We start from the raw sequence: 54,908 nt of genomic DNA, 5'->3' as shown, positions 1-54,908 counted from the left end.
CTCCAGGGGTCGCTTGACCTGGCTGTGCACGACCTGGGTGCCGACGCCCCGGCGGCGCACCAGCAGCCCCTTGTCGACCAGGGACTGGATCGCCTGCCGCACCGTCGGCCGGGACAGGCCGAGGCGTACGGACAGGTCGATCTCGTTGCCCAGCAGATCGCCGGGAGCCAGTGGCCCCTGTTCGATGGCCGTCTCCAGTTGCCGGGCGAGCTGGTGGTACAGCGGGACGGGACTGGTCCGGTCCAGGGCGAAGTCGACGGAGCCGAGCGCGGATACGGTCACGGGGCGGGTGCGGGCAGCGGGCCTCGGCATGGGGACACTCCTCGGAGCGGGGGGTGCGGGTGGCTCATGTCTCCCAGATGTAGGCGGGAGGCGGGGATACTGTCCATCATTTGTACTTACATTCGGACCTGTTTGTGAAGTGATGTCTTGACAAAGCAATTGACAGTGGGCGCGCCAGGGACTTGGATCCGGTCCCAGCGCAACAGTGTTCCTTACCCCCGTCGCACAGTGAGGTGCAGGACAGATGGACCGCTCTTCTCGCTCCCGTTCCCGCGGACTGGCCCCCGTCATGGCCGCGGCCGCCGCGGCGGCACTGGCCCTCGCCGGCTGCTCCAGCAGTTCGGGAGGGAAGAAGGCCGAGGAGGGCGCCGCGTCGGCCGCCGCCGCGGGCAAGGCCACCACTGCCCGTATGACGGTCGCCCTCGTCACCCACCAGGCACCCGGTGACACCTTCTGGGACATCGTCCGCAAGGGAGCCGAGGCCGCCGCCGCCAAGGACAACATCAAGCTCGTCTACTCCCACGACCCGAACGCGGGCAACCAGGCCAGCCTGGTGCAGAACGCCGTCGACCAGAAGGTCGACGGCATCGCCGTCACCCTCGCCAAGCCCGACGCCATGAAGGACGTCATCAGCAAGGCGACCGCCGCGAAGATACCCGTGGTCGGCCTCAACTCGGGGCTCAGCGACTGGAAGAAGCTGGGCCTGATGGAATTCTTCGGGCAGGACGAGTCCGTGGCCGGCGAGGCGCTCGGCAAGCGGCTGAACGAGGTCGGTGCCAAGAGGACCGTCTGTGTGATCCAGGAGCAGGGCAACGTCGGCCTGACCCAGCGCTGCGACGGAGTGAAGAAGACCTTCTCCGGCAAGACCGAGACGCTGTACGTCAACGGCACCGACATGCCGTCGGTGAAGTCGACGATCACCGCCAAGCTCAAGCAGGACCCGGCCATCGACTACGTGGTCGCCCTCGGCGCCCCCTACGCGCTGACCGCGGTGCAGTCGGCGGACGAGGCGGGCAGCAAGGCCAAGGTCGCCACCTTCGACCTGAACAAGGAGCTGACCGCCGCTGTCAAGAAGGGCACCATCCAGTTCGCCGTGGACCAGCAGCCCTATCTCCAGGGCTACCTGGCGGTCGACTCGCTGTGGCTCTACAAGAACAACGGCAACTACAGCGGCGGCGGTGAGCAGCCGGTGCTGACCGGGCCGGCCTTCGTCGACACGTCCAACGTCGACGCCGTCGCCGGGTTCGCCGCGAAGGGCACCCGGTGATGAGCACGGCGAAGCAGGCCGAGCCGGCGGTGGACGCACCGCCGGCCCCCGGCCCCGGCGCGGCCGACGGCCGCACGGTGCGCCGCCCGCCGGCGTTGCGGCTGCTCGCCCGGCCGGAAGTGGGCGTCTTCCTCGGTGCCCTGGCCGTCCTGGTCTTCTTCCTGATCGCCGCCCCGACGGTCCGGCAGGGCAGCTCGATGGCCACGGTCCTCTACCAGTCGTCGACCATCGGGATCATGGCGCTGCCGGTGGCGCTGCTGATGATCGGCGGCGAGTTCGACCTGTCGTCCGGTGTCGCCGTGATCAGCTCGGCGCTGACGGCGAGCATGCTCAGCTACCAGCTGACCATGAACGTGTGGGTCGGCGTGGTCGTCGCACTGGCCGTCTCGCTCGCCATCGGCGCCTTCAACGGCTGGATGGTGGTCCGCACCGGACTGCCGAGCTTCCTGGTCACCCTGGGCACCTTCCTGATCCTGCAGGGCGTCAACCTCGCGGTCACCAAGCTGATCACGACCAATGTGGCGACCGACGACATCAGCGACATGGACGGCTTCGGCCAGGCGAAGAAGATCTTCGCCTCCTCGTTCGACGTCGGCGGGGTGCAGGTGAAGATCACCGTGGTGTGGTGGCTGGTCTTCGCGGCCGTCGCCACCTGGGTGCTGCTGCGCACCAGGTACGGCAACTGGATCTTCGCGGTCGGCGGCAACAAGGACAGCGCCCGCGCCGTCGGTGTGCCGGTGGACTTCACCAAGATCACGCTGTTCATGGCCGTGGGCTTCGGTGCCTGGTTCGTCGGTATGCACCAGCTGTTCTCCTTCAACACCGTGCAGTCCGGCGAGGGCGTCGGCCAGGAACTGATCTACATCGCCGCGGCCGTCATCGGCGGCTGTCTGCTGACGGGCGGCTACGGCTCCGCGATCGGCCCGGTCTTCGGTGCCTTCATGTTCGGCATGGTGAACCAGGGCATCGTCTACGCGGGCTGGAACCCCGACTGGTTCAAGGCCTTCCTCGGCGTGATGCTGCTCGGCGCCGTACTGATCAACCTGTGGGTCCAGCGCACCGCGACCAGGAGGTGACCCGATGACCACCAACGGAACCGGAGCCCGTGGCGCCGTCCTCGAGGACGCGCCGGCCCCCGCCGGCGAGGCGATCGTCGAGCTGCGCGGCGTGGGCAAGTCCTACGGCAACATCCGCGCCCTGCACGGGGTGGACCTCGAGGTACGTCCCGGCGAGGTGACCTGTGTGCTCGGCGACAACGGCGCGGGCAAGTCCACCCTGATCAAGATCGTCTCCGGTCTGCACCAGCACACCGAGGGCGACTTCCTCGTCGACGGCACCCCGGTGCGCTTCTCCACCCCCCGCGAGGCCCTCGACCAGGGCATCGCCACCGTCTACCAGGACCTCGCCGTCGTCCCCCTGATGCCGGTCTGGCGCAACTTCTTCCTCGGCTCGGAGATGACCAGGGGCCCCTGGCCCCTGCGCCGCCTCGACATCGCCCGCATGAAGAGCACCGCCGACCACGAGCTGCGCGAGATGGGCATCGTCCTCGACGACCTCGAACAGCCCATCGGCACCCTCTCCGGCGGCCAGCGCCAGTGCGTCGCCATCGCCCGCGCCGTCTACTTCGGTGCCCGCGTCCTCATCCTCGACGAACCCACCGCCGCCCTCGGCGTCAAGCAGTCCGGCGTGGTCCTCAAGTACATCGCCGCCGCCCGCGACCGCGGCCTCGGTGTCATCTTCATCACCCACAACCCGCACCACGCCTACATGGTCGGCGACCACTTCAGCGTCCTGCGCCTGGGCACCCTCGAGCTGTCCGCCGACCGCAGCGAGGTCACCCTGGAGGACCTCACCCACCACATGGCCGGCGGTGCCGAACTCGCCGCCCTCAAGCACGAACTCGCCCAGGTCGGCGGCGTCGACATCGAAGAGCTCCCCGGGAACGAGGACGTCACCGCACCCGGGACGGCCTCCGCGGAAGGGACCTCCTGAACCATGCGGCGGCGACGGCGTCAAGCTGATCGAGACCTACGGCGAACGGATCGGCTACCTCCACCTCAAGCAGGTCGGCCCGCATATCCTGGCGACGTCGTCGAGAACGGGGTGCCCTTCGGCCCGGCCGTCCAGCGCGGGGTGATGTGCGAACCGCCCACCGGGGTGCCCGAGCCGGAACCCGTACCGGCCGCGGCTCAGCGGCTCGGCGTGGAACTGTTCGCCATCGTCGAGCAGGACATGTACCCCTGCGAGCCGGACGAACCGCTGCCCATCGCGGTGCGCACCCGCCGGTTCCTGCGCTCCTGCGGGGCCTGAGGCCGCAGGAACCCCGCCGGGGCGGGCCGGAACCGGCGGCGCGGCACGGACGTTCAAGAGGGTGACGGGACGTGGACACCGTGACGGGGAGGATCCGATGGACGCCGAGTCGAGGGACGAGACCACCCAGGACAGCGCCGAGGCCGCCGCGCGCCGGTCCCGGTTCGGGACGCTGCCGGAGCCGGTGAGGCTCGAGGACACGGTGGAGGAACGACCGGCCACCCGGCGGGACCCGGCGCGCGACGCCTACGATCCGCACGAGTGGCTGGTGCGTTACTGCCTGTGAGAGCCGCTCAGGCGCCGCGGACCTCCGCGACGGTCACCGGCCGGTGCTCGTGCAGCGACAGGGTGCAGGCCTCCGCGATCCAGCCGGCCTCCAGCGCGTCCGCGATCGTGCACGGCGAGGGGCGGGTGCCGGCGACGACCTCGGTGAACGCGGTGAGTTCGGCCCGGTAGGCGTCGGTGAAGCGGTCCATGAAGAAGTCGTGCGGGGTACCGGCGGGGAAGGTCACGCCGGGCTCGACGGAGCGCAGCGGGAGCTTGTCGTCCAGGCCGACGGCGATGGAGTCCGTGAAGCCGTGCAGCTCCATCCGGACGTCGTAACCCCGGGCGTTGTGGCGGCTGTTGGAGACCACCGCGATCGTGCCGTCGTCGAGGGTGAGGACCGCCCCGGTGGTGTCGGCGTCGCCCGCCTCCTTGATGTAGTCGGCGCCCCGGTTCCCGCCGACCGCGTACACCTCGGTCACCTCGCGGCCGGTGACCCAGCGGATGATGTCGAAGTCGTGCACGGAACAGTCGCGGAAGATGCCGCCGGAGGCGGCGACGTATGCGGCCGGGGGCGGGGCCGGGTCCAGCGTCGTCGAGCGGACCGTGTGCAGCTTGCCCAGCTCGCCGGCCCGGACGGCGGCCCGCGCGGCCACGAAGCCGGCGTCGAAGCGCCGGTTGTAGCCGATCTGGACCGGTACGTCGCTGCCCTCGACGGCCCGCAGCACCTCGACGCCCTCCCGCATGGTGCGGGCCACGGGCTTCTCGCAGAAGACGGGGACGCCGGCCTCGACGCCGGCCAGGATCAGGGCGGGGTGGGCGTCGGTGGCCGCGGCCACCACGAGGCCGTCCACCCCGGCCGCCAGGACCGCCTCCGGCGAGTCCGCGACCTCGGCCCCGAACCGCTCGGCGGCGGCCTTGGCGGCGTCCCCGAACGGGTCGGCGACGACGAGGGACTCGACGGCGTCGAGCCCGGCAAGAGTCTCGGCGTGGAAGGCGCCGATGCGGCCGAGGCCGAGGATTCCGATACGCATGTGCTGTGCGGCTCCTTGTGCGTGGTTGCGGTGCGTCGCCGGGGCCGTGTCCGGACCCCGGTCGCCCGCCGGCTCGTCCCCGAGCGCCGGACGGGCGTGGCCTGACCGGACTCAGTCGAGTCCGCCCAGTACGTTCTGGTCCCAGTCGATCAGGGCCAGGACCTCGTTGGCGTAGTAGTCGGCGAACACCCCGGGGCTGTGCAGCGCCGTCTTCTCCAGCGCGTTCCCCACCCGGTCGTTGGCGCCCGGCCGGGCGAAGTGGTCCCCGGCGCCCGTGCCCGAGGCCCGCTGCCCGGCGATCAGTTCGTCGAACACGGCCGTGGCCCGGCCGACGACCGCCGGATCCGGGAAGGCGTCCTCGAACACCACGATGCCGGGGCCGTCGGCGAGCGCGCGGACCAGCTCGGTCCGCACGGCGTGGCCCTCGCCGGCGGCCAGCAGCCGCCCGCTGTCGTAGACGGACGTTCCGCTCCACCCTCGCGGCGTGCGGCCAGTCGTCCGGGCCGGTGGTCCGCTCCACGAGCGCGCGGAAGGCGTCGAGGTCGCAGTCCTGCTCGGACAGCCGGACGCGGCCTGTTGCGGAGGCGGGGGACATCGGCGTCCTTCTTTCGGTCTCGGGAGCGGGTCGGCTCCGGGAGCGACGCGGCCCAGGGTGACGCGGCCCGGCGGACCGCACGGCCCGGGCGGGGTCACGCGGCCCGGGCGGGGTCACGCGGCCCGAGGAGTGACGCGGCTCTGTCATTCTTGTCAGTACAAACCCCTCGAACAACCGGCACGAGGCCATCAAAAACCCCTCAGGAAGCCGAGGAGTCCCCTCATGGGCCATCCCTTCCCGATCCGTGAGATCGCACGTCAGGCCGGTCTCAGCGAGGCCACGGTGGACCGCGTGCTGAACGGGAGGGGAGGCGTGCGGCAGAGCACCGCCCAGGAGGTGCACCGGGCCATCGCGGACCTGGACCGCCAGCGCACCCAGGTCCGGCTGGTCGGCCGGACCTTCATGGTCGACATCGTGATGCAGGCGCCCGAGCGGTTCAGCTCGGCCGTGCGCACCGCGCTCGAGGCCGAACTGCCGGCGCTGCACCCGGCGGTGCTCCGCTCCCGGTTCCACTTCCGGGAGACCGGTCCGGCACGGGAGCTGGCCGGCACGCTGGACCGGATCGCCCGGCGCGGCTCACAGGGCGTGATCCTCAAGGCCCCCGACGTCCCCGAGGTCACCGCCGCCGTCGGACGGCTGGCCGCGGCCGGGATCCCCGTCGTCACCCTCGTCACCGACCTGCCCGCAGGCGGCCGGCTCGGCTACGTCGGCATCGACAACCGGGCGGCCGGGGCCACCGCCGCCTACCTGATGGGCCAGTGGCTCGGCGACCGGCCCGGCAACGTCCTCACCAGCCTCAGCAGCGGGTTCTTCCGCAACGAGGAGGAGCGGGAGATGGGCTTCCGCAGCGCCATGCGGGCCCGCCACCCCGAGCGCGCGCTGGTGGAGATCGCCGAGGGGCAGGGGCTGGACGCCACCCAGTACGACCTGGTGCGGGCCGCCCTTGAGCGGGACCCGGAGATCCGGGCGGTGTACTCGATCGGCGGCGGCAACATCGCCACGCTGCGGGCCTTCGCGGACCTCGGCCGCCCGTGCGCCGTGTTCGTGGCGCACGACCTCGACCAGGACAACACCCGTCTGCTGCGCGAGCACCGCCTGTCGGCCGTGCTCCACCACGATCTGCGCCACGACCTGCGGGAGGCCTGCCGCCTGGTGATGCGCGCACACGGCGCCCTGCCCCCGGCGGGGCCGGCCCTGCCGTCGGCGATCCAGGTCGTCACGCCCTACAACATGCCGCTGCCGACGGTCGGCCACAGCTGAGGGGGACGAAGTGACGCGCGCCGAGCAGACCGAACACCTCCGGATCGAGGGCGTCCCCTTGGTCGCCACCCTCGTGCGGGGCGGCGGCACAGGGCTGCTGGCCCTGCACGGCAGCAACGAGGGCGGCACGGCCGAACTCGCGCGCGTCGTGGCCCGCCGCTGCGGCGCCACCAGCCTGGTCTTCACCCAGCCGGAGACCCGGCGGCCCGTGCACATCCCGTCCCCGCGGATGGCGGTGGACCACTGCGCGCTCCTGAACGCGTTCCTGTCCCGGGTCTCCCTCACGGTCTCGCTGCACGGCCACATGCGCCCCGGGGCGCCCCGCACCGTCTTCCTGGGCGGCGGCAACCGGGGCGCCGCGCTCGTCCTCGCCCGGCAACTGAACGCCCTCGCCCCCGGGTTCCGGGTCGTCACCGGCCTTGCGGAGATACCGGCCGCCCTGCGCGGGCTGCACCCCAGGAACCCGGTCAACCTCACCCGCCGAGGGGGAGTCCAGGTGGAACTTCCGCTCCTGGCCCGCACCAGCGGCCCGGGGAGACGGGACGGCGTCCCCGACGAGCCCCCGTCACCGGTGGTCGAGGCGCTGGTCGCCGGTGTCGGGCGCCTCGCCGCGAGCCCGGACGGTCAGGGCCCGGCCACCTCCACCCAGGAGCCGCTCTGAGCCGACCGCACCATGGCGTCCAGCGCCTGCGCACTGCGCACCGCGTCGTCCAGGGTGGCGCCGTACGGCTTGTCCTCGGCGATGGAGCGCAGGAACCGGTACGCCTCGACGACCTTCAGGTCGTCGTAGCCCATGGCGTTGGCCGCGCCGGGCTGGAACGCCTCGAACTCGCCGTCGCCGGGACCCGCGTGGCGGGTGCTGACGGGCTGGTCCTGGTACCGCGTGCCGAGGCTGACCCCGAGTTCGCCCATGCGGCGGAAGTCCCAGAACACCGCTCCCTCGCTGCCGTGCACCTCGAATCCGTAGTTGTTCTGCTCGCCGACCGAGACCCGGCAGGCCTCCAGGACGCCGCGGGCGCCGGAGGCGAAGCGCAGCAGGCAGTTGACGTAGTCCTCGTTCTCGACCGGGCCGAGGTCGCCGCCGGCCGCCCGGGTGTGTCCGGCGGTGGCGCCGGTGGGACGGGCCCGTTCGGGGATGAACACAGCGGTGTCGGCGGTCAGGGAGACGATGTCGCCGAGCAGGAACCGGGCGAGGTCCACGCCGTGCGAGGCGAGGTCGCCGAGCACGCCGTGGCCGCCGCGCTCGCGTTCGTAGCGCCAGGTCAGCGCGCCTTCCGGGTGGGCGGCGTAGTCGCTCAGCAGGCGGATGCGGGCGTGGGTGACGGTGCCGAGCCCGCCGGAGGCGATCAGGTCGCGGGCCGTCTCGACGGCGGGTGCGTTGCGGTAGTTGAAGCCGACCGCGCTGTGCACGCCGGCCCGCGCGGCCGCGCCGGCGACCGCGCGGGCGTCGTCGGCGCTCAGGCCCACCGGCTTCTCGATCCAGATGTGCTTGCCGGCCTCGGCCATCGCGACGCCGATCTGCCGGTGCAGGAAGTTCGGCGCGGTGATGCTGACCGCCTTGACACGCGGGTCGGCGGCCACCTCCCGCCAGTCGCGGGTGGCCGAGGCGAAACCGAACCGCCCGGCGGCCTCCTCGGCCCGGCCCGGGACCTCCTCGGCGACCGCGACCAGCTCCGGCCTGAGCCCCAGCCGCGGATAGTGGTGCGGGAGGCGGGCGTACGCCTGGGTGTGCACCCGGCCCATCCAGCCGAACCCGACGACGGCGACACCGAGCGAATCCACCATGACAGCCCTTCTTTGGACCGGTCCACGTCCCTGTCCGGCCCACCCTCGGCGGCATCGGTGCAGGTGTCAACCCTTTGACAGGCGTCACCGGCTCGTGGAACGGTCCACGTCATGAGTGCGCCGACCATCCGCGACGTGGCCGAACGGGCCGGGGTCTCCAAGTCCCTGGTCTCGCTGGTGCTGCGCGGCTCCGGCCCGGTGCGCCCCGAGAAGCGGCAGGCCGTGCTGCGGGCCGTACGGGAACTCGGCTACCGGCCGAACGCCGCCGCCCGCAGCCTCAGCGAACAGCGCACCCGGACCGTCGGCGTCCTCCTCGACGACCTGCGCAACCCGTGGTTCGTCGACCTCCTGGACGGCCTCAACCCGCTGCTGCACGCGGCCGGCCTGCACATGCTGCTCGCCGACGCCCGGCTGAACCGGCGCGGCGGCCACGACCTGACCGGCCCGTTCCAGGACCTCGGCGTCGACGGCCTGGTCGTCGTCGGCACCCTGCCCGACCCGGCCGTCCTCACCCCGGTCGCCGCACGGCTGCCCGTCGTCGTCGCGGGCGCCCGCGAGCCGGTGCTGCCCGGGGTCGACATCGTGGCCGGGGACGACGAGCACGGCGCCCGGCTGGTCACCGAGCACCTCATCGGGCTCGGCCACCGCCGCATCGCGCACCTCGCCGGCCTCGGCGCGGTCGCCGGACTGCGCCGCCGCGGTTTCGAGGCGACGATGCGGGAGCACGGGCTGGCCGACCGGGCGGCGGTGGAGCCGGGCGACCTGACCGAGGAGGGCGGCTACCGCGCCGCGGTGCGCGCGCTCAGCCGCCCGGAGCGGCCCACCGCGCTCCTCGCGGTCAACGACATCGCCTCCGTCGGCGCGCTGTCGGCCGCCGCGGAGCTGGGACTGCGGGTCCCCGGGGACGTCTCCGTGACCGGGTACGACGACACCAGCATCGCCCGGCTGCGCCACGTCTGGCTGACCAGCGTCGACACCGCCCCGCACGAGGTCGGCCGCCGTGCCGCCCGCTGTCTCCTGGACCGGCTGGACGGGCACGGGGGAGAGGGCGGCGTCCACCTGGCCGCTCCGGCGCTGCGGGTCCGGGGGACGACGGCGGCGCCCCCGCCTGTCACGGGTTGACCGCGTACACCTTCCGCAGTGTCCCGTCGACCGTCCAGGTGGTCCGGTCGCCGGGGCGGACGGCGCCCGGCCGTGGACCCAGTGTGCGCGATCCCCGCAGGTCGCACGAGGCTTCGCCGCGGACGCGACGAAGTGGCGGGGTGCGCCGGGCCGCGTGATCGTGGAGAGCGCCGCACCTGTCAGCCCACGAAGAGCGTGAAGAGAGCAGCCCCATGACGGACAGCACGGAGGCCGTCCCCTGGCGGCCCGCGCACGACCGCCGGTCCATGCTGCTCTTCGGCGGTGTCTACGGCGCCGTGGTGGCCAGCGCCATGCTGGCGGCGCTCACCGAGTACGGGCGCTACTCCCGGGCCGACCGGCGCTACGACGCCGCCTGGCTGCTGGTGACCGCTCTGGCCTCCGCCCTGGCGCACGGCTACGCCCACTACATCGCCGACCGCGGCCCCCGCCGGCGCGGGCAGGTCCTGCGGGCGCTGGCCGCCGAGTGGCCGCTGGTCGCGGCCATGCTGCCCAGCGTGCTGATCCTCGCGGGAGCGGGCTGGGGCTGGTGGCCGACGAGGAGCGTCGAGTACGCGGGGTTCTCCTTCAACATCGCACTGCTGTTCACTCTCGGTATGGCCTCGGCGCGGTCCGCGGGACGCGGCTGGGCCGTCGCGTCGGCCACCGGAGTGGGGGACGCGCTGATCGGGGTGATCGTGGTGGTGGCCAACGCGGTCATCAAGTAGCCGTGGCGCGGCTCCCGGCCGGCCGGGAGCCCGGCAGCAGCACCCGTACCGGTGCGGTAGGGTTGACCTGCGCGATCACGCGGGACACCCGCGTGGCACCGCACCGGGACGTGGCGCAGCTTGGTAGCGCACTTGACTGGGGGTCAAGGGGTCGCAGGTTCAAATCCTGTCGTCCCGACGTGCGAGGACGCAGCGAAGAGGCCGTGCCGGAGTGATCCGGCGCGGCCTCCCGCGTGTCCGGGCGGCCGGCGCTGGACCGGGCAGGGGCGAGCAGGCGGTGGGCGGTGCTCAAGGGCGCGCCCACAGCCGGTCGTGCTGGGGAACGGTCGTGCCGCCGCCGGCCCGCACGGCTTCCACCACCGTCTGGTGCAGGTTCCGGCTGTCCTGCCGGGAGGGGCACGGCACCGGACTGCCGGTCAGGGTGAACCACCCGGAGGTGCCGGTGTACTGGACCTTCACCTCGGCCTGCCTGCCGTTCCAGGTCGTGTGCACGGTCAGGTCCCCGGTGACGATCCCGGCCTCGTCGGTTCGGGCGCCCCCCTGCCCCGTGAACACGCCCGTCGTCGTCCATGATGTGTGGACCATGGCGTTTTCGGCCTTTCTTCGTGAAATGCTCTGACCTTCATGGTGACCGTCCGGCCCGCGGCGGGGCGCGTGCCGTCCGTCCCGCCGGCCGGGGCCGACCGGCCCCGGCGCACGGGGTGGCGGGGCCTGCCCGCCGTGGAGACGGAGACCGGACCGTCGAGCGGGAGCGAGGCGGAGCGCGAGGCGGGAGTCCGAGGCGGTGCGCGGTGCGGAGTGGGAGCAGGGACGACCCGCGCGACCGGGCCCGGTGTGGTGGGCGGTGGCCGTTCTCCTCGCGGCCGCCGTGGTCCTCGTCGCCGTCCTGCGCCGGCGTGAACTGGCGCAGGCCTACCACCTGATCACGGGAGTGCGCCCGCTGCCGGTGGCGGTCGCCGTGGTGTGCCAGGCGCTGTCGATCGTGTGCTTCGCCGCGGCGTACCGCTGGCTGCTGGCGGCGGGCGGGACCCGCTGGAGCCTGCGGCGCACCACGGCGCTGGTGGTGGCCGCCAACGCCGTGGCGGGCGCGTTGCCCGGCGGGGCGGCGTTCTCCGCCGCCTGGGTCTTCCGGCAGCTGCGCCGACGGGGCGTGCGGCAGGTGCTCGCGGCCGCGGTGCTGGTGGTGGCCGGTGCGCTGTCGATACTCGGCCTGACCGTCCTGCTCACGGCCGCGGTGGCCGCCGCGGGACCGGCGGGACTGCGGACCGTGCTGCTTCCGGTGGCCGGCGCGCTGCTGGTCCTGACGGTCGCCCTGGCGGTCGTCGGAGCGTCCCGCTTCCCGGGCTTCCGTGCCGCGGTGCGACGGGCGTGGACCGGCGCCGCGACGCGCTCCCGCCGCGTCCAGCGGGGTGAGGAGGCGCTCACCCGGCTGGTCGAGCAGGCCCGAGGCCTGCAGCCCGGCCTGCGGCCCTGGCTGCGGCCGTTCGTGTTCGCGCTGCTGAACTGGGTCTTGGACGTCGCCTGCCTGGCCGCCTGCCTGTGGGCGCTCGGCATCGCCGTGCCCTGGCACAGCCTGCTGCTGGTCTACGTCCTCACCCAGATCCCCGGCAGCCTGCGCCTGACCCCCGGCAGCCTCGGCATCGTGGAGACGAGCCTGTCCGCACTGCTCGTGCTGTACGGTCTGAGGCCCGGCCCGGCGATCGCCGCGACGCTCCTGTACCGGGCCGTCAGCTACTGGGCCCTGCAGCCCATCGGCTGGGCGAGCTGGCTCGCCCTCACCCTTCGGCCCGGTGTGCCGGGCCCGCCGTCCGGACCGCCGGAAAGGTGATCACCCCAGCTGCTCCGGGACCATGGAAGGGACCGTGCGCGGGAGCTTCGGTCCAGACACCGGGAGGTACGCGATGGTGGCCTCTGGCCGGCAGGTGATCGTCGTCGGCGTCGACGGGTCCGCGGCGAGCGAGGAGGCACTGCGCTGGGCGGCCCGGCAGGCCGGACTGACCGGAGCCGGGCTGCGGGTGGTCACCGCGTGGCGGCTGCCGGTGACGTACGGGTACGCCCCCGACTACTCGGGTGTCGGCTACCAGGACAGGGCCCGCGAAACGCTCGACGCCACGATCGGCCGGGTGCTCGGCCCGACGCCACGGCTGCCCGTCGACCCCCGGGTCGAGGAAGGCCGTCCCGCCGAGGTCCTCCTCACCGCGGCACGCGAGGCGGACCTGCTGGTCGTCGGCACCCGCGGGCACGGTGCGTTCGCAGGGACGCTGCTCGGCTCGACGGCCCAGCACTGCGTGCGCCACGCACCCTGCCCGGTGCTCGTCGTACCGCCCGGCACGGCCTCCCGGAGCCGGGGCACCGCGGACCGGCCGGCCTGACCGCCCCGCGTGGCCGCGATCCGCGCGGTGGTGCCGGGCACCCGCTGCCCGCGGGTGATGCCGGTGGGTCAGCGCGGCGCGGCTCGGGGGCACCGGGTGCGCGGCCGGACCGGGCCGCCGCCGAGGCCGGTCACCGGTGGGGAGCGCGCACCCCCGGCTCCGGACGCCCCGGAGGCGTCGCCGCGCCGACGGCTCCGGCACCGTCCCCTCCGTCCGCACGGCCGGGCTCCCGGCGAAGGACGTCGAGGACGACGGAGCCGTCGACGGTCTCGTGGGCGATCAGTTGCCCGGCCAGCCGCTCGAGGGCGGACCGGTGGCCGCGCAGCAGCGTGACCGCACGCTGTTCGGCCTGGCGCAGCAGGCGGGCGACCTCCTCGTCGACGATGCGCTGGGTCTGCTCCGAGTAGGCCGGCCGGCCTGCATCGTCGGCGGTCTCACCGAGGAAGTGCGGCTGGGTGGAGGCGTAACCGATCGGGCCGAGTTCCGGGGAGAGACCGAACTCGCGGACCATGCGGGTGGCGATCTGGGTGGCCCCGGCCAGATCGTTGGCGGCTCCCGTCGATCCCTCGCCGAAGACCACGAGTTCGGCCGCCCGCCCGCCCAGGCGCACCGCCAGCAGGTCGATCAGATAACTCTCGCTGTACAGGTGGCGTTCGGCTTCGGGGAGTTGCTCGGTGACCCCGAGGGTGAGGCCGGCCGGCAGGATGGTGACCTTCGCCACCGGGTCGGCGTGCTCGCACAGGGCCGCGACCAAGGCGTGGCCCGACTCGTGGACGGCCACCGAGCGGCGTTCCTCGGGCAGCAGCGCGTTGGAGGACTCCCGGCGTCCCAGGAGCACCCGGTCGCGGGCGGCGTCGAGGTCGTGCACCTCGATCCGGGTGCGGTCGTTCCGTACGGCGTTGATGGCTCCCTCGTTGACCAGGTTGGCGAGGTCCGCGCCGGAGAATCCGGGCGTGGCGCGTGCCACGGCGTCCAGGTCGACCTCCGGGGCCAGGGTCTTGTCACGGGTGTGCACGGCGAGGATCGCGGCCCGCTCGGACTGGTTGGGCAGCGGGACGGTGACCTGGCGGTCGAAGCGCCCGGGGCGCAGCAGGGCCGGGTCGAGGGCATCGGGCCGGTTGGTGGCGGCCAGGACCACGATGCCGCTGGACTGGTCGAATCCGTCCATCTCGGACAGCAGCTGGTTGAGGGTCTGCTCGCGCTCGTCGTTGCCGCCCAGCCGGGCCCCGCCGGCGCGCCGCGACCCGAGCGCGTCGATCTCGTCGATGAAGATGATCGACGGGGCGCGTTTGCGGGCTTCGCCGAACAGGTCGCGCACCCGCGAGGCGCCCACGCCGACGAACATCTCCACGAACGCGGACCCGGTCACCGACAGGAACGGCACGTCCGCCTCGCCGGCGACGGCCCGCGCGAGGAGCGTCTTGCCGGTTCCGGGCGGACCCACCATGATCACGCCTCGGGGGCCTTTGGCGCCTGCGGCGGTGTAGCGGCCGGGATTGCGCAGGAAGTCGACGACCTCGCTGATCTCCTGCTTGACCCCGTCGTACCCGGCGATGTCGTGGAAGCCGGTGGTGGGCCGCTCCGCCTCGATGATCTTCGCGCGCGAGCGTCCGACGGCGCTCAGCCCGCCGGTCACCGAGCCCGCGGCCCGGCGTCCGAGCCACACGAAGAAGCCGACCAGCAGCAGGAACGGCAGGAACGCGACGAGGACCGACAGCCATGCGGAGCCGCCGCCGCTGCTCTGCTTGGCGGTGATCGCGACGTGGTGCGAGGTCAGCTGCTGCTGGAGCTGGGCCCCGGTGCCCAGTGCGGTGGGGATCTGCGTGGTGAACGTGGTGCCGTCCTTCAGGGTGCCGGTGACCGCGCCCTTGTCGTTGACGTCGACCGTCTGCACCTGGCTGGCGCCCACCTTGCCGACGAAGTCGCTGTAGGACAGCGATGCCGGGTGCGGCCCGGCTTCCCGCCGCGAGAGCAGCAGGACGACGAGGAACGTCATCAGGATCCACCAGAGCATCCACCGTCCGCCGGGCGGCCGCGACTGCCGGGACGGGGGCTTGGGCGGTTCACGCGGGGGCCCGGGCCGGGCGGGCGGCGTCAGATGCCGGTGCGGCATCCGCACTCGAGTGATCACCGGTCCCACGCCCTTCGATCGGCAACGTCCCCCGTCCACCAGCCTGGCCCCGGCCGTTCCCGCGGGGCATGGGTCGGTCGGCCCTGATACGGGCCGACCGGTCGCGGTCCGCTCCGTCGGACCTGCCGCGGCGGCCCGTGCTACGCGGCCGTGTCGTCGACGGTGTAGTCGATCATCGGTCTGACGGTGACGACGCCGTCCACGCCGTGGGCGAGCCGTTCGGCGATCTGGGCGGTGCTGCGGTTCTCGACCCCGCCGCGCAGGGTGACGACACCGTCGTGCACCTGGACCTGCACCTCCGTTCCGCCCAGGTGGAGCATTCCCTCCAGTACGTCGTCGCGGATCTCCTCCCGGATCTCCTCGTCGGGGCGCAGGAAGACACGCAGGAGGTCGGAGCGGCTGACGATGCCGATGATGCGGTCCGTCTCGTCCACCACCAGGAGCCGTCTGACGCGATGGTGGTCCATCGTCCGGGCCGCCTGCGCGACCGGCCAGGCGGCGTGCGCGGTGACCACGGGTGTGGTCATCAGCCCGGCGGCGTTCTCCGCGCGTGCCTTGGCCTTCTCGTGCGGCCAGCCGGGTGCCGCCCGGCCGCCGTACTCCCCGGGCTGCGCGGCCTGCTTGCGCAGCAGATCGGTTTCGGACACCAGTCCCATGGGCGTGCCGTGTTCGTCGGCCACGGGAACGGCGCTCAGACCGTGCGTGGACAGTACGGAGGTGATCTCCTTGAACGGGGTGTCGGGGCGGACGGTGACGACGTCGCGTGTCATCACATCGCCGACGGTGCTGTGCTGGGCGGTCATCTTCGCAGCTCCCTCCTTCACGCCCGCGGTGCGCCTCCCGTGTCGCCGGCGCCGGGGCCGAGGCGGTTCGTGACGTCGACGACACCGTCGACGCTCTCGCACAGCCGCACCGCGATGGGGATGAGGCTCTGGTGCGGCACGACGCCGGTGAGGGTCACCCGGCCGTCGGCGACCCGGACCGTGACCGAGGCGGGGTCCAGGCCGAGGGTCCGGGTCAGGACGTCGGTCGTGATCTCCTCGTAGATCGCGACGTCCCGGCGCAGGAAGACCTTGACGAGGTCGGCGCGGCTGATGATGCCCACCAGCCGGTCGGCGTCGTCCACGACGGGCAGTCGTTTGACCTTGTGGCGGGCCATGGCGCGGGCCGCCTCCACCACCGACCACTGCGGGCGTGCCGTGACGACCGGGGCGGTCATCAGCCCCTTCGCGGTCGATGCGGGTGCCGCGGCGCTGTCCGCCGCCGGCGGGTGCTCGTCGGCAGGCTGTCCGCCCGGACCGGGCCGGCTCCGCGCGGCGCGCAGCAGGTCCGCCTCGGAGACGACGCCGACGGGGTGGTCCCGGTCGTCGACGACCGGGACCGCGGTGATGCCGTGCTCCGCCAGACGCACGGCTATGTCCTTGAAGCCCGTGTCGGGCCGCACGCGCACCACGGCGGTCGTCATGAGGTCCGCGACCTTCCGGTGCAGCATGTCCTCACTCCCTCGGTTCGAGCCATGCGGCGCGCGCGGTCCCGTGCCGTCGCTCAGGCGGCCGGCTGGAGGAGCAGAGCCCTGATGTCGTGGGGGAGTTGTTCCAGGGCCGCTTCCAGGTGCCCGGGTGAGACGTGCTCGCGTACGACGCCGGTGACCGCGGCGGCGATCCGGGGCACGTCCTCGGCGGTGACCCTGGCCTCCTGGACGAAGCGGTTCGTGTAGCCCTCACGGTCGTACTTGACCGGTACGACGCTGGGGTCCCAGCCGTCGTAGTAGACGCCCCGCCACATCTCCGGCAACTGGGCGGCGAAGTGGGCGGCGACGTCGACGGTGAGCCTGTCGCGCAGGGTGTGCAGCCAGGTGCGCAGGATCCGGTGGGCGAAGTGGCGGTCTTCCGTCTCCAGGGATTCGGACACCGCCTTGAGCCAGATGTTCGCGCTGTGGATGGCGTGCTCGAAGTCGGGCGGGTGTGTGGGGGGCATGGATCTTCCCTTCCAGTCCAGAAGGGGCGGGGTTACGGCACGGACCGGTCCTTCCCTGCCCAGGGCTCCATGCTAGGGCGGCCGGAGCCGGTCGGCAGCCGCACCGCCGCGGGGCACCGGCTCCCTGGCCGTGCGCAGGGGCCGGTGGAGCGCAAGTCTGGAAAGTGGCAGACACGGCGAAGGAGGCTGTCATGAAGAGATCGGCACCGCAGCAGGCTCCCGAGATCCAGGTGGAGACCCAGGGACGGATGCCGCCAGGAGCCGTCGAGTACGCGCAGGAGAAGGTCCGGGCGCTCACCGGCCGGACCCGCGAGCCGGTCCTGTTCGGCCGCGTCAAGCTGACCCACCTGGCCAACCCCGCCATGGAGCGGCCCGCGATCGCCCAGGCCAACCTGGACGTCAACGGGCGTCCGGCCCGGGCGCACGTGGCCGCCACGACCGTGACCGAGGCCGTCGACCTGCTGCAGGACCGGCTCGCCACGCGGTTGGAGCGCCTGGAACGGCACTGGGAGGCCCGACGCGGCAGGACGCCCGTGCCGGGCCCGCACGAATGGCGTCACGGCAGCGAGCCCGCGCACCGCCCCGACTACTTCCCGCGCCCGGCCGAGGAGCGGCGGGTCGTGCGGCACAAGTCCTTCTCGCTGGCCCGGGAGTCGCCCGACGAAGCGGCCTTCGAACTGGAGACGATGGATTACGACTTCCACCTCTTCACCGACATCGGCACGGACGAGGACAGTGTGCTGTACCGGTCCGGCCCGACCGGCTACCGCCTCGCCCAGGTCCACCCGCGACACCGGCCGGCCGGCCCGGTGGCCGTGCCGCTGACCGTGAGCGAGCTGCCCGCGCCCCGGATGGACGTGGCCGAGGCGAAGCAGCGGCTGGACCTCACCGGTTATCCGTTCGTGTTCTTCGCCGACGCCGGCACCGGGCGGGGAAACGTGCTGTACCACCGCTACGACGGTCACTACGGCTTGATCTCCCCCGTCGAGTAGCGGCCGGGCACACTCCGGCGGGTGCTCACCGGGGGCGCCGCTTCCGCCGGGACGCCGGCCTGCGGCCGGCGTCCCGGCGGTCCATGGAGTACACGGTCCGGCCTCCTCACCCCGCGAGCCGGGTCACCGCCTGTCGCGGTGCGGCTGCCCGAACGGCGTGGCGGCTGCCGGATGGGTCTCGATGACACATCCGGGGCCGGGAAAGATCTCTGTCTCGTGACCGTCCTCGTAGCGCACCCGGTAGGGCGGTTCGCCGTCGCGGCCGAGCACCTTCAAGACGGTGGCGTGGTGTTCGGGCGTTCCCACGGTCCTGCCGGTGAACCGCAGCACGTCGCCTTCGTGCGCCTTCATCGTGACTCACCTCGTCCCTGCCGTCCCCCTGCCGTCCTTTCCTTCTCCGTTCAGGATGACTCCGGGAGCCGGCTCACGCAGAAGGGCCGTTCGGGCACCTCGGGATTCAGGCCGGGGCGGGGAGCACCGGTGCGCGCAGTCGCCGGGCCGCGGTGAGCCAGGCGCGGGTCAGCGCGCCGCGTGCCAGGCCGAGGGCCCGCGCCTGTCCCGGTTCGCCGTCGAGCCGGAGCGGCGCGCCGACGTGCACGCACAGCCTGGGCCGGCGCAGGGGCGCGGTCAGCACCCTGGCCACCTGTCCGGCACAGCTGCCCGAGGCCAGTGCCCGGGATCCAGCCTGGCCGACGGGCACCACCGGGGCACCGCTGGCGCGCGCGAGGTGGAACAGGCCCGGGTGGAAGGGCAGGGGCGCGGCCTCGCGGACGCCCTCACGGTGCGGGATCCCGCCCTCCGGGTACAGCAGGACGGACCGGCCCGCGGCGAGGGCGACCCGGGCGTCCTGGATCGCCTGCGCGGCCCGCGGGTCGTGACGGTGGACGGGGATGTGCCCTTCCCGGGTGAGGAGACGGCCGAGCACGGGGATCCGCCACACCCCCGCGGCGGCCAGGACGACCGGTTCCGTGCCGAGGCGGTGCAGCGCGGCGAGGACGACTGCGGGATCGCCGAGGGAGGTGTGGTTGGCGATGAGGATGCTGCCCTCGGCCGGCGCGGCGCCGGTGTCCGTAGTGACGTCCAGCCGGCCGAGGACCGGTACCACCGCCGCCGCGACGCGTGCGAGCGTGACACCGCCCCCGGTGCGGCGGCGACCGGTCATGGCCGGGCGGCCCACAGCCCCCGGACGTGGCCCGGATGCCGGTTCATGACCTCGTGCGCGGCCTGCTCGTCACGGGCCGGCAGGGCGTCGGGCAGTTCGAGGTGCTCCTCGGCGGAGGCCGCCGGCCGGCCCGCCTCCGCCGGCGCGGTGAGGCCGTGGAGGCGGGAGCGTCCGCGCAGGCCGGCGACCACCTCGACGAGGTGGAGCGCCGTGCTCTCACCGGCCGGGGCCGGCGGCGCCGTCGTACGGTCCGTGCTCATCCGGAGCCGCTGCCTCCGCGAGAGGGTCCGTCAGGGCGGCGGCCCCGGTGCGGGCGGTGCGTGTGGGGCGGGGGCGAGGCGGGCCGGGCGCGGGCGGCGCGCTCGGGTGTCGTCACGCCGACGTGCCGTCCGCCGCAGCGGGGGCAGACCGCGTCGTCGAGGGGCGACCGCAGGGCCCGCCCGGCCTCGTCGACGTACTCCTGGGTGTACACGGAGACCGGGTCGGTGAAGAACACCACCTGGAAGACGGCCTGCCAGACGTGACCGCAGCCGGAGCACACGAACACGAACGTCTCGGGCACGGCTCCGGGAACCTCCCCGGTCACCCGGCGCGGCTCCTCGTCCATCGCATCCGGCCCCCTTCCGCCGGGGCCTCCCGCTCCGGGGCCCACTCCCAGGTCATCGCGCCGGCCGCCGCCCGGCAACTCGAACGCCCCGCCCCCGCCGTGGCCCAGGGGGTGGACACCCCCTTGACGCCGCCGCGAGCCGGATCGACACTCGCCATGGGAATCCTAGTGAACGGGTAGGAAAACATGGGGCACCTCGGGACGGCCGCCGGCCGCGTGAGCCGCACACCGGCCTCACCCCTGCTCACCTCCCGCCGGCACATCGACCTGCTGCGCGTCTGCAGCGCACGATCAGCCTCCCGGCCGAGCTGAGCCGACCCGGGAAGCCCGGCCCCGTCCGGTACGCCCCGGCGCACCCTGTCCGACGACCCGACGACGCACCCGCCGCGCGGACGCCCGCGCGCCCGTACCCGGGGAGACGCATGTCCATCACTCCGCTCGCCGCCGTCCCGCCCGCCCGCCGGACCGCCCCCGCCTTCCGGGGCCGCCTCGGCAGGGACGCGCGCAGCGGCCACCCCGCCGTGCCGCACCGCTACCGGATCCATCTGTCGACCGCCTGCCCCGACGGCCTGCGCCTGGCCATCGGGCACAGCCTGCTCGGCCTCGACGGCAGCTGTCCGGTCACCTTCCTGCCCGCCGAACCGGACCGTCCCGGCGGGGGCCACTCGGCCCTGCGCCCGCTGTACGAGGCGAGCGCGCACCACTACGCCGGGCCGGCGCTCGGGCCGGTGCTCAGCGACGACTGGTCCGGACGCATCGTCAGCACCCACGCCCCGGACATACTGCGCGACCTGGACCGCTTCCCCCGGGACGGCCGCGCCGCGCTGTACCCGTGCGGTACCGAGAGCGAGATCGCGGCCGTCGAACGGCTCTGCGCCGAGGGCATCCAGCAGGCCGCGCAGCGCGCCGGACAGGCCGACGCCGACCCCGCCGAGCGCGCCGCCGCGCTGGAGTCGCTGCTGGACACGCTGGGCAGGCTGGAGCGCTACCTGCGCGGAGGGGACGGGCAGGACCACCTCGTCGGTGACCGGCTCACCGCCGCCGACATCGAACTGTGGGTCGCGCTGGTGCAGTTGGACACCGTGCACCGCTGTCACCTGGACGCCTCCGCCGTGCACCGCATCGCCGGCCACCCGGCGCTGTGGGCCTACGCCCGGCGCCTGGCCGCCCATCCCGCCTTCGGGACCCACCTCGACCTCGACGGCATCGCCCGCCGCCACCACGGCCGCTGCCAGGGTCTCGAGGCCGCCGGAGCCGCCGTCCAGATCCTGGACTGGATGGGTCACGCCGCGGCCTGCCCGGGTGCGGGTGCGCAGGTCAGCGACGCCTGAGTCGGTCCGACAGCTGGACAGGCGTTGACAATTCTCCCGTACGACTGCCTTACTTACGGCTCTGGCAAGCGCACGGCCCGTCCGGGCCGGCCCGGCGACAGGTGACGGACATGTACGCAGCATTCAGGACGGCGGCCCGCCGCCCCCTGAGCTGCGTGCGGCCCTCCGCGAACCTTCTGGTCGCCGACCGTGCCGTCGATCTGCTCCGCGTCAGCAGCGCGCTGTGTACCGCACCGGGCCGTGCCCGCCGCCGGGGCTGACCGCTTCCCCACCCTCTCCCGCCGCCCCGCGGCCCCGCGTCGGCCCCGACGCCCCTCGCACGCCCGCCGTGCCGCCGTCCGTCCAGGCCCCGCCCGCCCCGTACGTCCCCGTGCGCCGCTGCCCGCCGTGCCGCAGTGCGGTTCCCGCCCTGCCGCCGTAGCGCCGTAGCCGCACCGCGCCGCCGTCCGGGCCGGAGGGTTGTCCGACTCCGCTGGAGCCCGTCATGAGTGAACCCCCAGGCGCCGTCGTGTCCCTCGCCGAGGCACCACCCGCCGACACCCCGTCAGAAGTCCTCAGAGCGCAGCGCGTTCAGCCGCTGCGCCGGCCCGGCCGGTGGATCGTCACCGCCGTCGTCCTCGTGCTCGTCGCGCAGATCCTGCACGGACTGGCCACCAACCCGTTCTACCAGTGGGACCGCTTCCGCTACTGGTTCCTGCGCCCCACCATCCTCGACGGGCTCGTCGTCACGCTCGAAGTCGCCGCGCTCAGCGCCGTACTGGGCCTGCTCGGCGGCATCCTGCTGGCCCTCGGCCGGCTCTCCGGCAGCCCGGTGCTGCGGGCGGTGAGCTGGACCTACACCTGGCTGTTCCGCTCGGTCCCGCTGATCGTCGTCCTGATCTTCCTCTACAACTTCAGCGCCCTGTACCGGACGTTGAGCCTCGGCATCCCCTTCGGACCGGCCTTCGTCACCTTCGACGAATCGAGACTCGCCACCGACATGACGGTCGCCGTCATCGGTCTGAGCCTCAACGAGGCGGCCTACGCGGCCGAGGTCGTGCGCGGCGGAATCCTCTCCGTCGACCAGGGCCAGCACGAGGCGGCGGCCGCGCTCGGCCTGCCCAAGGGCTACCAGTTCACCCGCATCGTCTTCCCGCAGGCCCTGAGGTCCATCACCCCGAACTACGTCAACCAGCTCATCGGCCTGATCAAGGGAACCTCCCTGGTGTTCTACGTCTCCCTGCTCGACCTGTTCGGCTCGGTGCAGACCATGGGCAGCACCTACCCCGGCGACATCGTGCCGCTGCTGCTCGTCGCCACCGTCTGGTACCTGATCCTGACCAGCGTGGTGTCCGTCGTCCAGTTCTACGTCGAGCGGTACTTCGCCCGCGGCGCCACCCGCAGCCTGCCGCCGACCCCGCTGCAGAAGGCGCGGGCGGGCCTCGCCGAGTTCCGGACCCGACTGCGCGGGGAGGCCGCCGTATGACCGCCACCGGCACCCCGGCGGTCACCCCGGCCGCCCTCGAGGTGCACAACGTCCACAAGTGGTACGGCACCCACCGCGTCCTCGACGGTGTCGACCTGACCGTCCGTCCCGGCGAAGTGACCGTCGTCATCGGCCCGTCCGGCTCCGGCAAGTCCACCCTGCTGCGGGTCATCAACCACCTGGAGAAGCCGGAGGTCGGCCACGTCAGCGTCGGCGGCGAGCTGATCGGCGTGAAGCGGAACGGGGAGCGGCTCAAGGAACTCGGTGAGCGCACCATCCTGGCCCAGCGCAGCCGGATCGGTTTCGTCTTCCAGAACTTCAATCTCTTCCCGCATCTGACCGTCCTGGAGAACGTCGCCGCCGCGCCCGTCGCCACCGGCACGCTGACCCGGCCCGAGGCGCGGGAGCTGGCACGCGAACTGCTCACCCGGGTCGGCCTCGGCGACCGTAGCGGCGCCTACCCGCGGCAGCTGTCCGGCGGGCAGCAGCAGCGGGTCGCCATCGCCCGCGCCCTGGCCCTGCGCCCCGGGATCATCCTCTTCGACGAGCCGACCTCGGCACTCGACCCCGAACTCGTCGGCGAGGTCCTCTCCGTCATCAAGGACCTGGCGACCAGCGGCACCACGCTCGTCATCGTCACCCACGAGATCGGCTTCGCCCGCGAGGTGGCCGACCGGATCGTCTTCATCGACGGCGGAAAAATCGTCGAACAGGGCCCGCCCGGACAGGTCCTGGACAGCCCCCGCCACGAGCGGACCAGGGACTTCCTCAGCAAGGTCCTCTGAACCTCCCCTCACATCACCCTCCTCACCACCCGTCCCGGACGACAAGGACAGCCATGCCCAGCCACTTCTCCCGACGCAGCCTGATCCGCGGCATCACCGCGGCGACCGCCGCCGCCACCCTCGCCACCGGGCTCGCCGCCTGCGGTGGCGACAGCGAGGCCGCCACGTCCGCCGCGGCGGACGACGCCGCCGGCACGGTGACCGTGGGCAGGGTGTCCAACGGCGCGGCCCGGCCGACCGAGCTGAAGGTCTCCGAGGTGAAGTCCATCAGCGCCGAACTGCCGGCCTCCGTCCGCAAGAGCGGCGTCCTGAGGATCGGTGTCGGTGCCCTGCCCGACGGCTTCCCGCCGCTGGCCTACATCGGCGACGACCAGAAGACCCTCACCGGCGCCGAACCGGACCTCGGCCGCCTGGTCGCCGCCGTCCTCGGACTGAAGCCGCAGTTCTCCAACGCCACCTGGGAGAACATGTTCGTCGGCATCGACAGCGGCAAGTACGACGCCGCCTTCGCCAACATCACCGACACCGAGGAACGCAAGAAGAAGTACGACTTCGCCTCCTACCGCAAGGACAACGTCGGCTTCGAGGTGCTGAAGAAGAGCACGTGGAACTTCGACGGCGACTACGAGAACCTCGCCGGCCGGACGGTCGCCGTCGACAACGGCACCAACCAGGAGAAGATCCTCCTCGAGTGGCAGACGAAGCTGAAGAAGGAGGGCAAGAACCTCACCGTCAAGCACTACCAGAGCAAGAACGCCACCTACCTGGCGCTGACCGGCGGCAGGATCGACGCCTACTTCGCCGCCAACCCGGGTGTCGCCTACCACATCACCCAGACCGCCAAGTCGCCGAACCCCACCCGTAGCGCGGGCACGTTCTCCGGCGCGGGCGCCACCCTGCAGGGCCTGATCGCCGCGACCACGAAGAAGGACAGCGGGCTCGCCGAACCCTTCGCGGACGCCATCGACCACCTCATCGAGAACGGGCAGTACGCCAAGTGGCTGGCCGCCTACAACCTCTCCGACGAGGCCGTCACCAAGGCCGAGGTCAACCCGCCCGGGCTGCCGCTCGACAACTCCTGACGTCCCCCCGCCGGCCCGCGTCCCCGCGCGGGCCGGCGCCGCGCCCTCGTACGGATCTCCAGGAAGGCACCCCCTCGTGTCCCCCACCCCTTCTTCCCTCCTGCACCTCGCCGTCGCCCTGGACGGCACCGGCTGGCACCCGGCGTCCTGGCGCGAGCCGGTGGCGCGGCCCCGGGAGCTGTTCACCGCCGGTTACTGGGCCGGCCTGGTCACCGAGGCGGAGGCCGGGCTCCTCGACTTCGTGACCATCGAGGACGGCCTCGGCCCGCAGTCCTCGCACGTCCTGGAGCCGGACGAACGCACCGACCAGGTACGCGGCCGGCTGGACGCCGTGCTCATCGCCTCCCGGGTCGCCCCGCTCACCCGGCACATCGGCCTGGTGCCGACCGTGGTGGCCACCCACACGGAGCCGTTCCACATCTCCAAGGCGATCGCCACCCTCGACTACGTCAGCACCGGCCGCGCGGGCCTGCGCGTGCAGGTCAGCGCCCGGCCGGACGAGGCCGCCCACTTCGGCCGCCGCACCGTCCCCCGCATCGACGCCTACGACAGCCCGGCCGCACAGGAACTGGTCACGGACCTGTTCGACGAGGCCGCCGACCACGTGGAGGTCGTCCGCCGCCTCTGGGACAGCTGGGAGGACGACGCGGAGATCCGGGACACGGCCACCGGCCGCTTCATCGACCGCGACAAACTGCACTACATCGACTTCGAGGGCCGCCACTTCAGCGTCAAGGGCCCCTCGATCACGCCCCGGCCGCCCCAGGGACAGCCGGTGGTCAGCGCGCTCGCCCACCGGACGGTGCCCTACCGGCTCGTGGCCCGGCAGGCCGACGTCGGCTACGTCACCCCGCACGACGCCGACCGGGCCCGCGCCATCGTCGCCGAGATCCGCGCCGAGCAGGAGGCGGCCGGGCGCGCCGACGACCGGCTGCACATCTTCGGCGACCTGGTGGTCTTCCTGGACGAGCACCCGGACCGGGCCGCGGCCCGGCGCGAGCGCCTCGACGCCCTCGCGGGCACCCCGTACACCAGCGACGCCCGGATCTTCACCGGCACCCCCGGCGAACTCGCCCACCTCCTGGAGGAGTTGCGGGATTCCGGACTGACCGGCTTCCGGCTGCGGCCGGCCGTGCTCGGCCACGACCTGCCGCAGATCACCCGGGGACTCGTGCCCGAGCTCCAGCGCCGGGGCCTGTTCCGCGGCTCCTACGAGGCCGGTACCCTGCGCGGCCTGCTCGGGCTCGCCCGCCCCGCCAACCGCTACGCCGCCGCCACCGTCTGAGCCCGAGGGACGAGACGACCATGAGCAAGCCACTGAAGCAGATCCACCTGGCCGCCCACTTCCCGGGCGTCAACAACACCACCGTGTGGAGCGACCCGGCCGCCGGCAGCCACATCGAGTTCAGCTCCTTCGCGCACTTCGCGCGCACCGCCGAACGCGCCAAGTTCGACTTCCTGTTCCTCGCCGAGGGCCTCAGGCTGCGCGAACAGGGCGGCCGGATCTACGACCTGGACGTGGTCGGCCGCCCCGACACGTTCACCGTGCTCGCCGCGCTCGCCGCCGTCACCGACCGGCTCGGTCTGACCGGCACCATCAACTCCACCTTCAACGAGCCCTACGAGGTGGCCCGGCAGTTCGCCAGCCTCGACCACCTCTCCGGCGGCCGCGCCGCCTGGAACGTCGTCACGTCCTGGGACGCCTTCACCGGCGAGAACTTCCGCCGGGGCGGCTTCCTGCCGCAGGAGGAGCGCTACGCGCGCGCCGAGGAGTTCCTGGCCACCGCGAACGAGCTGTTCGACTCCTGGCCCGGTGACGAGATCGTCGCCGACCAGGCCACCGGCACCTTCCTCGGCGACGCACGGGCCGGCGCCTTCGTGCACCGGGGCGAGCAGTTCGACATCCACGGCCGCTTCAACGTCCCCCGCTCCCCGCAGGGCCGCCCGGTGATCTTCCAGGCGGGCGACTCCGAGGAGGGCCGGGAGTTCGCCGCCTCCAGTGCCGACGCCATCTTCAGCCGGCACGCCACCCTCGAGCAGGGCCAGGCCTTCTACACCGACGTCAAGGCCCGCCTCGCCCGGTACGGCCGGCGTCCCGACCAGCTGCTCGTCCTGCCCGCCGCGACCTTCGTCCTCGGCGACACCGACGCCGAGGCCGAGGAACTCGCGCGCGAGGTGCGCCGGCAGCAGGTCAGCGGGGCCACCGCCATCAAGCACCTGGAGTTCGTCTGGAACCGGGACCTGTCCGCGTACGACCCGGACGGCCCGCTGCCCGACGTCGACCCGGTGGTCGGCGAGGAGCACATCTCCCGCGGCCGCGCCCAGGTACGGATGTACCGCGACCCGCTCGCCACCGCCCGGGAGTGGCGGGAGCTCGCCGAGGCCCACGGCTGGTCCATCCGCGACCTGGTCATCAACACCGGCAACCGGCAGACCTTCGTCGGCTCCCCGTCCACCGTCGCGAAGACCATCGACGCGTTCGTGCAGGCGGACGCGGCCGACGGCTTCATCCTCGTCCCGCACATCACCCCCGGCGGCCTCGACCCGTTCGCCGACAAGGTCGTCCCGCTGCTGCAGGAACAGGGCGTCTTCCGCGCCGACTACGAGGGCACCACCCTGCGCGACCACCTGGGCCTCGCCCACCCCGACGCGGCCTGACCCGGCCGCCCGCCCGGGCCGGCCGCGTGGTGCGGGGACCGGCGCGGCCGCGGACGTCTCCCTCCCCCGAAGGCGACGTCCGCGGCCCTTCCCCCGGCGCCGGACCGTGGTCCGGACGTCCGCGTCGCGGCCCGTGCTGTCACCAGCACATGACGGCCGTCTCGCCCGAACCCCAGGTGGAGTACAGGCGGACGCGGACGACGTAGCGGCGGCCCGAGACGAGCCGGACCCGGACCGTGGCGTTGCCCGGTGTGCCGCCGTCGTCCCGGCCGGCGAGGTAACGCGGCTCCCCGTCGCGTTCCTCGAAGACCACGAGCACACTGTCGGCGTCCCCGAAGGTGCCCACGCGGTACGCGCGGGTCTCCGGCGGCTCGACGGTGAAGTCGGCCTGCGCGCCGGAGCCGAGGCGAAGCGGCGCCGAGCGGAACGGCACCAGCACCGGCGGCCGGGCGGGCCCGGGCGGCGGATACCAGCGGAGCGCGAACTCCTTGTCCGCCGGGGATAGCGAACCCGGCGGGCGCAGGCCCGCGCGGTACTGCTCCGGCTCCAGTACCAGCCCCGGCCCCAGGGTGAACCCCATCACCGACTGCGGATCCCACACGGACCCGTTGACCTCGCACGCGTCCAGCCTGCGCAGGATGTTCGCGTACGTCGTGTCCCGGGTCCAGAAGTTCGGCGGGCCCGCCAGATCGGCGTACACGGCCTCGTCGTCCCAGTGGATGCCCGCGACCGGGCTCTGGTGCTCGTGCAGCATGCCGAGCGCGTGCCCGATCTCGTGCAGCGCCGTCCCGCGCTCCCCGGGCGCGGTCAGGTCCCAGCCGAAGTTCATGGTGCGCTCGCCCCGGCCGACCGCCAGCGCGTCCCGGCCGACCGCCGACCAGCAGCCGTCACCGGACTGGAAGCCGACGCGCAGTTCCGCCTCCCGGCGGTCGCCGACCTCGGCGAAGGTCACGCCGATGCCGAGGTGCTGCCACTGCCGGAAACCCTCGCGGACCACTTCGCGCTGCTCCTCGGCCCCGACCCAGGACACCCGGCGGGTCTCCCCGGTCCCCGGTACGGGGATCACCGAGGCGTCGGTGCCGGCATCGAAGAAGTAGTAGTGCAGGACTGTGCCGTTGACCCACATCCGCCGCCCGCCGGTCAGCGCGCTCAGCCGCTCGGCGGCCAGCCCCGGTGCGAAGGAGGGGGCCGGCTGCCGCGGGAGCGAGCAGTAGCGAGCGGTCATGCGACCAGCCTGCCGCCGCCCGGCCCCGGGCGCCTGAGTCGGGGCCTGCTCAAGTCCCCCTGTATCAGACCTGAGTATCCCGTCTCCCACTGATGTGACGACCTACGAAGCGGACGCGCGGACACTCGAGCCCCTGCCCTGGCCGTTCACCGGCCGTGCGGACGAACTGGACCTGGTCCGCCGGTGTCTGACCGGCGCACGGCACGGCATCGTGGTGACCGGGCCGTCCGGCCACGGCAAGACGCGGCTGGTCACCGAGGCCGTGCGGGGCACCGACTGCGCCCGGGTGACCGGGACGCCGGGGATGCGCGGGCTCGACTTCGCCGCGTTCGCACACCTGCTGCCCGGGGCGGTCTCGCTGCACCGCGCGGTGCGGCTGCTGTCCGGTGTACGCCTGCTCGTGGTCGACGACGCGCATCTCCTCGACGACGCCTCCGCCGCCCTGGTCCACCAGCTCGCCGTGCACGGCCGCACCCGCCTCGTGGTGATCGCGGCGGACGACGGCGCCCCGGTGCCCGCTGCCGTGTCCCGGCTGTGGACCGGCGAGCTGCTGCCCCGCCTCGCCCTGGAGCCGCTGCCCCGCGAGGAGACCGAGAGGCTGCTCACCGCGGGCGTGGGCCGCGTCCCGGAGCCGCTCACGGCGGGCCGGCTGCACCGGCTCTGCGGGGGCGACCTCCGGCTGCTGCGCGCCCTGGTGGACGCGCTGCGCGAGGGCGGCCCGCCGTACCCGGCCGCAGCGGACGAATGGGCCTGGCGCGGCCCGGTGCCGGTGACCGCCGCCGTACGCGAACGCGTCGCCCCCGCCCTGGAGGGCCGCGGCCCCGGCGAACGGGAGAGCCTGGAGCGCCTCGCCTTCGCCGAACCGCTGCCCCTGCACCTCGACGACCTGGACCTGGACACCGTGGAACGCCTGGAGGCCGCTGGTCTCGTCCGGGCCGACGACGAGGGTGCCGTCCGCCTCGCCCACCCCCTGCACGGCGCCGTGCTGCGAGCCGGCGGGGGACGGCTGCGCGCCCGGCGGCAGGCGCGCGCACCGCGGGACTGCGGGCCGGCCCTGGCGGCCGAACAGCGGGCGCTGGCCCGCCGGATCGAGCGGGCGGACGTACGGGCCCTGCCGACGCCGGTGGGGGAGTGGCTGGCCGGGGAGGGTGCCCCGGTCCCGGCCGGGTACGCCGCCGTCCGCGCCCGGTTCGCACGGCTGCGCGGGGAGGTCCGGGAGGCGGCGGCCTGGGCACGGGAGGGACTGCGCGCGACCCCGGACGACCCGGCCTGCCGGGCCGAACTCGCCGCGGTCGTTCCCCGGCTGCCGCAGCCGGCCGCCACCGACGACCCGTACGCCCGCTACGACGCCGTACGCCTCGGCGCCCCCGAACGGGTCGTCGGACGCCTCCCGGACGAAGTGTTCGCGCGGCACGCGGACGCCCTCGCCCGCGGCGACGGACCCGCGCTGGACCGGGCGGCCGAGGGGCTGCGGCAGCGCGGCTTCCTGCTGTTCGCGGCCGAGGCGTACGCCCAGGCCGCCCGCACGCACCGCGACCCGGGCGCCGCCCGGACCTCGCGCACCCGCGCGCTCGCCCTCGCCCGCCGCTGCCAGGGCGCCCGCACCCCGGCCCTGTCCGGACTGGTACTGGGCGAACTCACCGCGCGGCAACGGCAGATCGTCGCCCTGGCGGCGGCCGGACTGAGCAACCGGCAGATCGCCCAGCGGCTCACGCTGTCGGTGCGTACCGTCGGCAACCACCTGTACAGCGCCTACACGCGGCTCGGGGCGAGCGACCGGCAACAGCTGCCGTGGCTGGTGGAACCGCCGGCCGGGCGGTCTGCGTGAGGGGAGGTCAGGCCGCCCCGAACGCCGCGAACGCCCATCCGGTGGCCTGGTGCACCGCGTCCCCGGGCAGCGCGGCCCGGGCGTCGCGGAGCGCCTCGGCGAGGGACAGGCCCGCCTCCAGGCCCTTGTGCAGCGCCAGCATCAGCGGCACCACCGCCGCGTCGCCGACCGGCGCACTGCTCGCCACCACCCCGGCGGTGCCCAGCGGCAGCAGCGCGGTCACCAGGCCCAGCAGTTCGTCGGCGCCGACCGAGGCGAGCCGGGCGGTGTCGCAGCTGGAGAGGATGATCCGGTACGGGCTGCGGTCGAGACGTTCGAAGTCGTGCACGATGAGCGGGCCGTCGGCCATCCGCAGGGACGAGAACAAGGGGCTGTCGGCGCGGAACGTGCCGTGCGCCGCCAGATGGGCGAGCGCGGCGCCGTCGAGTTCCTCCAGCACCCTCGGGACCTGCGCGTCGTCGCCCTCCAGGACCGTCGCCGTGCCGTAGCGGTCCGCGAGTTCGGGCACCTCGGCGCCGCCCGTCGCCAGCCCCGGGCCGCGCACCAGCACCTGCCGGCCGCCCGGCGGCGGCTCGGTGTCCCGGGCGCGCAGCCAGCTGCCCGCCGACGGCGACACACTCAGCACCCGCTCCCTGAGCGACGGCAGCAGCGCCCACGGCACCCGGTGCAGCGCGCCCGGCGGCACCACCACGACCGGCCCGGACCCCAGGTGCCGTACCGCCCCGGCGATCAGCAGCTCCTGAAGCCGGCGGCCCGCGGCCTCCACCACCGGCAGCCTGGCCTCCGCGCCCGGATGGGCGAGCCGCCGCAGCCCCGCCTGGACGTGTTCCGCCTCGGCCACCGCCTCCGCCAGCGCCCCGCCCTCGAACCGGCGCACCCGTCCCTGCCCGCACAGCAGCACGTGCACCCGCCCGTCCAGCACGGCCAGTTCGACGAGCCGGGTGTCACCGAGCCGGTCCAGCAGCCGGCCCGGGTCGAACCGCTCCGCGTACCCGGGGGCCGCGCCGCGCATGCGCAGGGTGCGGGAGCGGATCTCCCGCTCCAGGCGCCGCTGTTCACGCTCCAGGGCGGCCACCGGGCGGCCGTCCATGCGGGCGGCCTCCGCGCGCGCGGCGATCTCCCGGAACGCGGTCAGCCCGCTGAGCAGCGCGGGGTCGGCGGGCGGCCGGGTGGGCGGCGCCGACAGGACCGTGGCCCGCCACCGCTCGCTCCACGCCAGCAGCCGCCGCGGCCCGCCCCGGGCGAGGCCCGCCTCCTGGGCCAGTGCCGCCAGTTCGGCGCCCTGCGCGGTGACCCGGGCCCGCAGTTCCGAGGCGCCCAGCGTCATCCGGTGGTCGTCGAGCACGTCCAGGCCGCGCCGGCACGCCTCCAGCACGCCCCGTCCCGAACCGGCCGCCCGCGCCCTGAGCGCCTGCGCCGCCCAGCCCGTCATCCGGGCCGGCGGCGGCCCGGTCCGTCTGCTGCGGGCGGCCACGGCCAGATGGCGTTCCGCGTCCGCGGTCCAGCCCAGGGCGAGCGCGATCCGGCCCGCGAGCAGCGAGGCCTCCGGCGCGGCCGGCGAGCCGAACGAGGCCAGCCGCTCCGCCACGCGGGCCGCGTCCGCGACCATCCGCCCCGACCGGCGCCCGGCCGCCACCCGCGCCTCGATCAGTACCAGCCGGGCATGCGTCTCCCACCAGGTGCGCCGCTGTCCGGCGAACAGCCGTACGGCGACGGCGGCCCGCGCGATCGCCGTGTGCGGGTCCCCGGCCGAGCGGGCCGCACGGGCGGCGGTCAGCAGCAGTTCGGCCTTGCGGGTGGACTGCCCGCCGATCTCGTCGAGCGCCGCGATCGCCGCGTCCGCCTCGGCGAGGGCCTCCGGTGCGAGCCCGGCGGCCATCAGCACCTCACAGCGCCGGACGCACAGCATGAACGTGGGCGTGCCGAGCTTGGCGTACCGTTCCTCCGCCTCGTCGAGCAGCCTGAGCGCCGCCGGGATGTCACCGGAGCGGAACGCGGCCAGGCCACGGCTCTCCACCGCGTCGGCCTTGTCGTGCTCCTGCCCGGTCGTCTCCCACAGCCGCTCGGCCGCCGTGAAGTCGGCGTCCGCCCGGTCCACCGCGCCCAGCGCCAGGTGCACGGTCGCCCGCAGGGTCAGCGCCCGCGCCGTCCAGATCACGTCGTCGGCCTGCCGGAGCGCCGGTATCGCCCGGCGTACGTCCTCCAGCGCCTCCCGGTGCCGGCCCAGCACCCACCAGACATAGGCCCGGCGGTACCGCACCCGTGCCCGGGTGTGCCCGGTGCCCCGCGCGACCCCCCGCTCGAACGACGTGAGCCCCTGCCGCGTGCGCCCCGCGTGCACCAACGCGACCCCGAGAGTGGCGAGGACGTCCGCCTCCCGGTCGGCCGAATCGGCCCGGGCCGCGAGGTCGCGGGCGCGCCGCAGATGACCGAGGGCGACCCGGATGTCGCCGAAGTCCCGGTGCCAGATGCCGATGACCTGGTGGGCGACCGAGGCGTGCAACGGCGGCGGACCGGCGTCCAGCACCCGCTGCGCACCGGCGAGGGCCTCGTTGGGGGCGGCGAACACCATCGGCAGCAACCGGAGGACCGACGCGTCTGTCGCTGTCACCCCTCGGATGGTAGTGGCCCGGCGGGGCCCGTCCCATGGTGCGGCCCTGTATCAATCGCCCCGCTGCGGTCTCAGACTGACGAAACCGGCCTCAGGGGGAGGACACACCATGGCACCTCAGCGCTTCCACGAACAGTTCGAACAGGTCCAGCGGTCGATGCCGGACGTCCCGCTGGCGATGGGACCGGACGACGCCGCCGAGTTCTTCTACGAGAAGGGCGTCGTCCTCGCCCGCGACGGCGAGGAGGCCCGGCTGGTCGAGGACACGGTCCGGGGCCGCTTCGCCGAGACCACCGGCCTGGCCGCCGATCGGGTGCGCCGGGAGAGCCCCGAGACCAACCGGACCGGCGTCACCCGGATCCGGGTCGGCGACCCGGGCCACGGCGGCCGCGCCGGCGACCGTGCCGTGGCCCACGCCCTGCGGGCGCTGCGCGAGCACGAGGGCCGCCGGGGCCGCCGGCTGGTCAGCCGCAACCACGTGGTGTCGATCGCCTCGGTCAACGCCTGCCCCGGCGACGAACCCGTGCCCGCGCCGCTCACCGGGCCGTGCAACCCGGCGGCGGACGGCACGCCGTACGACCCGGACACCGCCGTCGCCGTCCTCGTCGTCGACAACGGCCTCATGCACGACTACCGGTCCTACCCGCTGCTCGCCCGCACCGAGGGGGACGCCCAGCGATACGAGTGCGACGACGACGGCGTGCTGCGGCAGTACGCCGGCCACGGCACGTTCATCGCGGGACTGCTCGCCGCCGTCGCCCCCAACACCGACCTCACCGTGCGCAACACGCTCGACGACGCGGGCGCCGTCCTGGAGTCCGAGTTCGGCGCCAGACTCTTCGAAGCCGTCGAGCGGGACGGCTGGCCCGACATCATCAGCCTCTCCGCGGGCACCTCCAACGGCGGCACCGACGGCCTGCTCGGCGTGGACGCCTTCATGCGCGAACTGCGCGAGCAGCGCACGCTGCTGGTCGCGGCGGCCGGCAACAACGCCAGCGCCACCCCCTTCTGGCCCGCCGCCTACGCCTCGCTGCCCGGCTACGAGGACACCGTGCTGTCCGTCGGCGCGCTGCGCGGCGACGGCGAGTTCGGCGCCTGCTTCACCAACCACGGCTCCTGGGTACGGGCGTACGCGCCCGGCGAGCGGCTCACCAGCGCGCTCACCGGCTTCGACCGGCCCGTGCCCTACGTCTACCAGCACTCCACGTACGACTCCTGCCGGTTCGGCTTCGGTTACGCCTGCACCTGCCAGTACCCGCGCCACACCGGCGTGCTGAGCGAGGCGCGGCAGACCACCCCGGGCACGGCGGACCGGGTCGCGTTCGAGGGGTTCGCGCAGTGGAGCGGGACCTCGTTCGCCACCCCGGTCGCCGCCGGACTGGTCGCCGCCCACATGACCGCGCACAAGGAGCGCGACCCGCGCGTGGCACGCAGGCAGTTGCTCGAAGCAGGCACCGACTACGCCGAAGTACGCGGGGCGCACGTACCGGCGCTGAGGCCGCCCACCTGGCGCCCGGTCCCCGTCGTACGACAGGTTCCCGGCGCATGAGGAGCGGATGCGTCCCCTCCGCGGCGTACGATGACGTGCCGTACACGAGGGGTGGGACCGTGGACCGAGCAGAGGTCGGGGTGCTGGTCCAGTCCGCCGTCGACGGCGACGCGGCGGCCTGGAAGGCGCTCGTGGAAGGGCTGAGTCCGCTGGTGTGGTCCGTCGTGCGCGCGCACCGGCTCTCCGACGCCGACGGCTCGGAGGTCTACCAGACCGTGTGGTTCCGCTTCGCCCAGCACCTCGGCCGCATCCGCGAGCCGGAGAAGGCGGGGTCCTGGCTGGCGAGCACGGCGCGGCACGAGTGCCTGAAGGTGATCAAGGGGCTGACCAGGCTGATGCCGACGGACGACCCGCAGGTCCTGGACCGGGTCAGCGAGGACCGTACGCCCGAGCAGTCGCTGCTCGACTCGGAGGAGGCGGCCGCGCAGGCCGAGCGGATCCGGCGGCTGTGGCAGGAGTTCGAGCAACTGGGCGACCGCTGCCGCCAGTTGCTGCGCGTCCTGATGGCCTCGCCGCCGCCCAGCTATCTGGAGGTGTCGGCCTCCCTCGGCATCGCGGTGGGCAGCATCGGGCCGCTGCGCCAGCGGTGTCTGCGCAGGCTGCGGGCGCGGCTCGACGCACGAGGGGTGGTGTGAGCGGTATGCACGAGGACGACTTCGGCAGTGGGCTCCTGGAGGAGGAACTGCGCCAGGCCGCCGCCATCCTCGACCCCGTTCCCGCCGGGCTGCGGCAACGGGCGATCGACGCCTACGCGTTGCACGACCTCCAGGCCCGCGTCGCCGAGCTGACCTTCGACTCCCTGGTCGACGCCGTCCCGGTCCGGGGTACGGCCGAGCCGCCCCGGATGCTGACCTTCCGCGCGGGCGGACTGACCGTGGACGTCGAAGTCGGCGAGGACGGGCTGCTGGGGCAGTTGCTGCCCCCGCAGCCGGCGCGCGTCGAGGTGCTCGGCGGCCCGCGGAGCGCGGTCCCGGTCGTGGCGGACGCCCTCGGCCGCTTCACGAGCGCGGCGCGGCCCAGGGGCCCGTTCGCCCTGCGGCTGCGGACCGGCGGGGACGTGATCGTCACACAGTGGCTGCGGTCCTGACCAGGCCGGTCCCGGCGTCAGGCGCCGTCCACCAGGGCGGCCAGGGCCGAGGCCAGCCGGGACAGGCCCGGTTCGACGGCGGGTCCGCCGGGGCCGGTCGTGTAGGTGTCCCGCCGGATCTCCACCATCAGCGCGCCGACCCGCCGGTCCGTGCCGTAGAACTCGAGCGGCACGTACGCACCGCTGAACGGGCTGTCCAGCCCCGTCTCCCCGCACCGCGCGAACACCGTCCGGGCCAGCTCCGCCAGCGCGGGCGGGGTGTGGAAGGCGTCGGTGCCCACGCAGACCGGCGGGCGGGGCCCCGCTCCGTGCAGTTCGTAGGGCAGCGCCTCGGCGGGGTAGGAGTGCACGTCGATCACGACGGCGCGGCCGGTCGCGGCCAGCCGGCCGGCCACCGCCGCCGTCATGGCGCGGGCGTACGGCCGGAAGTACCGCTCGAGGAGCGGCTCCGGGTCGCCGCCGTCGGGCCGCAGCACGGCCCGGTGCGTGGTCCGGGTGTAGACCGCGCCCATCCCGACGGCCGTCATCTCCTCCCGCTCGTCCGGGAACCGCTCCGGGTCGACGACCAGCCGCGACAGCCGGTTGACGAACCGCCAGGGCGTCAGCCCGGCCAGCCGGGCCGCGGCCTCGGCGAGTTCGGCCGTGTGCGCGTCGGTGATGTGGTCCAGTTCCCGTTCCAGCGCGGCGTCGTCCAGGACGATCCCCGCCCGCACGGACGGCGGTATCTCCCGCGCGGAGTGCGGCACGTGCAGGATCACGGGCGAGTCCTCGGCACCGGGCAGGAGTTCGAACGACGGCAGGGGGCGGGACACGGGCGGCTCCGGGGGTGTGGGCGGCGGGCGGGGCGGTGTTCGGGTCCCGGCACGGCTCCGCCCCGGCCGGGCGGTGCCGGCCGGGGCGGGCGCTGTCAGCGGGACGGCTCTTCGGCCGTGCGCGTCAGCTCAGGGACGCGAGGGCCTCGTTCCAGGTGGCCGACGGCCGCATGACCGCGTCCGCCTTGGCCTTCTCCGGCTGGTAGTAGCCGCCGATGTCGGCGGGGGAGCCCTGGACGGCGACCAGCTCGTCGACGATGGCCTGCTCGTTCGCGGTGAGCGTCTCGGCGAGCGGCGTGAACGCCTTGGCCAGGTCGGCGTCGTCGGTCTGCCGGGCCAGCTCCTGCGCCCAGTACAGGGAGAGGTAGAAGTGGCTGCCGCGGTTGTCGATGCCGCCCACCCGGCGGGTCGGGGACTTGTCCTCGTTGAGGAAGGTCGCCGTGGCCCGGTCGAGGGTGTCGGCGAGGACCTTGGCGCGGGTGTTGCCGGTGGCCGCCGCGTACTGCTCGAAGGCGGGGACCAGCGCGAAGAACTCACCGAGGGAGTCCCAGCGCAGGTAGTTCTCCTTGACCAGCTGCTGGACGTGCTTCGGCGCGGAGCCGCCGGCGCCGGTCTCGAACAGACCGCCGCCCGCCATCAGCGGGACGACCGAGAGCATCTTGGCGCTGGTGCCCAGCTCCAGGATGGGGAAGAGGTCGGTGAGGTAGTCGCGCAGCACGTTGCCGGTGACCGAGATGGTGTTCTGGCCCCGGCGGATGCGCTCCACCGACAGCTTCGTCGCCTCGACCGGGGCGAGGATCCTGATGTCCAGGCCCTCGGTGTCGTGCTCCGGCAGGTACTGCTTGACCTTGGCGATCAGGTTGGCGTCGTGGGCGCGGGTCTCGTCCAGCCAGAACACGGCCGGGTCGCCGGTGGCGCGGGCGCGGGTGACGGCGAGCTTGACCCAGTCCTTGATCGGCGCGTCCTTGGTCTGGCAGGCGCGGAAGATGTCGCCGGCCGAGACCGCCTGCTCGATCACGACGTTGCCGGCCTGGTCGACGAGGCGGACCGTGCCGGTGACCGGGATCTCGAAGGTCTTGTCGTGGCTGCCGTACTCCTCGGCCTTCTGCGCCATGAGGCCGACGTTGGGGACGGAGCCCATGGCCGCCGGGTCGTAGGCGCCGTGGGCGCGGCAGTCGTCGATCACGGCCTGGTAGACGCCGGCGTACGAGGAGTCCGGCAGTACCGCGAGGGTGTCGGCCTCCTGGCCGTCCGGGCCCCACATGTGGCCGGAGGTGCGGATCATGGCCGGCATGGAGGCGTCGACGATGACGTCGGACGGCACGTGCAGGTTGGTGATGCCCTTGTCGGAGTCGACCATGGCCAGCGCCGGGCCCTCGGCGAGCTCGGCGTCGAAGGAGGCCTTGATCTCGGCGCCCTCGGGCAGCGACTCGATGCCCTTGAGGATGCCGCCCAGACCGTCGTTCGGGGTCAGGCCGGCCGCGGCGAACACCTCGCCGTACTTCGCGAACGTCTTCGGGAAGAAGGCGCGCACCACGTGACCGAAGACGATCGGGTCGGAGACCTTCATCATCGTGGCCTTCAGGTGCACGGAGAAGAGGACCCCCTCCTCCTTGGCCCGGGCGACCTGGGCGGTCAGGAACTCGCGCAGGGCCGCGACGCGCATCACCGAGGCGTCGACGACCTCGCCCTCGATGACCGGCACGGACTCGCGCAGGACGGTGGTGGAGCCGTCGTCGCCCTTGAGCTCGATGCGCAGCGAACCGGCCTCGGAGACGACCACGGACTTCTCCGTGGAACGGAAGTCGTCGACGCCCATCGTCGCCACGTTGGTCCGGGACTCGGGGCTCCAGGCGCCCATGCGGTGCGGGTGGGTCTTGGCGTAGTTCTTCACCGAGGCCGGGGCGCGGCGGTCGGAGTTGCCCTCGCGCAGCACCGGGTTCACCGCGGAGCCCTTGACCTTGTCGTAGCGGGCGCGGATCTCGCGCTCCTCGTCGGTCTTGGGGTCGTCCGGGTAGTCCGGCAGCGCGTAGCCCTTGCCCTGCAGCTCGGCGACGGCGGCCCTGAGCTGCGGGATCGACGCCGAGATGTTCGGCAGCTTGACGATGTTCGCCTCGGGCGTCTTGGCCAGCTCGCCCAGCTCGGCGAGCGCGTCCGCGATGCGCTGGTCCTCGTTCAGGTACTCGGGGAAGAGGGCGATGATGCGCCCGGCCAGCGAGATGTCGCGAGTCTCCACGTCGACACCCGCCTGCGAGGCGTACGCCTGGACCACCGGCAGGAACGAATGCGTCGCCAGGGCCGGGGCCTCGTCTGTGTAGGTGTAGATGATGGTCGAGTCAGTCACCGGGTGCTCCGCTCCACGTCTGCAACATTGCTCGACATCAAGATATCTCGTGACCACCGTCCGCTCGACAGGGGTCCGGCCACACTCGGGGACCGCCCCGGTGCGGTCCGGGCGCGACCGAGGCGGTCGGGCTTCCTGGGTGGGCGGCGACGACCCGATACCCGCGGTACGGAGTCCGCCTGCCGTCCTCGTACGGCCCGGCCGGAGCCGGCCGCCTGGCGGCCGGGGCGTGCGCGGGCCGGCGTGTCCTGGCCGGGCCGCCCGGTTCCGCGGTGGCCCGGCCACGGCGGCCGCGCCGTCTGCCGGTGCCGGCGGGCGGGAGGCGGCGCGGGGTGTTCCGCCCCGGCCGGTCGGCCGGCGTCCGGCGCGTGCTGCTCCGCCGGCGGCGTCAGCCGGTGGTGCCGGGGCTCGACGGTACGTCCTCGCCGCTGCGCTGGTGCGGGATCACCACCGAGCCCTGCTGGAGCGCGACCGTGCGGGTGGGGGCGGGGATGCGGATGCCCTCCTCGCGGTAGCGGCGGTGCAGGCGCTTGATGAACTCGTGCTTGACCCGGTACTGGTCGCTGAACTCGCCGACGCCCAGGATCACCGTGAAGCCGATGCGGGAGTCGCCGAAGGTGTGGAAGCGGATGGCGGGCTCGTGGTCCGGGAGGGCGCCGGTGATCTCGTTCATCGTCTCGGCGATGACCTCCGTGGTCACACGCTCGACGTGGTCGAGGTCGCTGTCGTAGCTCACGCCCACCTGCACCAGGACGGTCAACTCCTGCTCGGGACGGGTGTAGTTGGTCATGTTGGTCTTCGCCAGCTGCCCGTTGGGGACGACGACCAGGTTGTTGGAGAGCTGGCGGACCGTCGTCTGGCGCCAGTTGATGTCGACGACGTAGCCCTCCTCACCGCTGCTGAGCCGGATGTAGTCGCCGGGCTGCACGGTCTTGGAGGCGAGGATGTGGATGCCCGCGAAGAGGTTGGCGAGGGTGTCCTGCAGGGCCAGGGCGACCGCCAGACCGCCCACGCCGAGGGCGGTGAGCAGGGGCGCTATCGAGATCCCCAGCGTCTGCAGCACCACCAGGAAGCCGATCGCCAGGACCAGCACCCGGGTGATGTTGACGAAGATGGTGGCCGAACCGGCGACACCGGAGCGGGACTGGGTCACGCTCTGCACCAGCCCGGCGATCACCCGGGCCGCCGACAGGGTCACCACGAAGATGAGCAGCACCTGCAGGCACTGGTTGGTGTGGTGCTGGACGGACCGGGTCAGCGGCAGCAGGGCCCCCGCGCCGGCCGCGCCGGCCGCGATCGCCGCCCACGGCACCACCGTGCGCAGCGCGTCCACGATCACGTCGTCGCCGGTCCAGCGGGTGCGCTTGGCGTGCTTCGCCAGCCAGCGCAGCAGGGTGCGGGAGCAGAAGGCCACCAGCAGGCCCGCCGCCAGGACGATGCCCGCGAGGATCAGGTCGTCCAGGGTCAGCGCGCGGTTCACCGGTCACCTCCGGGGCGGGAAGCTGCGGCGAACGGCGTCGCCGGCGGCCCAGTGTGAAGAATCGTCACGTAGTCACCTGCTCGTTTCCGGGATGTGCGGCCGCGCCGGACGACGGGACGTCGACGGCCGGCGCGGCTCTTCATCCTGCCGTACGGAGAAGGGCAGTTCGCACGGGTGCGGCCCCTCAGCGCGAGAAGGAGCCGTGTCGTCCCTCACCCCCGGCGAACCGGGCCGCTCCCCGAAGCGCCTCGGTCAGCACGCCCGCCCCGTGCCGGAGTTCACCGCGCAGCGCGCTCTCCTCGTCCATCCCCTCCTGCTCCAGGGCGGACGCCAGGTCGGCGCGCAGGCAGTTCTGCGGGAAGCGGGCGAGCGACGCCGCCAGTTCCTCCGCCTCCGCGCGGGCCCGCCCGGTCGGCACGAGACGGTTGGCCAGGCCCATGTCGAGGGCCTCGCGGGCCGGTACCGGGCGGCTGGTGAGGGGCATGTCCAGGGCGCGGCCCGTGCCGATCAGCCGGGGCAGCCGTACCGTGCCGCCGTCGACGAGCGGGACGCCCCAGCGGCGGCAGGACACGCCGAAGACGGCGTCCTCCTCGACGACCCGGAGATCGCACCACAGGGCGAGCTCGAGGCCTCCGGCGACGGCGTGTCCGGCGACCGCGGCGATCACCGGCTTGGACAGCCGCGGCCTGGTCGGGCCCATCGGGCCGTCCCCGTCCTCGGCGACCCGGTTGCCCCGCTCGGTACCCATTGCCTTCAGGTCCGCACCCGCGCAGAAGGTGCCGCCCTCGCCCCGCAGCACCGCGACCCGCGCCGCGCCTCGTCGTCGGCCTCGAACGCGCGGAACGCCGCCGCGAGCGCGGCCGCGGTGGGGCCGTCGACGGCGTTGCGGACCTGCGGGCGGGAGAGGACGACGGCGGTGACGTGTGCTGCGCGTCCGACTCCGACCGGCACGGACAAGACTCCTTCACCGACCCGGGTGCACCGGCCGCCCGGCATGCCCGGTCCCGTCCCTCAGATCACCTTCAGCCGCACCAGCGCCCCCAGCGTCAGCGCGCCGGGCACCAGCGGCACCCACACCGTGATGATCCGGTAGGCGAGGACCACCGCCGTGGCGACGGCGGCCGGGCCGCCCATCGCGACCAGGGCCACGATCAGCGCCGCCTCCACGGAACCGAGCCCGCCCGGCGTCGGCACCAGCGCCACCGCGGCCGTCGCCGCCAGATAGGCCAGCGCCGTGTGCGCGGCGGGCACCGGCAGCCCCAGCGACTGCCCCACCGCGGCCAGCCCGGCCGCCTGGAGCGCGGGGAACGCCAGCGATCCGCCCCACAGGGCCAGCGCCCGGGCCGGGCGGGCGTGCACCGACCGCGCCTCGCCGAGCGCGGTCCGCAGGAAGGAGCTCACGGCCGTGCGCAGCCGCCGTACGCACAGCAGCGCGGCCAGCGCCGGCAGCAGCACGGCACCGGCGCCCAGCAGCAGCGGGGTGAGCGTCCCGGCGGGCAGCAGGCTGCCGAGCCGCAGCGCGTCCGGGAAGGCGAGCAGCAGCGCGGTCAGCAGGACCAGCCGGCCGACGCACTCCGCGAGCAGGTACAGCGCGAGAGCCGCCGAGGAGCGGGCGAGCGGCACCCCGCACCCGGTCATGAAACGCAGGTTGACGGCGCTCGCGCCGAGCCCGGTCGGCAGCAGGTGGTTGGCCGCCCCGGCCGCGAACTGGGTGGCCAGCAGCCGCCGTCTGGGCAGCGGCTGTACGACGGCGCCCTGCCGGGTGAAGGCGGCCGCGACCCAGGTCAGACAGGTGGCGCCGGCCGCGGCCAGCAGCCACGGCCAGGACGCCGTGCGCAGCTGGCCCAAGCCGGCGGCGAGCACGGAGCGGTGCCGCACCGCGGCCACGGTGACGAGCAGGAGCGGGACCAGGCACAGGACCTGGCGGACGGGGACGCTTCGGGGGAGTCGTCCCGGGCGGAGTTCGGGGAGTTGTACCGCTGTCACATCTGGAGAGGTTCTCCGCGCCGCGCCAACGGCGGGTGGCGGATGCGGGACCGGCGGCTTACGGACCGGAAGCGGGTGAGGGCAGAGGTGCGGGGTAGGGCAGAGGTGCGGGGAAGGGGTCATCGGGTCCTTCGCGCGGGGGGACGGCGGACGGGCATTGACCTCAACGAGGCTTGAGGTTCTACGTTCTCTCCCATGAGCATGGAGACCACAGCGTGGACACAGCTGCACAGCGTGATGAACGCGCAGGCGGAGCGCCGCCCCTTCGACCGCGGGACCCTGCGGCGCATCGCCGCCTTCGCCCGCCCGCACCGCCGCCGCATCGGCTGGTTCGTGCTGCTCGGGGTGGTGACCGCGCTGCTCGCCGTCGCGACCCCCGTGCTCGCCGGCCACGTCGTCGACGCGATCGTGTCGCACGGCGACGAGGGCACGGTCGTACGCCTGGCCGTGCTGATCGCGCTGATCGCCGTCGCCGAGGCCGCCCTCGGGATCCTCGGCAGACGGCTCTCGGCGACGCTCGGAGAAGCGCTCATCCTCGATCTGAGAACGGCTGTGTTCGATCATGTGCAGCGCATGCCGGTCGCGTTCTTCACACGTACTCGTACGGGAGCGCTCGTCTCCCGACTCAACAACGACGTCATCGGCGCCCAGCGCGCCTTCAGCAACACCCTGTCCGGTGTGGTCAGCAACATCGTCACGCTGCTGCTCACCCTCGCCGTCATGCTCACCCTGTCCTGGCAGATCACCCTGCTGGCGCTGGTGCTGCTGCCTGTGTTCGTGGTGCCCGCCCGCCGCATGGGCAGCCGGATGGCCCGGATGCAGCGGGAGGCGGCCGCCCTCAACGCGGCGATGGGCACCCGGATGACCGAGAGGTTCTCCGCCCCCGGCGCCACCCTGGTCAAGCTGTTCGGCCGCCCGGAGGAGGAGTCGGCCGAGTTCACGGCCCGCGCAGCCCGGGTGCGGGACATCGGCGTCCGTACGGCGACCGCCCAGTCGGCCTTCATCACCGCCCTGACCCTGGTGTCCTCCCTGGCCCTCGCCCTGGTCTACGGCCTCGGCGGCTGGTTCGCGCTGCGCGGCCACCTGGAGCCCGGCGCGGTCGTGTCGCTGGCGCTGCTGCTGACCCGGCTGTACGCCCCGCTCACCGCGCTCGCCGGGGCCCGCGTCGAAGTGATGTCCGCCCTCGTCAGCTTCGAGCGGGTCTTCGAGGTGCTGGACCTCGAGCCGCTCATCCAGGAGAAGCCGGACGCCCGCGAGGTGCCCGCGGGGCCGGTGGCGGTCGAGTTCGACGGCGTCCGGTTCGGCTACCCGTCCGCCGACAAGGTCTCCCTCGCCTCCCTGGAGGAGGTCGCCGCTCTCGACGGCCGCGGCGGCAGCGAGGTCCTGCACGGCGTCACCTTCCGCGCCGAACCCGGTCAGACCGTCGCCCTCGTCGGCTCCTCCGGTGCCGGCAAGTCGACCATCGCCCAGCTGCTGCCCCGGCTGTACGACGTCGACGAGGGCGCCGTCCGGGTCGGCGGCGTCGACGTACGGGACCTGACCGCGGCCTCCCTGCGGGCCACCCTCGGCATGGTCACCCAGGACGGCCACCTCTTCCACGACTCCGTCCGCGCCAACCTGCTGCTGGCCCGCCCCGGGGCGAGCGACGGGGAGCTGTGGGACGCGCTCGGCCGGGCCCGCCTCGACGACGTCGTACGGTCCCTGCCCGACGGCCTGGACACCGTGGTCGGCGAGCGCGGCTACCGCCTCTCCGGCGGCGAGCGGCAGCGGATGACCATCGCCCGGCTGCTGCTGGCCCAACAGCGCGTCGTCATCCTCGACGAGGCCACCGCCCACCTGGACAACACCTCCGAGGCCGCGGTGCAGGAGGCCCTGACGGAGGCCCTCCGGGACCGCACCGCCCTGGTGATCGCCCACCGCCTGTCCACCGTCCGGGCCGCCGACCTGATCCTCGTCGTCGAGGCGGGCCGCATCGTGGAACGGGGCACGCACCACGAACTCCTGGCCGCCGGCGGACGCTACGCGCAGCTGTACCGCACCCAGTTCGGCAGGCGGGACACCGGCACCGCGACGGCCGCCACGAACGGGACCGAGGCGGCCACCGGGCTTGCGGCCGGGGCGTGAGCCGGGGCCGGCACCACGCACCACCGCGTGGCGGTGCCCGTGTGGGCGCCGCCCGCCTCGGACACCGCGGACGTCACCGGCCGGCTGACGAGGTCCGGCGGGTCCACTCCGGCCGGCTGACCCGGCCCGGGCGTCCCCGGGGTGCCGGAACGTGTCAGCTGCCGCAGCCTGGATATGTGGGCAACCACGGCAGCACGGCGCCTCCGGAAGGTCATTCACGTGATGGGCAGCGACACGTACCACGAGAAACAGGGCGAGAGCCACGGCGAGACCCCCGACGCCGGTGCGGGGCCGGCGCACCCGGACCCGTACCGCTCGGAGGTCACCCTCCGCATCAACGGAAAACCCCACACCCTCCTCGTCGACCACCGGCGCGCCCTGCTCGACCTGCTGCGCGAGGACCTCGGCCTCACCGGCGCCAAGAAGGGCTGCGACCACGGTCAGTGCGGGGCCTGCACGGTCCTGGTCGACGGCCGCCGGGCCAACGGCTGCCTGCTGCTCGCGGTGACCCTCGACGGCAGCGAGGTCACCACCGTCGAGGGCCTCACCGGCGACGGCGAGGAACCGCACCCCCTGCAGCGGGCCTTCCTGGACCGCGACGCCTTCCAGTGCGGCTACTGCACCCCGGGCCAGCTCTGCTCCGCCGTGGGCGCCCTGGCCGAGGCCGCCGCCGGCCACCCCTCGCACGTCACCGACCCGGCGGCCCCGTCCGGCCGGCCCGTGCCGCTGGACCGCGCCGAGATCCGCGAGCGGCTCAGCGGCAACCTCTGCCGCTGCGGGGCGTACCCGCGCATCGTCGACGCCGTGGAGGACGTGAACCGGTGAAACCCTTCGCCTACGTACGGGCCCGCAGCGCCGAGGAGGCGGTCGAGGCGTACGCCGCGCACCCCGGCGCCCAGTACCTCGGCGGCGGCACCAACCTCGTCGACCTGATGAAGCTGGGCGTGGCCCGGCCTGCCGCCCTCGTCGACGTCGGCCGCCTGCCCCTGGACACGGTGGAGGAGCTCGACGACGGCTCGCTGCGCGTCGGCGCCACGGTCCGCAACAGCGACCTCGCCGCCCACCCGCTGGTCCGCGACCGCTACCCCGCCCTGTCCCAGGCCGTGCTCGCGGGCGCCTCCGGCCAGCTGCGCAACACCGCCACCACCGGCGGCAACCTGCTCCAGCGCACCCGCTGCCCCTACTTCCAGGACCTCTCCAAGCCGTGCAACAAACGCGACCCCGGCACCGGCTGCGGCGCCCGTGACGGCGTGCACCGCGACCACGCCGTCCTCGGCCACTCGGCGCACTGCATCGCCACGCACCCCTCCGACATGGCCGTCGCCCTGGCCGCCCTCGACGCCCGCGTCGAGCTGTACGGCACCGAGGGCACCCGGAGCGTGCCGGTGGCCGGCTTCCACCGGCTGCCCGGCGACCACCCGGAGCAGGACACCGAGATCCGGCCCGGCGAACTGATCACCGCCGTCGTGCTCCCGGCCGCCACCGCGGGCGTGCCGTCCGCCTACCGCAAGGCCCGCGACCGCGCCTCGTACGCCTTCGCGCTCGCCTCCGTCGCCGTGCTGCTGCGGGTGGCCGACGGCACGGTCACCCAGGTCGCCCTGGCCTTCGGCGGACTGGCGCACCGGCCGTGGCGGGCCCGGCTCGCGGAGGAGGCCCTGCTGGGCGCGGCCGCCACCCCGCCCGCCTTCGAGGGCGCCGTCGACCTCGAACTCGACGCCGCCGAGCCCCTGCGCGACAACGCCTACAAGGTGCCCCTCGCCCACAACCTCGCCCTGGACGTCCTGACCCGGCTCGCGCCGACCCCCGTGAGGAGCTGAACCGGTATGCCGCAGGAGGACACCATGGCCCGCACCGGCCCCGCCCTGGGCGCCCCGGCCGAGCGCAGGGAAGGCCGCGACAAGGTCACCGGCCGGGCTCGCTACGCCGCCGAGTACCCCTTGCCGGGCCGCGCCCACGCCTGGCCCGTGCCCGCCACGGTCGCCCGCGGCCGGGTCACCGCGATCGACACGGCCGCCGCCCGCGAGGTCCCCGGCGTGCTGGACGTGCTCACCCACGAGAACGCCCCCCGGATCGCCGAACCGGAGGACGCCACCCTCGCCGTACTGCAGAACCCCCGGGTGCCGCACCGCGGCTGGTTCGTCGCCCTGGTCGTCGCCGACACCCTCGAGGCGGCCCGCGCCGGCGCCCGGGCCGTGCTGGTCACGTACGACACCGAGGAGCACGACGTCACGCTCCGGCCGGACCACCCGGGTGCCTACGAACCCCAGGAGGCCAACGGCGGCCACCCCGGCCGCACCGAACACGGCCACCCGGACGGCGCCTTCGCCGCCGCGCCCGTCCGCGTCGACACCGAGTACCGGGTGCCGCCCCTGCACAACCACCCCATGGAGCCGCACGCCAGCACCGCACACTGGGACCGGGCCCGCGACCGGCTCACCGTGTACGCCTCCAGTCAGGGCGGCAGCACCGTCCGCTCCGTGCTCGCCGGGCTGTTCGGCCTGCCCGAGGACCATGTCACCGTCGTCGCCGAACACGTCGGCGGCGGCTTCGGCTCCAAGGGCACCCCGCGCCCCGACGTCGTCCTCGCCACGATGGCCGCACGCCACACCGGCCGGGCGGTCACCGTCAGCCTGCCGCGCGGGTACCTCGCCGCCGTCGTCGGCCATCGCGCCCCCACCGTGCACCGGCTGCGGCTCGGAGCCACCGCGGACGGCCGCCTGACCACCGTCGAGCACGAGGTGACCACCCACACCTCCCGCGTCCGGGAGTTCGTCGAGCAGGCGGCGGTCCCGGCGCGGGTCATGTACGCCGCCCCGCACCTGCGCACCGTCCACCGGGTCGTCCCGCTGGACGTGCCCAGCCCGTCCTGGATGCGTGCCCCCGGCGAGGCGCCCGGCATGTACGCCCTGGAGTCCGCGATGGACGAACTCGCCTGCGCGGTCGGCGAGGACCCGGTGGAGCTGCGGATCCTCAACGAGCCCGACAGCGAGCCCGGCAGCGGCAGGCCGTTCAGCAGCCGGCACCTCGTGGAGTGCCTGCGCGAGGGCGCCCGCCGCTTCGACTGGGCGCACCACGCCCCGCGCCCCCACGCCCGCTCGGAGGGACTCCTGCTGGTCGGCACCGGCGTGGCCGCGGCGACCTACCCCGTCCTGGTGTCACCGTCCACCGCGGCGGCCCACGCGCTGCCGGACGGCACCTTCCTGGTGCGGGTGAACGCCACCGACATCGGCACCGGCGCCCGTACCGTGCTCGCGCAGGTGGCGGCGGACGCGCTCGGCGTACCGCTGGAGCGGGTGCGCACCGAGATCGGCAGCAGCGACCTGCCGGCCGCGCCGCTGGCCGGCGGGTCCTCCGGCACCGCCTCCTGGGGCTGGGCGGTGCACGCCGCGTGCGTCCGGCTCGCCGGCCGGCTGGCCGGTCACACCGGGCCGCTGCCCGCCACCGGCCTCGTCGAACGGGCGGACACCACCGGCCGCGCCGACGCGGACCGCGGGTACGCGCGCCACGCCTTCGGCGCCCACTTCGCCGAGGTCACCGTCGACACCGTCACGGGCGAGGTCCGGGTGCGCCGGCTGCTCGGCGTGTACGCGGCCGGACGGATCCTCAACGCCCGTACCGCGCGTTCCCAGTTCGTCGGCGCCATGACCATGGGGCTCGGCATGGCGCTCACCGAGGGCAGCACCATGGACGCCGCCTTCGGCGACTTCACCGAGTCCGACCTCGCCTCCTACCACGTGCCCGCGCACGCCGACGTCCCCGACATCGAGGCGCACTGGATCGAGGAGGACGACCCGCACCTCAACCCGATGGGCAGCAAGGGCATCGGCGAGATCGGCATCGTCGGCACCGCCGCGGCCATCGGCAACGCCGTCCACCACGCCACCGGCATCCGCTTCCGCGAACTCCCGCTCACCCCTGACCGGGTCCTCGCCGGTCTGGCCTGAACAGCACGCCCGCCCCGCGGGCCCGCTCCCGCGCGGGCATCCTGACCCCCGGGGCGTGCGGCGCGCCCACGGCTGGGAGGAATGAGGCCCATGGGACCCCTCGACGGAAAGACCGCGCTGATCACCGGGGCGGGCACCGGCATCGGCCGGGCCTCGGCGCTGCTGCTGGCCGGGGCGGGGGCGACGGTGGTCCTCGTCGGACGCCGGCCGCACGTCCTCGAGGAGGTGGCCACGGCCGTCGAGGACGCCGGCGGCACGGCCTTCACCCGCCCCACGCACGTCGAGAACGCCGGGGAGGTACGGGAACTCGTCACGTGGACGCGGGAGACGGCGGGCCCCGTCGACGTCCTGGTGAACAACGCGGGCGGCGCGAGCAGGGTGCGCGATGTCCGCTGGATCGGCGAGGCGGAGTGGAACGCCGTCATGGGCGTCAACCTCACCGCGGTCTATCTGCTCACCCAGGCCGTCCTGCCGGACATGCTGGCGCACGGCGGCGGCACGGTCATCACGGTCTCCTCGCTGGCCGCGGTGCGGCCCACCCTGCTCGGCGGCGCCCCGTACGGCGCGGCGAAGGCGGGCGTGCGCAACTTCATGACGTACCTGCGCCACACCTTCCGCAACGACGGGATCCGCGCCACCTGCATCCTGCCCGGCGAAGTGAACACGCCGATCCTGGACGACCGCGCCGTCCCGCCGGGCCAGGAGGCACGGGCCGCGATGGTGCAGCCGCAGGACGTGGCGCGAGCCGTCCTGCTGTGCGCCACGCTCCCGCCGCGGACGGTCGTCGAGGAACTGGTGATCGCGCCGACCCTGGTGCGGGACACGTCCGCCGAGGCCGAGGCGAGCCGCTGGATCGGTGCCCCGCAGGACGCCCGCGAAGAGCGGTGAATCCGGGGCGCCGGCCGGGCGAGGAGCGCCGGGGCGGCACCCTCCTCGCCCGGCCGGACCGAGCCCCCGCCGCCGGACGCCCTCGCCCCGCTCACGCCCGGGCGTGAGCGGCCAGGTCCAGGGCGATGTCGGTGATCATGTCCTCCTGGCCGCCGACCATGCCCCGCCGCCCGGCCTCGACGAGGATGCCGCGGGTGTCCAGGCCGTAGCGGGCGGCGGCGGCCTCGGCGTGCCGCAGGAAGCTGGAATAGACACCCGCGTACCCCAGGCTGAGGGTCTCGCGGTCGACCCGCACCTCGCGGTCCTGCAGCGGCCGTACGAGGTCGTCGGCGGCGTCCATCAGGGGGAACAGGTCGCAGCCGTGCTCCCAGCCCATCAGGTCGGCGACCGCGACGAACGCCTCCAGGGGGCAGTTGCCGGCGCCCGCGCCCTGCCCGGCGAGCGAGGCGTCGACGCGGCTCACGCCGTTCTCCACGGCGACCACGGTGTTGGCCACGCCCAGGGCGAGGTTGTGGTGGGCGTGGATGCCCAGTTCGGTGGCCGGGTCCAGGACGTCGCGGTAGGCGCGGAAGCGGTCGCGCACGCCGTCCATGGTGAGCCGGCCGCCGGAGTCGGTGACGTACACGCAGTGGGCGCCGTAGGACTCCATCAGCTTGGCCTGGCGGGCCAGTTCGGCCGGCTCCGCCATGTGGGACATCATCAGGAACCCGGCGACGTCCATGCCCAGCTCGCGGGCGGCCGCGATGTGCTGGGCGGAGATGTCGGCCTCGGTGCAGTGAGTGGCGACGCGCACCGAGCGGACACCCAGGGAGTGGGCCCGTCTGAGGTCGTGCAGCGTGCCGATGCCCGGCAGGAGCAGGGTGGTGGGCACGGCGTGCTGCGTGGCGTCCACGACCGCCTCGATCCACTCCCAGTCGGTGTGGGCGCCGACGCCGTAGTTGATGCTGGAGCCGGCCAGGCCGTCGCCGTGGGCGATCTCGATCGCGGCCACTCCGGCGGCGTCGAGGGCGGCGGCGATGGTGCGGGCCTGGCCGACGGTGTAGCGGTGGCGGACGGCGTGCATGCCGTCCCGCAGGGTGACGTCCTGGACGTACAGGCGGGTCATCGCGACGTCACCTCCGTGGTGAGGGGGGTTCCCCCGCTCGAGCGAAGCCGGGAGTGGGGGAGGGCGGCCATGCGTTCCGCGGTGCGCAGCGCGGCCGAGGTCATGATGTCGAGGTTCCCGGCGTAGGCCGGGAGGTAGTGGGCGGCGCCTTCCACCTCGAGGAAGACGGACACCTTCAGGGCCTCGCCCGCACCCGGGACGAGGGTGCGCAGGGGATCGTCGGCGCTCACCCGCTCGAACTGCACCTTCTGCTTGAGGCGGTAGCCGGGGACGTACTGCTGGACCCGGCCGACCATCTCCTCGACCGAGGCGGCGACCGCCTCGGTGGCGCAGTCGGAGACCAGGCAGTGCACGGTGTCGCGCATGACGAGCGGCGGCTCGGCCGGATTGAGGATGATGATCGCCTTGCCGCGTGCGGCACCGCCGACCCGCTCGATGGCGGACGAGGTGGTCTCGGTGAACTCGTCGATGTTGGCCCGGGTGCCGGGGCCGGCGGAGCGGGAGGCGATGGAGGCGACGATCTCGCCGTAGTGGACCGGAGTGACGGAGTTGACCGCCGCGACGACGGGGATGGTGGCCTGCCCGCCGCAGGTGACCATGTTGACGTTGGGCGCGTCGAGGTGGGCGTCGCCGTTGACGGGCGGGACGACGTAGGGACCGAGGGCGGCCGGGGTGAGGTCGATCAGCGTGCGGCCGAGCGGGCGCAGCACCTCGTCGTGGTGGCGGTGGGCCCCGGCCGACGTGGCGTCGAAGACGATCTCGACATCGGCGAACTCGTCCAGGGCGAGAAGGCCCTCGACGCCCTCGTGGGTCGTGGCGACCTTCAGGCGGCGGGCGCGGGCCAGCCCGTCGGAGGCCGGATCGATCCCGGCCATCGCCGCGATCTCCAGGGTCTCCGAGAGCCGGAGTATCTTGATCATCAGGTCGGTCCCGATGTTGCCGGAGCCGATGACGGCGGCCTTGGTGCTCACTGACGCGCTCCTTCCCCGGCGAAGACGACCCCCACGGAGCCCAGACCGGAGATCCGGGCCTCGAAGCCGTCTCCCGGTGCGGCGGCCGCCATCGGGCCGAGCGCACCGGTCAGCACCAGGTCGCCCGCGCGCAGCGGATCGCCCCGCTCGGCGAGTACGGAGGCCAGCCAGACGGCGGCGTTGAGGGGGCTGCCGAGGCAGTCGGCGCCGGTGCCCTCGGAGACGGTCTCGCCGTCCCGGGTCATGGTCATCGTCACTCTCCGCAGGTCGACGGCGGTGAGGGGCACGGGGGTCGCGCCCAGCACGTACAGGCCGCAGGAGGCGTTGTCCGCCACGGTGTCGACGAGGGCGATGTCCCACCCCTGGATCCGGCTGTCGACGATCTCCAGCGCGGGCAGCGCGAAGTCGACCGCGCGCAGCAGGTCCACGACCGTGCACTCCCGGTGCGGCAGGTCCCGCCCGAGGACGAGCGCCACCTCCGCCTCCACCTTGGGCTGCAGCAGCCGCCCGGCGGGCACCGCGCCGCCGTCCGGCACCGCCATGTCCGCGAACAGGGCACCGAAGTCCGGCCGGTCCACGCCGAGTTGGCGCTGTACGGCGTCGGAGGTCAGGCCGATCTTGCGGCCGACGATCCGGCGCCCGGCCTCCAGCCCGCGGCGCACGTTCAGCCGCTGCACGGCGTACGCGGTCTCCAGATCGCCGCCGCCGTCGAACAGTTCGCGCACCGGCGGGCAGGGGACGCCGGTGCGGGCGGCCTCGGCCAGCACATCGGCGGCCTTGACGACGGCCGGCGGGACGGCGTCCGGGTGGACGCCGCCGGGTGGGTTCGGCACGGGTTACCTCCGGGGAAGCGCGGACGAGCGGGTTGCCGTCGATGCCGTCGATACAGCCATCGATACAGCCATCGATACAGCCACCGATATAGACAGACAGGCGGTGAACCGACAAACTCTGTTCCGTGTCACGGAACGCAGCAGGCGGCAACATGCTGGAAAAGGCCGCATCCATCCTGGAATGTTTCACCCCGAGCGGCGGACCGTACCGTCTGTCGGAACTCTCGGAGCTCGCCGGTCTGCCGAAGCCGACGGTGCACCGGCTGGCCGCGGACCTCGTCCGGCTGGGCTGGCTGGAGCGCTCCGGCCCCCACTACCGCCTCGGTGCGAAGCTGTTCGAACTCGGTTCGCTGGTCCCGCACCGGCTCGGTCTGCGCGAGGCGGCCCTGCCGTTCCTCCAGGACCTGTTCGAAGCCACCCGCGAGACCGTCCACCTCGGGGTGCGCGAGGGCCGGGAGGTGGTCTACCTGGAACGCATCCATGGCCACGACGCCCTGCGCCTGCCCTCCCGCATCGGTGGCAGCCTGCCGCTGACCTGCACCGGCGTCGGCAAGGCCCTGCTGGCCTTCTCCGGTGCCGAGCTGACCGACGAGGTGCTGTCCCGGCCGCTGCCGAGTCTCACGCCCCACTCGATCACCGACCCGGACCGTCTGCGGACCGCTCTGGAGAAGATCCGGGTCTCCGGGCTGGCCTACGAGGAACAGGAGGCCGCCCCCGGTGTGAGCTGCATCGCGGCCCCCGTGTTCGCCGGCGGTACCACGGTGGCCGCGCTCTCGGTGGCCGTGCCGCGCCCGCGCTTCAGCCCCGCCCAGCTGGCCCCGGCGGTACGGACCGCGGCGCTGGGGCTGTCCCGTGTCCTGCGCGCGGGTGGCTGACCGGGGTCCGGGCGGCCCGCGTCACGGACGCCGTCCGCTGCCGCCGGTCCCCGGCCGGTGCGCGCCCGCGCCCGCGTCCGGGGAGACCGCGGGTGCCGTCCAGTCGCCGAGCAGGCGCAGCGCCTTCTGGGTGGCGGAGCCGGGTTCGGCGTTGTAGACGCACAGGGTCTGGTCGGGGCTGCCGGGCACCGGGAACGACTCGTAGGCGAAGGTGAGGTCCCCGACGTCCGGGTGGTGGTAGCGCTTGACGCCGTGGGTGCGGCGCAGGACCCGGTGGTCGTTCCACCAGCCGGAGAACTCGGTGCAGGACAAGGTGAGTTCGCCGACCAGATCGGCGAGGCGCCGGTCGTCGGGATGACGTCCGGCCTCGAAGCGGAGCATGGCGACGGTCTCCGCGGCCAGCTGCTCCCAGTCCGTGCAGCGCTCGCGTGCGCCGGGGTCGAGCAGCATCCAGCGGGCCAGCTGACGTCGGGGCGCGGGCAGCGCGTCGAAGTCCGTCAGGACGGCGCGGGCGAGCCGGTTGGCGGCCAGCACCTCGGTGCGGCGGCCGAGGACGAAGGCGGGCACCTGCTCCAGGGTCTGGAGCGTCAGGTGCAGCCCCGGCCGGACCCGCTGCGGGGCCTCGGGGGAGCGGCGCGCCGGCCGGGAGCGGGCGCAGAGGTCGGCGAGGTGCTCACGCTCGGTCTCGTCGAGGCGGAGGACGCGGGCGAGGGCGTCCAGTACGGCCGTCGAGGGGTGGGCGGACCGGCCCTGCTCGAGGCGGGTGTAGTACTCCGTGCTCACGCCCGCCAGCCGGGCCACCTCGTCGCGGCGCAGGCCCGGCACGCGGCGGGGCCGCCCGTCGTCGGGCAGTCCCACCTGGTCGGGCGTGATGCGTGCGCGGCGGCTGCGCAGGAAGTCGGCGATCTCGGCACTGCGGTCCATGTGTCCAGTGTGGGCGCCCGCCCGGGCCGTGGGTCCGCGAAGGTGGTCCTGCCGGTACCAGTCACGACGGGGCACGGCCGGCGGCCCCGGGTGCATCCCTGCGGTGTTTGCCTGGAGAAGAAGGTTCCGGAGGGGGTACCGGAACACTCGTACCGGGTAACCGATCAATGAAGGGCTGACGCTCATATGACTGCCAAGACTGTCCTGTCCTCCCTCGAGGGCCGTGTCGCCGTCGTCACGGGAGCCTCGGGTGGCCTCGGCGCGCACACCGCCGAGGTGCTCGCCTCCCGCGGCGCGAAGGTCGCGCTGCTGGCGCGCAGCACCGACAAGCTGGAGGACCTCGCGAAGAGGATCACCGCCGACGGGGGCACGGCCCTCGCCGTGACCTGCGACGTCACCGACCCGGAGGCGGTCGCACGGGCCGCCGCGCAGGTGCGCGCCGAGCTGGGCCGGCCCGACCTGGTCTTCAACAACGCCGGGATCATGCTGCCGGCCCCCGTGACCGAGCACCGCACGGACCAGTGGCAGCAGCAGGTGGACCTCAACGTCACCGCCGCGCTGACCACGCTGGACGTCTTCGTCGACGACCTGGTCGCGGCGGCTGCGGCCGGTGGCCCGGCCGACCTGATCAACACCTCCTCGATCGCCGCGCAGTACCTGTTCCCGACCTTCGCCGTCTACGGTGCGACCAAGGCGTTCGTCTCCCACCTCACCCGCCATCTGCGCACCGAGCTCGGCCCGAAGGACGTCCGGGTCAGCGCCCTCGAGCCGGGCATCGTCGGCACCGACCTGTGGGACAAGGTCACCGACCAGGGCGCCAAGGACTGGTACGCCGGGGCCCAGGGGGACATCGAGTTCCTGCGTCCGCAGGACATCGCTGAGATCGTCGCGTTCACGGCGGCGCTGCCCCGTCACGTGAACCTCCAGCAGGTCACCGTGATGCCCACCCGCCAGGGCTGACAGCCCGGGTCTGTCCGCGCAGGGGTAGGGAAGCAGTGGGCGTGGGAACACCGGCACGGTGTGCGGTGATGTCCACGCCGTCCAGCGTGATCCGGCCCGACGTGACCTCGTGCAGCCGGGGGACCAGCGCGGTGAGGGTGGTCTTGCCGCTGCCGG

Annotated in this window: 51 protein-coding genes, 1 tRNA gene and 4 pseudogenes (1 of these 56 running past the window's edge); 31 read left to right on the top strand and 25 right to left on the bottom strand. The window is 73.8% G+C overall.

All coding sequences use genetic code 11. The features are described 5' to 3' along the window. Positions 1-312, bottom strand: partial view of a GntR family transcriptional regulator gene (locus ABZX30_RS15710; protein WP_355933725.1) — the 5' end (the start) only. The gene continues 474 nt to the left of window position 1, outside the view; the window shows 312 of its 786 coding nt (coding positions 1-312); its start codon is at positions 310-312; its stop codon lies beyond the left edge, outside the window. Positions 313-526: 214 nt separating this feature from the next. Between ABZX30_RS15710 and ABZX30_RS15705 the strand changes: the two genes are divergently transcribed. From ABZX30_RS15705 to ABZX30_RS15685, 5 genes and pseudogenes are all read left to right on the top strand, one after another. Beyond that, positions 527-1,549: a sugar ABC transporter substrate-binding protein gene (locus ABZX30_RS15705; RefSeq protein WP_355933723.1), complete on the top strand. Its 1,023-nt coding sequence runs from the start codon at positions 527-529 to the stop codon at positions 1,547-1,549. Further along, positions 1,549-2,625, top strand: coding sequence for an ABC transporter permease (locus ABZX30_RS15700; RefSeq protein ID WP_355933720.1), 1,077 nt, complete (start codon positions 1,549-1,551; stop codon positions 2,623-2,625). Before ABZX30_RS15705 ends, ABZX30_RS15700 begins: the two co-directional genes overlap by 1 nt. Before the next feature lie 4 nt (positions 2,626-2,629). Continuing rightward, on the top strand, positions 2,630-3,541 hold the full coding sequence (locus ABZX30_RS15695) for an ATP-binding cassette domain-containing protein (RefSeq protein ID WP_355933717.1): 912 nt from the start codon (positions 2,630-2,632) through the stop codon (positions 3,539-3,541). A 4-nt stretch (positions 3,542-3,545) separates the two neighbouring features. Continuing rightward, positions 3,546-3,859: pseudogene (locus ABZX30_RS15690) on the top strand (2-keto-myo-inositol dehydratase); the annotation flags it as partial. A gap of 97 nt (positions 3,860-3,956) precedes the next feature. Further along, positions 3,957-4,145, top strand: coding sequence for a hypothetical protein (locus tag ABZX30_RS15685; RefSeq protein ID WP_355933715.1), 189 nt, complete (start codon positions 3,957-3,959; stop codon positions 4,143-4,145). Positions 4,146-4,152: 7 nt separating this feature from the next. Here the strand turns inward: ABZX30_RS15685 and ABZX30_RS15680 are convergent, their stop codons facing one another. Beyond that, complete coding sequence (locus ABZX30_RS15680; protein WP_355933714.1) at positions 4,153-5,157, bottom strand: Gfo/Idh/MocA family oxidoreductase; 1,005 nt, start codon at positions 5,155-5,157, stop codon at positions 4,153-4,155. 147 nt (positions 5,158-5,304) lie between these two features. Further along, positions 5,305-5,752, bottom strand: a pseudogene (locus ABZX30_RS15675) (phytanoyl-CoA dioxygenase); the annotation flags it as partial. Between the two features lie 222 nt (positions 5,753-5,974). Here ABZX30_RS15675 and ABZX30_RS15670 point away from each other — a divergent pair. Continuing rightward, positions 5,975-7,012: a LacI family DNA-binding transcriptional regulator gene (locus ABZX30_RS15670; RefSeq protein WP_355933713.1), complete on the top strand. Its 1,038-nt coding sequence runs from the start codon at positions 5,975-5,977 to the stop codon at positions 7,010-7,012. A gap of 10 nt (positions 7,013-7,022) precedes the next feature. Then, complete coding sequence (locus tag ABZX30_RS15665) at positions 7,023-7,673, top strand: poly-gamma-glutamate hydrolase family protein (RefSeq protein ID WP_355933710.1); 651 nt, start codon at positions 7,023-7,025, stop codon at positions 7,671-7,673. Here the strand turns inward: ABZX30_RS15665 and ABZX30_RS15660 are convergent. Next, on the bottom strand, positions 7,637-8,797 hold the full coding sequence (locus tag ABZX30_RS15660; RefSeq protein ID WP_355933707.1) for a Gfo/Idh/MocA family oxidoreductase: 1,161 nt from the start codon (positions 8,795-8,797) through the stop codon (positions 7,637-7,639). The genes ABZX30_RS15665 and ABZX30_RS15660 overlap by 37 nt on opposite strands. Before the next feature lie 111 nt (positions 8,798-8,908). On the opposite strand from ABZX30_RS15660, the gene ABZX30_RS15655 reads away from it, so the two are divergent. From ABZX30_RS15655 to ABZX30_RS15645, 3 genes are all read left to right on the top strand, one after another. After that, entirely contained in the window at positions 8,909-9,919 is a 1,011-nt protein-coding gene (locus ABZX30_RS15655; RefSeq protein WP_355933705.1) for a LacI family DNA-binding transcriptional regulator, read from the top strand. 212 nt (positions 9,920-10,131) lie between these two features. Next, positions 10,132-10,644 (top strand): hypothetical protein, encoded by a 513-nt coding sequence (locus ABZX30_RS15650; protein ID WP_355933703.1) that lies wholly within the window; start codon positions 10,132-10,134, stop codon positions 10,642-10,644. A 104-nt stretch (positions 10,645-10,748) separates the two neighbouring features. Continuing rightward, positions 10,749-10,822: transfer RNA gene (locus tag ABZX30_RS15645), tRNA-Pro, on the top strand. Between the two features lie 110 nt (positions 10,823-10,932). Here ABZX30_RS15645 and ABZX30_RS15640 read toward each other — a convergent pair. After that, a complete protein-coding gene (locus ABZX30_RS15640) occupies positions 10,933-11,229 on the bottom strand; it encodes a hypothetical protein (RefSeq protein WP_355933701.1) in 297 nt (98 codons plus the stop codon). 259 nt (positions 11,230-11,488) lie between these two features. Between ABZX30_RS15640 and ABZX30_RS15635 the strand changes: the two genes are divergently transcribed. Together ABZX30_RS15635 and ABZX30_RS15630 are read left to right on the top strand one after the other, a co-directional pair. Continuing rightward, positions 11,489-12,472, top strand: coding sequence for a lysylphosphatidylglycerol synthase transmembrane domain-containing protein (locus ABZX30_RS15635; RefSeq protein ID WP_355933698.1), 984 nt, complete (start codon positions 11,489-11,491; stop codon positions 12,470-12,472). 73 nt (positions 12,473-12,545) lie between these two features. Further along, on the top strand, positions 12,546-13,016 hold the full coding sequence (locus tag ABZX30_RS15630) for a universal stress protein (RefSeq protein WP_355933696.1): 471 nt from the start codon (positions 12,546-12,548) through the stop codon (positions 13,014-13,016). Positions 13,017-13,146: 130 nt separating this feature from the next. Here ABZX30_RS15630 and ftsH read toward each other — a convergent pair whose 3' ends face one another. The 4 genes from ftsH to ABZX30_RS15610 form a co-directional block, all read right to left on the bottom strand. After that, entirely contained in the window at positions 13,147-15,030 is a 1,884-nt protein-coding gene (ftsH, locus tag ABZX30_RS15625) for an ATP-dependent zinc metalloprotease FtsH (protein ID WP_355933693.1), read from the bottom strand. Positions 15,031-15,287: 257 nt separating this feature from the next. Continuing rightward, positions 15,288-15,950 (bottom strand): CBS domain-containing protein, encoded by a 663-nt coding sequence (locus ABZX30_RS15620; RefSeq protein WP_355933690.1) that lies wholly within the window; start codon positions 15,948-15,950, stop codon positions 15,288-15,290. 17 nt (positions 15,951-15,967) lie between these two features. Continuing rightward, complete coding sequence (locus tag ABZX30_RS15615) at positions 15,968-16,639, bottom strand: CBS domain-containing protein (RefSeq protein ID WP_355933687.1); 672 nt, start codon at positions 16,637-16,639, stop codon at positions 15,968-15,970. A gap of 53 nt (positions 16,640-16,692) precedes the next feature. Beyond that, positions 16,693-17,124 (bottom strand): DUF2267 domain-containing protein, encoded by a 432-nt coding sequence (locus tag ABZX30_RS15610; protein ID WP_355933685.1) that lies wholly within the window; start codon positions 17,122-17,124, stop codon positions 16,693-16,695. A gap of 191 nt (positions 17,125-17,315) precedes the next feature. Between ABZX30_RS15610 and ABZX30_RS15605 the strand changes: the two genes are divergently transcribed. Then, complete coding sequence (locus tag ABZX30_RS15605; RefSeq protein WP_355933683.1) at positions 17,316-18,116, top strand: sigma 54 modulation/S30EA ribosomal C-terminal domain-containing protein; 801 nt, start codon at positions 17,316-17,318, stop codon at positions 18,114-18,116. Positions 18,117-18,239: 123 nt separating this feature from the next. On the opposite strand, the gene ABZX30_RS15600 is transcribed toward ABZX30_RS15605, so the two are convergent. The 4 genes and pseudogenes from ABZX30_RS15600 to ABZX30_RS15585 all read right to left on the bottom strand — a co-directional run bounded on the left by ABZX30_RS15600 (position 18,240) and on the right by ABZX30_RS15585 (position 19,885). Continuing rightward, entirely contained in the window at positions 18,240-18,467 is a 228-nt protein-coding gene (locus tag ABZX30_RS15600; protein WP_355933680.1) for a DUF1918 domain-containing protein, read from the bottom strand. A 106-nt stretch (positions 18,468-18,573) separates the two neighbouring features. Continuing rightward, positions 18,574-19,278, bottom strand: a complete 705-nt coding sequence (locus ABZX30_RS15595) for a lysophospholipid acyltransferase family protein (protein ID WP_355933678.1) — start codon at positions 19,276-19,278, stop codon at positions 18,574-18,576. Further along, positions 19,275-19,481 (bottom strand): annotated as a pseudogene (locus ABZX30_RS15590) (FCD domain-containing protein); the annotation flags it as partial. The gene ABZX30_RS15595 and the pseudogene ABZX30_RS15590, both read right to left, overlap by 4 nt. 53 nt (positions 19,482-19,534) lie before the next feature. Beyond that, on the bottom strand, positions 19,535-19,885 hold the full coding sequence (locus ABZX30_RS15585; RefSeq protein WP_355933675.1) for a hypothetical protein: 351 nt from the start codon (positions 19,883-19,885) through the stop codon (positions 19,535-19,537). A 422-nt stretch (positions 19,886-20,307) separates the two neighbouring features. On the opposite strand from ABZX30_RS15585, the gene ABZX30_RS15580 reads away from it, so the two are divergent. The 7 genes from ABZX30_RS15580 to ABZX30_RS15550 all read left to right on the top strand — a co-directional run bounded on the left by ABZX30_RS15580 (position 20,308) and on the right by ABZX30_RS15550 (position 27,206). Next, a complete protein-coding gene (locus ABZX30_RS15580) occupies positions 20,308-21,216 on the top strand; it encodes a glutathione S-transferase C-terminal domain-containing protein (RefSeq protein ID WP_355933674.1) in 909 nt (302 codons plus the stop codon). 110 nt (positions 21,217-21,326) lie between these two features. Next, positions 21,327-21,476 (top strand): hypothetical protein, encoded by a 150-nt coding sequence (locus ABZX30_RS15575; RefSeq protein WP_355933671.1) that lies wholly within the window; start codon positions 21,327-21,329, stop codon positions 21,474-21,476. A gap of 224 nt (positions 21,477-21,700) precedes the next feature. Next, positions 21,701-22,681: an amino acid ABC transporter permease gene (locus tag ABZX30_RS15570; protein ID WP_355933669.1), complete on the top strand. Its 981-nt coding sequence runs from the start codon at positions 21,701-21,703 to the stop codon at positions 22,679-22,681. After that, positions 22,678-23,466 (top strand): amino acid ABC transporter ATP-binding protein, encoded by a 789-nt coding sequence (locus ABZX30_RS15565; RefSeq protein WP_355933666.1) that lies wholly within the window; start codon positions 22,678-22,680, stop codon positions 23,464-23,466. Before ABZX30_RS15570 ends, ABZX30_RS15565 begins: the two co-directional genes overlap by 4 nt. A gap of 53 nt (positions 23,467-23,519) precedes the next feature. Further along, complete coding sequence (locus ABZX30_RS15560) at positions 23,520-24,548, top strand: ABC transporter substrate-binding protein (RefSeq protein WP_355933665.1); 1,029 nt, start codon at positions 23,520-23,522, stop codon at positions 24,546-24,548. Between the two features lie 76 nt (positions 24,549-24,624). After that, positions 24,625-25,833, top strand: a complete 1,209-nt coding sequence (locus ABZX30_RS15555) for an LLM class flavin-dependent oxidoreductase (protein WP_355933664.1) — start codon at positions 24,625-24,627, stop codon at positions 25,831-25,833. A 20-nt stretch (positions 25,834-25,853) separates the two neighbouring features. Next, positions 25,854-27,206 (top strand): NtaA/DmoA family FMN-dependent monooxygenase, encoded by a 1,353-nt coding sequence (locus tag ABZX30_RS15550; RefSeq protein ID WP_355933662.1) that lies wholly within the window; start codon positions 25,854-25,856, stop codon positions 27,204-27,206. A 139-nt stretch (positions 27,207-27,345) separates the two neighbouring features. On the opposite strand, the gene ABZX30_RS15545 is transcribed toward ABZX30_RS15550, so the two are convergent. Beyond that, a complete protein-coding gene (locus ABZX30_RS15545) occupies positions 27,346-28,431 on the bottom strand; it encodes a M12 family metallopeptidase (RefSeq protein ID WP_355933660.1) in 1,086 nt (361 codons plus the stop codon). Between the two features lie 94 nt (positions 28,432-28,525). Between ABZX30_RS15545 and ABZX30_RS15540 the strand changes: the two genes are divergently transcribed. Further along, positions 28,526-30,259 carry a LuxR C-terminal-related transcriptional regulator gene (locus tag ABZX30_RS15540; protein WP_355933658.1) on the top strand — a complete coding sequence of 578 codons (1,734 nt, stop codon included), beginning with the start codon at positions 28,526-28,528 and terminating at the stop codon, positions 30,257-30,259. 7 nt (positions 30,260-30,266) lie between these two features. Here the strand turns inward: ABZX30_RS15540 and ABZX30_RS15535 are convergent, their stop codons facing one another. Next, the gene (locus ABZX30_RS15535) at positions 30,267-32,831 is read right to left on the bottom strand and encodes a CHAT domain-containing protein (RefSeq protein WP_355933818.1); all 2,565 of its coding nucleotides are present in this window, start codon (positions 32,829-32,831) and stop codon (positions 30,267-30,269) included. 148 nt (positions 32,832-32,979) lie between these two features. Between ABZX30_RS15535 and ABZX30_RS15530 the strand changes: the two genes are divergently transcribed. Genes ABZX30_RS15530 through ABZX30_RS15520 form a run of 3 tightly spaced genes read left to right on the top strand, consistent with a single transcriptional unit; the run spans position 32,980 to position 35,506 of the window. Continuing rightward, positions 32,980-34,419, top strand: a complete 1,440-nt coding sequence (locus tag ABZX30_RS15530; protein WP_355933656.1) for a S8/S53 family peptidase — start codon at positions 32,980-32,982, stop codon at positions 34,417-34,419. Next, complete coding sequence (locus ABZX30_RS15525; RefSeq protein ID WP_355933653.1) at positions 34,416-35,054, top strand: sigma-70 family RNA polymerase sigma factor; 639 nt, start codon at positions 34,416-34,418, stop codon at positions 35,052-35,054. The genes ABZX30_RS15530 and ABZX30_RS15525 overlap by 4 nt, the downstream gene beginning before the upstream one ends. Positions 35,055-35,059: 5 nt before the next feature. Further along, positions 35,060-35,506 carry a hypothetical protein gene (locus tag ABZX30_RS15520; protein ID WP_355933816.1) on the top strand — a complete coding sequence of 149 codons (447 nt, stop codon included), beginning with the start codon at positions 35,060-35,062 and terminating at the stop codon, positions 35,504-35,506. 17 nt (positions 35,507-35,523) lie between these two features. On the opposite strand, the gene ABZX30_RS15515 is transcribed toward ABZX30_RS15520, so the two are convergent. The 5 genes and pseudogenes from ABZX30_RS15515 to ABZX30_RS15495 form a co-directional block, all read right to left on the bottom strand. Then, the gene (locus ABZX30_RS15515) at positions 35,524-36,318 is read right to left on the bottom strand and encodes an N-formylglutamate amidohydrolase (protein WP_355933651.1); all 795 of its coding nucleotides are present in this window, start codon (positions 36,316-36,318) and stop codon (positions 35,524-35,526) included. A gap of 124 nt (positions 36,319-36,442) precedes the next feature. Next, positions 36,443-38,662: an NADP-dependent isocitrate dehydrogenase gene (locus ABZX30_RS15510; protein WP_355933647.1), complete on the bottom strand. Its 2,220-nt coding sequence runs from the start codon at positions 38,660-38,662 to the stop codon at positions 36,443-36,445. A 388-nt stretch (positions 38,663-39,050) separates the two neighbouring features. Then, a complete protein-coding gene (locus tag ABZX30_RS15505; protein ID WP_355933645.1) occupies positions 39,051-40,142 on the bottom strand; it encodes a mechanosensitive ion channel family protein in 1,092 nt (363 codons plus the stop codon). Between the two features lie 184 nt (positions 40,143-40,326). Beyond that, positions 40,327-41,093: pseudogene (locus tag ABZX30_RS15500) on the bottom strand (crotonase/enoyl-CoA hydratase family protein). Between the two features lie 60 nt (positions 41,094-41,153). Then, complete coding sequence (locus tag ABZX30_RS15495; RefSeq protein ID WP_355933642.1) at positions 41,154-42,128, bottom strand: lysylphosphatidylglycerol synthase transmembrane domain-containing protein; 975 nt, start codon at positions 42,126-42,128, stop codon at positions 41,154-41,156. A 201-nt stretch (positions 42,129-42,329) separates the two neighbouring features. On the opposite strand from ABZX30_RS15495, the gene ABZX30_RS15490 reads away from it, so the two are divergent. The 5 genes from ABZX30_RS15490 to ABZX30_RS15470 all read left to right on the top strand — a co-directional run bounded on the left by ABZX30_RS15490 (position 42,330) and on the right by ABZX30_RS15470 (position 49,084). Beyond that, positions 42,330-44,252: an ABC transporter ATP-binding protein gene (locus ABZX30_RS15490; protein WP_355933814.1), complete on the top strand. Its 1,923-nt coding sequence runs from the start codon at positions 42,330-42,332 to the stop codon at positions 44,250-44,252. 222 nt (positions 44,253-44,474) lie between these two features. Beyond that, entirely contained in the window at positions 44,475-45,077 is a 603-nt protein-coding gene (locus ABZX30_RS15485; RefSeq protein ID WP_355933640.1) for a 2Fe-2S iron-sulfur cluster-binding protein, read from the top strand. Next, a complete protein-coding gene (locus ABZX30_RS15480; protein ID WP_355933637.1) occupies positions 45,074-46,069 on the top strand; it encodes a xanthine dehydrogenase family protein subunit M in 996 nt (331 codons plus the stop codon). Before ABZX30_RS15485 ends, ABZX30_RS15480 begins: the two co-directional genes overlap by 4 nt. Before the next feature lie 6 nt (positions 46,070-46,075). Beyond that, positions 46,076-48,196, top strand: coding sequence for a xanthine dehydrogenase family protein molybdopterin-binding subunit (locus ABZX30_RS15475; protein WP_355933634.1), 2,121 nt, complete (start codon positions 46,076-46,078; stop codon positions 48,194-48,196). Between the two features lie 90 nt (positions 48,197-48,286). Next, positions 48,287-49,084 carry an SDR family oxidoreductase gene (locus ABZX30_RS15470; protein ID WP_355933632.1) on the top strand — a complete coding sequence of 266 codons (798 nt, stop codon included), beginning with the start codon at positions 48,287-48,289 and terminating at the stop codon, positions 49,082-49,084. Positions 49,085-49,175: 91 nt separating this feature from the next. Here ABZX30_RS15470 and dmpG read toward each other — a convergent pair whose 3' ends face one another. The 3 genes from dmpG to ABZX30_RS15455 are packed head-to-tail and all read right to left on the bottom strand — an operon-like array spanning position 49,176 to position 51,993. Beyond that, positions 49,176-50,189, bottom strand: a complete 1,014-nt coding sequence (gene dmpG, locus ABZX30_RS15465) for a 4-hydroxy-2-oxovalerate aldolase (RefSeq protein ID WP_355933629.1) — start codon at positions 50,187-50,189, stop codon at positions 49,176-49,178. Further along, positions 50,186-51,160, bottom strand: a complete 975-nt coding sequence (locus tag ABZX30_RS15460) for an acetaldehyde dehydrogenase (acetylating) (RefSeq protein WP_355933626.1) — start codon at positions 51,158-51,160, stop codon at positions 50,186-50,188. The genes dmpG and ABZX30_RS15460 overlap by 4 nt, the downstream gene beginning before the upstream one ends. Continuing rightward, positions 51,157-51,993 carry a fumarylacetoacetate hydrolase family protein gene (locus ABZX30_RS15455; protein WP_355933624.1) on the bottom strand — a complete coding sequence of 279 codons (837 nt, stop codon included), beginning with the start codon at positions 51,991-51,993 and terminating at the stop codon, positions 51,157-51,159. Before ABZX30_RS15455 ends, ABZX30_RS15460 begins: the two co-directional genes overlap by 4 nt. A 152-nt stretch (positions 51,994-52,145) precedes the next feature. Here ABZX30_RS15455 and ABZX30_RS15450 point away from each other — a divergent pair, with 152 nt between their 5' ends. Then, positions 52,146-52,868: an IclR family transcriptional regulator gene (locus tag ABZX30_RS15450; protein ID WP_355933812.1), complete on the top strand. Its 723-nt coding sequence runs from the start codon at positions 52,146-52,148 to the stop codon at positions 52,866-52,868. A 21-nt stretch (positions 52,869-52,889) separates the two neighbouring features. Here ABZX30_RS15450 and ABZX30_RS15445 read toward each other — a convergent pair whose 3' ends face one another. Continuing rightward, positions 52,890-53,792: a helix-turn-helix transcriptional regulator gene (locus ABZX30_RS15445; RefSeq protein ID WP_355933621.1), complete on the bottom strand. Its 903-nt coding sequence runs from the start codon at positions 53,790-53,792 to the stop codon at positions 52,890-52,892. Positions 53,793-53,978: 186 nt separating this feature from the next. Between ABZX30_RS15445 and ABZX30_RS15440 the strand changes: the two genes are divergently transcribed. Next, positions 53,979-54,752: an SDR family oxidoreductase gene (locus ABZX30_RS15440; protein WP_355933618.1), complete on the top strand. Its 774-nt coding sequence runs from the start codon at positions 53,979-53,981 to the stop codon at positions 54,750-54,752. On the opposite strand, the gene ABZX30_RS15435 is transcribed toward ABZX30_RS15440, so the two are convergent. Beyond that, positions 54,724-54,908, bottom strand: a 185-nt coding sequence (locus ABZX30_RS15435) for a hypothetical protein (protein WP_355933615.1), incomplete at its 5' end; no start/stop codon positions are given. The genes ABZX30_RS15440 and ABZX30_RS15435 overlap by 29 nt on opposite strands.

Origin of the sequence: Streptomyces sp. NPDC004542, assembly GCF_040610035.1 — a bacterium.
Classification (GTDB): domain Bacteria; phylum Actinomycetota; class Actinomycetes; order Streptomycetales; family Streptomycetaceae; genus Streptomyces.
This window is presented reverse-complemented; position numbering and strand designations above follow the sequence as displayed.

Bases quoted from the DNA above. Each gene is read 5' to 3' on its own strand.
- ABZX30_RS15485 (WP_355933640.1), top strand. From the start codon at position 44,475: ATGGGCAGCGACACGTACCACGAGAAACAGGGCGAGAGCCACGGCGAG.
- ABZX30_RS15620 (WP_355933690.1), bottom strand. From the start codon at position 15,950: ATGACCGCCCAGCACAGCACCGTCGGCGATGTGATGACACGCGACGTC.
- ABZX30_RS15575 (WP_355933671.1), top strand. From the start codon at position 21,327: ATGTACGCAGCATTCAGGACGGCGGCCCGCCGCCCCCTGAGCTGCGTG.
- ABZX30_RS15440 (WP_355933618.1), top strand. From the start codon at position 53,979: ATGACTGCCAAGACTGTCCTGTCCTCCCTCGAGGGCCGTGTCGCCGTC.
- ABZX30_RS15550 (WP_355933662.1), top strand. From the start codon at position 25,854: ATGAGCAAGCCACTGAAGCAGATCCACCTGGCCGCCCACTTCCCGGGC.
- ABZX30_RS15630 (WP_355933696.1), top strand. From the start codon at position 12,546: ATGGTGGCCTCTGGCCGGCAGGTGATCGTCGTCGGCGTCGACGGGTCC.
- ABZX30_RS15650 (WP_355933703.1), top strand. From the start codon at position 10,132: ATGACGGACAGCACGGAGGCCGTCCCCTGGCGGCCCGCGCACGACCGC.
- ABZX30_RS15545 (WP_355933660.1), bottom strand. From the start codon at position 28,431: ATGACCGCTCGCTACTGCTCGCTCCCGCGGCAGCCGGCCCCCTCCTTC.
- ABZX30_RS15700 (WP_355933720.1), top strand. From the start codon at position 1,549: ATGAGCACGGCGAAGCAGGCCGAGCCGGCGGTGGACGCACCGCCGGCC.
- ABZX30_RS15580 (WP_355933674.1), top strand. From the start codon at position 20,308: ATGTCCATCACTCCGCTCGCCGCCGTCCCGCCCGCCCGCCGGACCGCC.
- ABZX30_RS15570 (WP_355933669.1), top strand. From the start codon at position 21,701: ATGAGTGAACCCCCAGGCGCCGTCGTGTCCCTCGCCGAGGCACCACCC.
- ABZX30_RS15670 (WP_355933713.1), top strand. From the start codon at position 5,975: ATGGGCCATCCCTTCCCGATCCGTGAGATCGCACGTCAGGCCGGTCTC.
- ABZX30_RS15595 (WP_355933678.1), bottom strand. From the start codon at position 19,278: ATGACCGGTCGCCGCCGCACCGGGGGCGGTGTCACGCTCGCACGCGTC.
- ABZX30_RS15600 (WP_355933680.1), bottom strand. From the start codon at position 18,467: ATGAAGGCGCACGAAGGCGACGTGCTGCGGTTCACCGGCAGGACCGTG.
- ABZX30_RS15655 (WP_355933705.1), top strand. From the start codon at position 8,909: ATGAGTGCGCCGACCATCCGCGACGTGGCCGAACGGGCCGGGGTCTCC.
- ABZX30_RS15680 (WP_355933714.1), bottom strand. From the start codon at position 5,157: ATGCGTATCGGAATCCTCGGCCTCGGCCGCATCGGCGCCTTCCACGCC.
- ABZX30_RS15685 (WP_355933715.1), top strand. From the start codon at position 3,957: ATGGACGCCGAGTCGAGGGACGAGACCACCCAGGACAGCGCCGAGGCC.
- ABZX30_RS15530 (WP_355933656.1), top strand. From the start codon at position 32,980: ATGGCACCTCAGCGCTTCCACGAACAGTTCGAACAGGTCCAGCGGTCG.
- ABZX30_RS15535 (WP_355933818.1), bottom strand. From the start codon at position 32,831: ATGGTGTTCGCCGCCCCCAACGAGGCCCTCGCCGGTGCGCAGCGGGTG.
- ABZX30_RS15705 (WP_355933723.1), top strand. From the start codon at position 527: ATGGACCGCTCTTCTCGCTCCCGTTCCCGCGGACTGGCCCCCGTCATG.
- dmpG (WP_355933629.1), bottom strand. From the start codon at position 50,189: ATGACCCGCCTGTACGTCCAGGACGTCACCCTGCGGGACGGCATGCAC.
- ABZX30_RS15585 (WP_355933675.1), bottom strand. From the start codon at position 19,885: ATGGACGAGGAGCCGCGCCGGGTGACCGGGGAGGTTCCCGGAGCCGTG.
- ABZX30_RS15660 (WP_355933707.1), bottom strand. From the start codon at position 8,797: ATGGTGGATTCGCTCGGTGTCGCCGTCGTCGGGTTCGGCTGGATGGGC.
- ABZX30_RS15445 (WP_355933621.1), bottom strand. From the start codon at position 53,792: ATGGACCGCAGTGCCGAGATCGCCGACTTCCTGCGCAGCCGCCGCGCA.
- ABZX30_RS15450 (WP_355933812.1), top strand. From the start codon at position 52,146: ATGCTGGAAAAGGCCGCATCCATCCTGGAATGTTTCACCCCGAGCGGC.
- ABZX30_RS15490 (WP_355933814.1), top strand. From the start codon at position 42,330: ATGGAGACCACAGCGTGGACACAGCTGCACAGCGTGATGAACGCGCAG.
- ABZX30_RS15475 (WP_355933634.1), top strand. From the start codon at position 46,076: ATGCCGCAGGAGGACACCATGGCCCGCACCGGCCCCGCCCTGGGCGCC.
- ABZX30_RS15695 (WP_355933717.1), top strand. From the start codon at position 2,630: ATGACCACCAACGGAACCGGAGCCCGTGGCGCCGTCCTCGAGGACGCG.
- ABZX30_RS15565 (WP_355933666.1), top strand. From the start codon at position 22,678: ATGACCGCCACCGGCACCCCGGCGGTCACCCCGGCCGCCCTCGAGGTG.
- ABZX30_RS15470 (WP_355933632.1), top strand. From the start codon at position 48,287: ATGGGACCCCTCGACGGAAAGACCGCGCTGATCACCGGGGCGGGCACC.
- ABZX30_RS15605 (WP_355933683.1), top strand. From the start codon at position 17,316: ATGAAGAGATCGGCACCGCAGCAGGCTCCCGAGATCCAGGTGGAGACC.
- ABZX30_RS15520 (WP_355933816.1), top strand. From the start codon at position 35,060: ATGCACGAGGACGACTTCGGCAGTGGGCTCCTGGAGGAGGAACTGCGC.
- ABZX30_RS15610 (WP_355933685.1), bottom strand. From the start codon at position 17,124: ATGCCCCCCACACACCCGCCCGACTTCGAGCACGCCATCCACAGCGCG.
- ABZX30_RS15525 (WP_355933653.1), top strand. From the start codon at position 34,416: ATGAGGAGCGGATGCGTCCCCTCCGCGGCGTACGATGACGTGCCGTAC.
- ABZX30_RS15615 (WP_355933687.1), bottom strand. From the start codon at position 16,639: ATGCTGCACCGGAAGGTCGCGGACCTCATGACGACCGCCGTGGTGCGC.
- ABZX30_RS15640 (WP_355933701.1), bottom strand. From the start codon at position 11,229: ATGGTCCACACATCATGGACGACGACGGGCGTGTTCACGGGGCAGGGG.
- ftsH (WP_355933693.1), bottom strand. From the start codon at position 15,030: ATGCTCTGGTGGATCCTGATGACGTTCCTCGTCGTCCTGCTGCTCTCG.
- ABZX30_RS15560 (WP_355933665.1), top strand. From the start codon at position 23,520: ATGCCCAGCCACTTCTCCCGACGCAGCCTGATCCGCGGCATCACCGCG.